Raw genomic sequence first — 56959 nt, forward strand, 5'->3', positions numbered from 1 at the left:
AGGCTGCCGATGGAACTGGTCGCCGTGCTCAACCCGGTCGACGTCGAAGTCGACAGGCTCGACACGCTGCTGTTCGTCGTACTCAGACCCGACGACAGGCTGCCGATGCTGCTCGTGGCCGTGCTCAGGCCCGTCGAGGTGGAGGTCGACAGGCTGCTGATGGAACTGGTGGCGGTGCTCAGCCCTGTCGATGTCGAGGTCGACAGGCTCGACACCCGGCTGTTCGTCGTGCTCAGGCCCGACGACAGGCTGCCGATGCTGCTGGTCGCGGTGCTCAGGCCGGTCGAGGTCGAGGTCGACAGGCTGCCGATGCTGCTGGCGGTCGTGCTCATGCCCGTGCTCAGCTGCGCCACCGTCACGGCGTCCTGCAGCGCCGCACCATCGGCCACGTTGGTGATGCGCCGCAGGGCCGACGACGAGCCCACCGAGACTTCGGAGGCGGGTGCGTTGGTGCCGGTGAGGAAGCCGTTGCCGGTCGGCGCCTTGGCGCCCGTCACGCTGCCCGCGCCCAGCGCGACGCTGTTGGCATAAGCGGCGTTGGCGCCCGTGCCCATCGACACCGCGTTCGAGCCCAGGCTGATCGCGTTGGCGCCGAAGGCGATCGCCGCATCGGTGACCGACAGGTCCGCCGACTTGACGACGGCACCGTTGCCGATCGCGATGCTGCGGGTGGTCCGGTCGTCGGTCGTTGCATTGCCGCCGATCGCGATCGAGGCGTTCTGCGGCGCCACCCCGATCTGGTCGGCGGATGCGCCGGTACCCAGCGCGATGCTGCCGCCCCAGCTGTTCGCGTTCGTGCCGATCGCGATGGTGTTGACGTCGGTGTTCGAGCCGATGGCGGCGTTCTTGCCGATGGCGATGGCGCCGTCCGCGATGGAACGCGCGTTGGTGCCAAGCGCCAGCGAGTCGGCACCCGTGGCGATCGACACGGTGCCGATCGCCACGGCGTTGGCAGCCACGGCATTGGCGGTGTTGCCGATGGCGACGCTGCCCGTGTTGCCGGCAGCCACGTCGCGCCCGAGCGCCACGCTTCTGTTGCCGAATGCATTGGCGGCGGTGCCCAAGGCCGTGGCAGAAGATCCGGTCGCTTGCGAGAACGTGCCGACCGCCACCCCTCCGGACTGATTGGCCGTGGAAAGGGCCCCAAGAGCCAGGCTGCTGCCTCCCAAGGCGTTCGCGCTATACCCCATGGCCAACGCGTTGTCGCCTGCGGTGGCGATCGCGCCGATCGCCACCCCCTGCGTCGCCAGGGCGCGGCTGTTGAGCCCGATCGCCGTCGAATTGAGGCCTTGGGCGCTGGCAGCCTGGCCGATGGCGGTGGAACTCATGCCAGCAGCGTTGGAGCCGGTTCCGATCGCGGTACCGAAGGTGTTGGCCCGTACGCCCGAACCGATCGCGACGCCTTCGGTGCCATAGGCATTCGCCACATTACCGATCGCCACGGTGCCGTTCGCGGTAGCGTTCGAGGTGCTGCCCAGCGCGATGGCGGCCGTGCCGATTGCATTGTTGGCGTTACCGACCGCGAGCGCTCCGGTCCCGTTGGCCGTGTTGTCGGCGCCCACGGCCACCGCTCCTGTGCCAGTGGCAGTGTTCGGATCGCCGATTGCCACCGCGCCGTCGCCGGTCGCCTTCTGATTGCGGCCGATCGCCACGGCGCCGCCGTTCGCACTGCCGCCGTTGGCCGTGGTCCCGCTGGAGCCGATCGCCACGTTGCGGCCCGTCGCGCCGCTGGTCACGCCATCGCCCTGCGCGATGCCGAAGGCGCCGTTGACCACGGCGCCGCGTCCCACCGCGATGCCGGAGGTGGCGGCCGCCACGACCGAGGACTGCCCGCCGATGGCGATGCCGTCGGTCGCCGCCGAGGTGGCCACGCCGTTCGCGTTGCTGCCGATGGCGATCGAACCGTTGTTCGAAGCAAGGGAACCGTTGCCAGCCGCCAGCGAGTTCTGACCGGAGGCGGTCGCGCCGACGCCGAAGGCGGTGGCGCCATCCGCCGATGCCGTCGTGCCGTTGTTGCCGATCGCGAGCGTGTTCTTGCCCGACGCGGTGGTCTGGCCGCCGACGGCGGTCGAGTCCTGCCCCGTGGCCTTGGCGCTGGTGCCGATGGCGGTCGAATCGCCCAGGCTTGCAGCCGTGCCCGTGGCCAGCGCTCCGGAGCCGATCGCCAGGTTCGACGAGCCAAGGGCCGCCGCGTTGGCGTTCGGGCCGATCGCGATGGCCGATGGCCCCAGCGCATTGGCGGAGTAGCCGATCGCGAGGCTGGTACCGCCGCTGGCCACGGAGTTGTGACCCATCGCCACGCTGCTGATGCCGGAGGCGTTGGCCTGCAAGCCGAAGGCCGAGGCGAACTGCGCGGCAGTCGACCCCATGCCGTACATGCTGGCGCCCTTGCCCGTGGCTCTGGTAAACGACCCGAACAGCGTCACGCCCAGGAAGCCGCCACCGTTGGCCGAGCACCCGCCCACCACCGTCGAGTACACGCCGGAGCCGTCGACCGGATCGACCGTCGCCGGGTAGGCCTTGCCATCGGGGCCGGTGTTCGCACCCGTGTTGCAGGCGCCGTTCGGCGGTCCGACGATGTAGGCGTTCGCGCTCTCCATCAAACCGAAGGACGCCAGGGCGACGCTCAGCACGGCACCCGAGATCACGGCAGCCGAACTGCTGCGCTTGCCTCGGGCGGAAGTGATTTCCGAAGCAGCCACCCATGCACCTAGCGACTCATTCCAGATACTTCTATATGACTTGTTCATTGACTGCCAACTGCGTGTGGAATCTCGGGACCGGCGCGGGAGGTCCCGGAAAAAATGTGAAAGGGTCGTGCTTGACGCTCGTCGCCGAGATCTCAATCACCGCGCTGTTCACAAGAGCGGTGGAATGTACATACTTGTTTACATTCGAAATGCATCGAGAAAAATTGCTTGAAAAATTTCGATGATTTAGTTCACAGAACAGCGTGAAATTAACATTCACACTGATTAACAATTGTCTCCGGATAGTCTCTTGGCTGCGAAAACATAGAATCTCGATGCCAGCCAAAACCAGTGACAGTCACGCCGCAAGCCCATGTTTCGTAAGGACTTTTTCTCAATCGTATGGAATTAATTCACATCGCCATCGCAGCGCATGGCTTGATGAATTGAGCGGAATCGCTCTCGATGCCAGTCCAATGTGGAACTTGTTCACATAACAACTTATTCACCTGTGATTTATTTCTCACCACAAAGCACAGGCGGCATCAATTAACAATTGAGCAACAAAAGTGAATTCAACCAACCGCCTCCGCATCGGCATCACCATCGGCCTCCACCACGAAGCCGAAACCCTCTGGAACAACGGCATCAAGCAGAACGCCGTGTTTCTGGCCGAGGCGCTCAAGCACTGCCCGGGCGTGGCCTCGGTGGTGCTGGTCAACACCACGGCCACGCCGATCACGTCGGCCCTGCCCTGGGACCAGGCGCGCTGGCCCACGACGAACTTCGAGGGAGCGAAGGACAGCGTCGACGTGCTGATCGAGCTGGGCGGCCAGATCGACCACCTGCAGACCGACTACCTCAAGCAGCGCAGCGCCCGGCTGGTGTCGTACTGCTGCGGCTTCGAGTACGTGCACGCGATGGAGTCGATGCTGTTCAACAAGCCGCTATGGGGCCGTAACCTGTTCGTCAACCAGCGCTACGACGACATCTGGATGGTTCCGCAGGTGGCGCACATCAGCCAGCCCTACTTCGAGGTGCTGCGCCGGATCGAGGCGCGCGCTGTGCCCTTCGTCTGGAGCCCGGTGTTCCTCGAGGAGCGCACGCGCGGATTGCCCGAGGGCGGCGTCTACCAGCCGCGCGTCGGCCCGCGGCGCCTCAGCGTGATGGAGCCGAACATCAACGTGGTGAAGTTCTGCCTCTACCCGATCCTGGTCGCCGAACTGGCCTACCGCGCGCGGCGCGAGGCGATCGCGCTGCTGCAGGTGGCCAACGCCGAGAAGATGGCGCGCGAGAACATGGAATTCATCACCCTGATGAACCAGCTCGATCTGGTGCGCGAGCACAAGGCCGTGTTCCTGGGCCGGCACGACACGCCGACCTTCCTGGCGCAGAACACCGACATCGTGATCTCGCACCAGTGGGAGAACCCGCTCAACTACTTCTACCTTGAGACCTGCTGGCAGGGCTATCCGCTGGTGCACAACGCCCACCTGTGCGCGGACCTCGGCTACTACTACGAAGCCAACGACGTGGCCGCGGGCAGCGCGCGCGTGCTCGAGGCGATCGACACGCACGATGCGCAGTCGCTCGCCTACCGCGAGCGCCAGCGCGGCCTGATCGACCGCTACCTGCCCGGCAACGCGGCCGCCACCGAGGTGTACAACACGCTGCTGCTCGGCCTGATGCAGCGCCCCGCCCGATAACCGGAGCCGCCATGCTCGAACCCTCCGCCCTCCAGCGCTTCTTTCCCGTGATCGTCACGCCGAGCCACGACGGCAAGTTCTTCCAGAACTACGTGATGTCGATGATGAACTTCGCCATCGAGGCCGAGCGCGCCGGCATGCGCATGCAGGTGCTGTTCCACCAGGGCGAAAGCCTCGTGACCCGGGCGCGCAACAACTGCGTGGCCCAGTTCCTCGCCAACCCGGAATGGACCCATCTGTTCTGGATCGACGCGGACATCGGCTTTTCGGCGCAGGCGGCGTTCCGGCTGCTGCTCTCGGACTACGACATCGCGGCCGGCGTCTATCCGCTCAAGCGCGAGGACTGGCCGCACGAAGGCGTCGCGGCCGGCACCACGCGCGCGCAGTTCGAAGCGACGTTCACGCGCTACACCGTCAACGCCAACGCCTCCGAGATCAGCGGCAAGGTCGAGCTCGAGGTGCAGCCCGACGGCTTCATGAAGATGACCGAGGCGCCCACGGGCTTCATGGCGATCAAACGCGGCGTGTTCGAGCGGCTGATGGCGAGCTATCCCGAGCTCAGCTACGTGCCCGACAGCATCGGCGAGGCCGACCTCGGCCTGCACTACCGCTTCTTCGACGTGATGATCGACCCCGTGACGCGCCGCTACCTCTCGGAAGACTACGGCTTCTGCCGCCTCTGGTCGGGCCTGGGCGAGGCGATCCACATCGACGCCAACTCCAACCTCACGCACCAGGGCGCCAAGCTCTACCGCGGCGACTTCGCGACCTCGCTCACGACCTCGCTGCCGCACGCGGTGGGCGGACCCGCGGGCGCGGCGATGGAACTCAAGGGCACGCAGTACCTGAGCCCGAACCGCCCCCCGGCGCTCTGAATGCCAGCGCGGGCGCCATGAAAAAAGCCCCGCGGATGCGGGGCTTCGTCGACGCGGGCCGGGCCGGCCCGGGGACCGTCCGGCCTGTCTTCAGACTCAGGCCGTGACCGAATCCGCCACGCCCTTGTAGTCCTCGATCTTGTCGAAGTTCAGGTACTGGTAGATCTGCGCGCTGGACGCATCGAGCACGCCGGCGCTGGCCATGTACTCTTCCTTGGTCGGAATGCGGCCGAGGCGCGAGCAAATGGCGGCCAGCTCGGCCGAACCCAGGTACACGTTGGTGTTCTTGCCCAGGCGGTTCGGGAAGTTGCGGGTGCTGGTCGACATGACCGTGGCGCCTTCGCGCACCTGGGCCTGGTTGCCCATGCACAGCGAGCAGCCCGGCATCTCGGTGCGGGCACCGGCATTGCCGAACACGCCGTAGTGGCCTTCCTCGGTCAGCTGCTGCGCGTCCATCTTGGTCGGCGGCGCGATCCACAGCTTGACCGGGATGTCGCGCTTGCCTTCGAGCAGCTTCGACGCGGCGCGGAAGTGGCCGATGTTGGTCATGCACGAGCCGATGAACACTTCGTCGATCGCGGCACCGGCCACGTCGCTCAGCGTCTTCACGTCGTCCGGGTCGTTCGGGCAGGCCACGATCGGTTCGTGGATCTCCGCCAGGTCGATCTCGATGACGGCGGCATAGTCGGCGTCGGCATCGCCCTTGAGCAATTGCGGGTCCTTGAGCCAGGCTTCCTGCGCGGCGATGCGGCGTGCCAGCGTGCGGGCATCCGCGTAGCCTTCGGCAATCATCCACTTCATCAGCGTGATGTTGCTGTTGATGTATTCGATGATCGGTTCCTTGTTCAGGTGCACCGTGCAGCCGGCGGCCGAGCGTTCGGCCGAGGCGTCGCTGAGCTCGAAGGCTTGTTCGACCTTGAGGTCGGGCAGGCCTTCGATCTCGAGGATGCGGCCCGAGAAGATGTTCTTCTTGCCTTGCTTGGCCACCGTCAGCAGACCCGACTTGATGGCGTACAGGGGAATCGCGTTGACCAGGTCGCGCAGCGTGACGCCGGGCTGCATCTTGCCCTTGAAGCGCACCAGCACCGACTCGGGCATGTCCAGCGGCATCACGCCGGTGGCGGCCGCGAAGGCCACGAGGCCCGAGCCCGCCGGGAAGCTGATGCCGATCGGGAAGCGGGTGTGGCTGTCGCCGCCGGTGCCCACGGTGTCGGGGGTCAGCAGGCGGTTGAGCCAGCTGTGGATCACGCCGTCGCCCGGGCGCAGCGAAACGCCGCCGCGGTTGGCCATGAACTCGGGGAGTTCATGGTGCATCTTGACGTCGACCTTCTTCGGGTACGCCGCCGTGTGGCAGAACGACTGCATCACGAGGTCGGCCGAGAAGCCCAGGCAGGCCAGGTCCTTCAGCTCGTCGCGCGTCATCGGGCCGGTGGTGTCCTGCGAGCCGACCGAAGTCATCTTGGGTTCGCAGTACGTGCCCGGGCGCACGCCCTGGCCTTCGGGCAGGCCGCAGGCGCGGCCGACCATCTTCTGTGCCAGCGAGAAGCCCTTCTTGGTGTCGACCGGGCTTTGCGGCAGGCGGAACAGCGTGGAGACCGGCAGGCCCAGCGCTTCGCGCGCCTTGGCCGTGAGGCCGCGGCCGATGATCAGCGGAATGCGGCCGCCGGCGCGCACTTCGTCGAACAGCACGTCGCTCTTCACGGTGAATTCGGCGATGACCTGGCCGTCCTTCAGGGCCTTGCCTTCGTAGGGACGCAGCTCGACCACGTCGCCCATGTTCATCTGCGTCACGTCGAGCTCGATCGGCAGCGCGCCCGAGTCTTCCATCGTGTTGTAGAAGATCGGCGCGATCTTGCCGCCGAGGCAGACGCCGCCGAAGCGCTTGTTGGGCACGAACGGGATGTCCTCGCCGGTGAACCACAGCACCGAGTTGGTCGCGCTCTTGCGCGACGAACCCGTGCCGACCACGTCGCCGGCGTAGGCCACGAGGTGGCCGCGCGCGCGCAGGTCCTCGATGAACTTCACCGGGCCGCGCTTGCCGTCTTCCTCGGGAACGATGCCGGGGCGCGCGTTCTTGTGCATCGCCAGGGCGTGCATCGGGATGTCGGGACGCGTGGTCGCGTCGGGCGCGGGCGACAGGTCGTCGGTGTTGATCTCGCCGGCCACCTTGAAGATGCTGACGGTGATGCTCTGCGGCACTTCGGGACGGCTGGTGAACCACTCGGCATCGGCCCAGCTCTGCAGCACGCCCTTGGCGTTGGCATTGCCCTTGTCGGCCTTTTCCTTGACGTCGTGGAACTGGTCGAACATCAGCAGCGTCTTCTTGAGGCCCTCGGCCGCGACGGCGCCGACTTCGGCGTCGTCCAGCAGGTCGATCATGGGGCTGATGTTGTAGCCGCCGAGCATCGTGCCGAGCAGTTCGGTGGCACGGGCGCGCGTGATGAACGCGCTCTTCTCGGTGCCATGCGCCACGGCCGCGAGATAGCTGGCCTTGACCTTGGCGGCGTCGTCCACGCCCGCGGGCACGCGGTGGGTCAGCAGGTCGAGCAGGAAGGCACCGTCCTTTTCGTTCGCGCTCTTGAGGAGCTCGATCGCTTCAGAGGTCTGCTTCGCGCTCAGGGGCAGCGGCGGGATACCGAGCGCGGCGCGCTCGGCGACATGGTCAACGTAGGCTTGCAACATCTTCTTTTCTCCGGAAACTTGGGGCTGGAGGGCATGCGGCGCGGTGTTCGACCCGCCGTCCGGCCTTCGCCGGTCGGCAAGCAAGAGCCGCGCCGTCCCTCGTGGGGTCGACTTACTTCTTGTCGCCGTCAGCGCCTTCGAAAAGGCTCTTCGGCGGGTTCTTCTTCATTTCTTCGGCAAAGGCGATCTGGGCCGGCGTCTGGCATTCGTCGGCGATGCGCAGGCCTGCCTTCTGGTTCATCAGCATCGACTTGTTGCCCAGCTGCAGCCACATGGCGCCGGCACGGGGGTCTTCGAGGCGGATGGCGCCGGTGCGGCTTTCGACCGGGTGCATGCGGTAGCGCAGGCCCTTGGTGGTCACGGTGAAGAAGCCGGGCTTCTTCTCGTCCTCGGTCACGGTCACGTCGGCGCCGAGTTCGCACTGGGCCTTGCCGGTCGACACGCGCTTGGCGACCTCGAGGTCGGACTCGGTGAGCACGATGTTGGTGTCGTCGCTGATCGGCGTGACTTCCTCGACGGCCTTGGCGGCCTTGCGGGTGACCTGGCGCTTGGGCGGTGCCTTCTTGGCTTCGGCGGACTTGGCGGCGGGCTTGGCAGCGGCCGGCTTGGCGGGCGTGCTGCTGCTCTGGGCCAGCGCACCGAACGGCAGAGCCAGGGCCACTGCGGCGATCAGGGCGATTTTCTTCATGTGAGGGTTTCCTTGAGGCTGGTTCGGAGGTTTCAGGAGACCGCGGGCGTCAGCCAGGCCTGGGCCTCTGGCGGCAACGCGCGCCCTGTTGCGTGGGCACGCGTCAGTACCTGCCAGAAATGACGGTAGCTCGCGCGGTCGTGCAATGTGCCATCAATTTGTGTCGGCGCCCAATCCGCGGCCGCCGCCTTGACCAGGATATTTGTGGCAATTTGAATCTGCGCCTCGTCGGGCGCGAAGGCCTCGAGGATCGGCCGGATCTGGTTCGGATGGATGCTCCACATGCGCGTGTAGCCGAATTCGCGGGCCGCCTTGCGGGCCGCGGTGCGCATGGCGTCCATGTCGTTGAACTCGGTCACCACGCAGTGCGAGGGCACCTTGCCGTGCGCATGCGCGGCCGAGGCGATCGCCAGCTTGGCGCGCACCACCAGCGGATGCGTGAACTGGCCCGCGGCGCCCATGCCCTCGGCGGGGATGGCACCGGCGTGGGCCGAGACGAAGTCCATCAGGCCGAAGCTCAGCGACTGCACGCGCGGATGGGCGGCGATGTCGAAGGCGTTGTGCACGGCCAGGGGCGATTCGATCAGCACGTGCAGCGGCAGCGTTTCCGCATCGGCGGCATCGAGCGCGGCCACGGCCTGCTCGACATCGGCCACCGACTCGACCTTCGGCACCATCAGGTGGCTCAGCCGCTGGCCGGCACGGCCCGCGATGGTGACCACGTCGCCCGCGAAGGCCGGGTGGTCGACCGGGTGCACGCGCACGCCGACGCGCATGCCGGGCCTGGCGGCCAGCGCCAGCTCGGTGACCAGCGCGGCATGCTCGGCCTCGCCGCCCACCGGGGCGCCGTCCTCGCAGTCGAGGGTGACGTCGAACACGCAGGCGCCGAACTCCTCGGCCATCTCGGCCTGGAGCGCGAGGCTCTTCTTCATGCGCGCCTCGACGCCGCTGTAGTGGTCGCACACCGGCAGGCTGACGGCGCCGGCCTGCGCGCCGAGCAGCACCTGGGCGGGATGGGCGGGGGCGCGTTCGCTCACGGTGGTCACGCCTTCTTCTGCGCCACGATGAACATGCGCGGGAAGGCCAGCAGCCGCTTGCCGTCGGTGCGTGCCGGGTAGGCCTCGTTCACGCGGCGCTCGTATTCGGCCAGGTAGCTGGCCTGCAGGTCGGGCGGCAGCCGGTCGACGAAGGGCTTCAGGCCCGTGCCGCGCACCCATTCGACGATGGAGGCGGCATCGGCCATGCGGTGCTGGTAGATCGTGTGCCAGACATCGACGTTGGCCGCGCGCGGCGCGAGCAGGTCGTAGTAGCCGCCCAGCGGCAGCAGCCTGGTGCGCAGCCGGTCGGCATCGCCGATGGGCTCGGCCCAGGGTGCTTCGGCCGCGAGCGCGCGCATCAGGCGGTGCGTGGGTTCCTGGCGGTTGTCGGGCATCTGGATGGCCAGCACGCCGCCGGGGGCGAGCGCGTCGAACAGGCGCGGGATCAGCGTTTCGTGATCGGGCACCCATTGCAGCGACGCGTTCGCATAGATGAGGTCGGGCGCCGCTTCCGCGGAAGGCGCCCAGGTCGCGATGTCGCTCAGCTCGAAGCGCGCGCCGGGCAGGCGCTCGCGCGCGCTGACCAGCATGGCTTCGGAGTTGTCGGTCCCGAGGGCCTGGGCCTTCGGGAACCGGTGGACCAGCAGCTCGGTGGAGTTGCCCGGACCGCAGCCGAGGTCGACCACGCGGGCCGCCTCCGCCAGAGGCACCCGCGCCAGGAGTTCCTGTGCGGGGCGGGTGCGCTCGTCCTCGTAGCGACGATAGAGCGCGGGGTTCCAGTCGAGCATGCCGGTGCCTGGCTTACAGCAGGTGGGCGACGCCGGCCTGCTCGTCCTGCAGTTCCTTGAGCGTCTTGTTGATGCGTTCCTGGCTGAATTCGTCGATGGCCAGGCCTTCGACCAGCTTGTATTCGCCGTTTTCGGTGGTGACCGGGAAGCCGAAGATCACGTCCTTCGGAATGCCGTACTGGCCGTCCGACGGGATGCCCATCGTGACCCACTTGCCGTTCGAGCCCAGGGCCCAGTCGCGCATGTGGTCGATGGCGGCGTTGGCGGCCGAGGCGGCCGACGACAGGCCGCGCGCTTCGATGATCGCGGCGCCGCGCTTGCCGACGGTGGGCAGGAAGGTGTCGGCATTCCAGACCTGGTCGTTGATCAGGTCCTTGACGCTCTTGCCGCCGACGGTGGCGAAGCGGTAGTCGGCGTACATCGTGGGCGAGTGGTTGCCCCAGACGGTGAGCTTCTCGATGTCGCCCACGGCGGTGCCGGTCTTGGCGGCGATCTGGCTGGCGGCACGGTTGTGGTCCAGGCGCAGCATGGCGGTGAAGTTCTTGCGCGGCAGGTCCGGCGCGCTCTTCATGGCGATGTAGGCGTTGGTGTTGGCCGGGTTGCCGACCACCAGCACCTTGACGTCGCGGCTGGCGACGGCGTTGAGCGCCTTGCCCTGGGCCGTGAAGATCTGCGCGTTGGCGGCCAGCAGGTCGGCGCGCTCCATGCCGGGGCCGCGCGGACGGGCACCCACGAGCAGCGCGTAGTCGGCGTCCTTGAAGGCCACCAGCGGGTCGCCGCTGGGGATCACGCCGGCCAGCAGCGGGAAGGCGCAGTCCTCGAGCTCCATGATCACGCCCTTGAGCGCCTTCTGGGCCTTCTCGTCGGGGATTTCGAGCAATTGCAGGATGACCGGCTGGTCCTTGCCGAGCATTTCGCCGGACGCGATACGGAACAACAGGGCATAACCGATTTGACCGGCGGCACCGGTGACGGCAACGCGGACGGGCTTTTTGCTCATGGGAAGACTCCAGAAGTGATGTGACGGTGTCGACGCACGCGCGAGACGCGGCGGCGGAAGTCTCGCGGGGCGGCCGGAAGGTCCGAAACGGGCCGGACGGCCGCGGCGCGGGAACGGCGGGCATTTTAAGCCGATTCGATGAGCCCCGTCTTATGTCTTATATAAGATATCCTCCGGGTTCCGCTACGGCGCTTACCCACGCCCTGCCATGAACAGCCCCACCACCACCCTCGACGAGCCCACCACGCCCTCGTTCAGCCCGCTCTACCAGCAGATCAAGACCCTGATCCTGCAGAGCCTGCAGGCGGGCGAGTGGAAGCCGGGCGAGCCGATCCCGAGCGAGATGGACCTGGCCGTGCGCTTTCGCGTCAGCCAGGGCACGGTGCGCAAGGCGATCGACGAACTCGCGGCCGAGAACCTCGTGGTGCGGCGCCAGGGCAAGGGCACCTTCGTCGCCACGCATGCCGAGCAGCATGTGCAGTACCGCTTCCTGAAGCTGGTGCCCGACACCGGCCATCCGAACGCGGAAGGTCCGGCCGAACGCACCATCGTCGACTGCAAGCGCCTGCGCGCCTCGGCCGACGTGGCGCGCGCACTGGGCCTGCGCACCGGCGACGCCGTGCTGCAGGTGCGGCGCGTGCTCGCCTACGGCGGCGTGCCGACCATCCTCGAGGACCTCTGGCTGCCGGGCACGCCGTTCAAGGGCCTCACGGCCGAGCGGCTGCGCGCCTGGCCCGGTCCGATGTACGCGCTGTTCGAAACCGAATTCGGCGTGCGCATGGTGCGCGCCGAAGAGAAGATCCGCGCGGTGCTGCCCGATGCCGAACAGGCGCAGCTGCTCGACGTCACGCCGCAGATGCCGCTGCTGAGCGTCGAACGCGTGGCCCACACGTACCACGACATGCCGATGGAACTGCGCCGCGGTCTCTATCGCACCGACACGCACCACTATCGCAACCAGCTCGGCTGAATGCGCCTCACGATGGACCATGCAACGAATACGCTTCGAGCCGCCGTGCAGCGCGCGCAACACGCTATGAAGTCAAGAGCATCCGACTGCGGCGGTGCGTCGACGCGAGCGCGACCGATGCGCGATGGTGCATTGCAATAGAATTTTGCGTTGTTTGCATTTCCCGAAGAGAAAACAAAAGCGTTCGCTCTCAGAACAAGTCAATCAACAAGCCACGAAAGCCCCTCCATGACAGAGCTTGCATCCTCCTCCACACCACGGCGTCGCGAATTCCGCAACATCAACGCCTTCACCGATCTCACGACCTACCGTCTGCCTCCGGCCGGCATCGTGTCGATCCTGCACCGCGTCAGCGGCGCGCTGATGTTCCTGCTGCTGCCGTTCATCATCTGGATGTTCGACACCTCGCTCTCGTCCGACTATTCGTTCGCCAAGTTCAAGGCCGCCTTCAACAGCGGCCTTGGTTTCGTTCCGGGCTGGTTTTTCAAGCTCGTGGTGCTCGCGCTGATCTGGGCCTACCTGCACCACTTCATCGCCGGCGTGCGCCACCTCTGGATGGACGTGAGCCACAAGGCCGTGACCAAGGAGTTCGGCAAGAGCTCGGCCATCTTCACGCTGGCCGCGAGCGTCCTGCTGACCGTCGTGCTCGGCGCCAAGCTGTTCGGCCTGTACTGAGAAGGAGCCTGAAATGTCTGTGAACTACGGCTCCAAGCGCATCGTCGTCGGCGCGCACTACGGTCTGCGCGACTGGCTCAGCCAGCGCGTCACGGGCGCCCTGATGGCGCTCTTCACGATCATCCTGCTGGCGCAGCTGATCTTCACGCGCGGCCCGATCGGCTACGACCTGTGGGCCGGCATCTTCGCCGCCCAGTGGATGAAGGTCCTGACCTTCTGCGTCATCGTGTCGCTGCTCTATCACGTGTGGGTCGGCATGCGCGACATCTGGATGGACTACATCCAGCCCGTCGCGATCCGCCTCGTGCTCCAGATCTTCACCATCGTCTGGCTGGTCGGTTGTGCGGGTTGGGCCATTCAAGTGCTTTGGAAAATCTGACGACCCCATCCCCACCATGACCTACACAAAAGAACAAATCACCAAGCGCAAGTTCGACGTCGTGATCGTCGGTGCCGGCGGTTCCGGCATGCGCGCCTCGCTGCAACTTGCGCGCGCGGGCCTCAACGTGGCCGTGCTCTCCAAGGTGTTCCCCACCCGTTCGCACACCGTCGCTGCGCAAGGCGGCGTGGGCGCCTCGCTCGGCAACATGAGCGAGGACAACTGGCACTACCACTTCTACGACACGATCAAGGGTTCCGACTGGCTCGGCGACCAGGACGCGATCGAGTTCATGTGCCGCGAGGCACCGAAGGTCGTGTACGAGCTCGAGCACTTCGGCATGCCCTTCGACCGCAACCCCGACGGCACGATCTACCAGCGTCCGTTCGGCGGCCACACGGCCAACTACGGCGAGAAGCCCGTGCAGCGCGCCTGCGCCGCGGCCGACCGCACCGGCCACGCGATGCTGCACACGCTCTACCAGAAGAACGTGGAAGCGCGCACCCAGTTCTTCGTCGAATGGATGGCACTCGACCTGATCCGCGACGACGAAGGCGACGTGGTCGGCGTGACCGCGCTCGAGATGGAAACCGGCGACCTGCACATCCTGCAGGCCAAGACCGTGCTGCTGGCCACCGGCGGCGCGGGCCGCATCTTCCAGGCCTCGACCAACGCCTTCATCAACACCGGCGACGGCCTCGGCATGGCCGCGCGCTCGGGCATCCCGCTGCAGGACATGGAGTTCTGGCAGTTCCACCCGACCGGCGTGGCCGGCGCGGGCGTGCTGCTGACCGAAGGCTGCCGCGGCGAAGGCGCGATCCTGCTCAACAGCAACGGCGAACGCTTCATGGAGCGCTACGCGCCCACGCTGAAGGACCTGGCACCGCGCGACTTCGTCTCGCGCTCGATGGACCAGGAGATCAAGGAAGGCCGCGGCTGCGGTCCCAACAAGGACTACGTGCTGCTGAAGCTCGACCACCTCGGTGCCGAGACCATCCACAAGCGCCTGCCTTCGGTGTACGAGATCGGCGTCAACTTCGCCAACGTCGACATCACCAAGGAGCCGATCCCCGTGGTGCCCACCATCCACTACCAGATGGGCGGCATCCCGACCAACATCAACGGTCAGGTCGTGATCCAGAAGGGCGAGGACAACAGCGCCGTCGTCAACGGTCTCTACGCCGTGGGCGAATGCTCGTGCGTGAGCGTGCACGGCGCCAACCGCCTGGGCACCAACTCGCTGCTCGACCTCTTGGTGTTCGGCCGCGCGGCCGGCAACCACATCGTCGAGTTCAACGACAAGCTGAAGGAACACAAGCCGTTGCCGGCCAATGCCGCCGACCGCACGCTCGAGCGCCTCAACGAACTGCAGAACTCCACCGGCGGCGAGTACGCGCAGGACGTGGCCAACCAGATCCGCTCGACCATGCAGCAGCACGCGGCGGTGTTCCGCAAGCAGGCCTCGATGGACGAAGGCGTGGTCAAGATCGCCGAAGTGCGCGAGCGCGTGAAGGCCATCGGCCTGAAGGACAAGTCCAAGGTGTTCAACACCGCGCGCATCGAGGCACTGGAAGTCGACAACCTGATCGAAGTGGCGCAGGCCACCATGGTCTCGGCCGCGGCCCGCAAGGAATGCCGCGGTGCCCACACCGTCGAGGACTACGAGCGCCCGGCCGACGATCCGGTCGCGCCGCTGGGCCGCGACGATGCCAACTGGATGAAGCACACGCTCTGGTACAGCGCCGACAACCGCCTCTCCTACAAGCCCGTCAAGCTGCAGCCGCTCACGGTCGCCTCGGTTCCGCCGAAGGTTCGCACCTTCTAAGCGCCAGCTCAGATCAGCCACGTAAAAGCATTCACAAGGTCACAACGATGAAGCGCACATTCCAGATCTACCGCTACGACCCGGACAAGGACGCGAAGCCCTACATGCAGACCATCGAGATCGAACTCGACGGCCACGAACGCATGCTGCTCGACGCCCTGATGAAGCTCAAGGCGCAGGATCCGACGCTGTCGTTCCGCCGCTCGTGCCGCGAAGGCGTCTGCGGTTCCGACGCGATGAACATCAACGGCAAGAACGGTCTGGCCTGCCTGACCAACATGAACACGCTCAAGGGCACCGTGGTGCTCAAGCCGCTGCCCGGCCTGCCGGTGATCCGCGACCTGATCGTCGACATGACCCAGTTCTTCAAGCAGTACAACTCGATCAAGCCGTACCTGCAGAACGACACCGTGCCGCCCGAGAAGGAGCGCCTGCAGTCGCCCGAAGAGCGCGAGGAGCTCAACGGCCTGTACGAGTGCATCCTGTGCGCGAGCTGCTCGACGAGCTGCCCGAGCTTCTGGTGGAACCCCGACAAGTTCGTGGGCCCGGCCGGCCTGCTGCAGGCCTACCGCTTCATCGCCGACAGCCGCGACGAAGCCACCGCCGAGCGCCTCGACAACCTCGAGGACCCGTACCGCCTGTTCCGCTGCCACACGATCATGAACTGCGTCGACGTGTGCCCGAAGAGCCTGAACCCGACCATGGCCATCGGCAAGATCAAGGAACTGATGGTGCGTCGCGCCATCTGACCCGACATGGCTGCTTTGCCCGGCACTCCATCGCCCTCGGCGCTTTCCTCGGGAAGCGCGGCGGCCGAGCCGCTCGACGAACGGGCGCTCAGCAAGCTCAAGTGGCGCTGCCGGCGCGGCCTGCTCGAAAACGATCTGTTCATCGCCCGCTTCTTCGAGCGGCACGAATCTCGCATCACCGTCGGCCAGGCCGGCGCGATGGAGGTTCTGATGGACCTCTCGGACAACGATTTGCTCGATCTTCTCCTTCGCAGAAAGGAGCCCGAGCCCGCATGGGCCGGGGCCGAGGTGGTCGAGCTTCTGCAGCTGATGCGCGCCGACGGTGCGCAGCGGCCCGCAGCCTCCACGACCTCTTCCTCCTCGCCCTCCCGAACAATCCTCTGAAAGAAACCCGAAATGAAAGCCTCCGATACCAAGGCCACGCTATCGTTCAGCAACGGTGCCGACAAGGTCGAACTGCCGATCTACAAGGGCACCGTCGGTCCCGACGTGATCGACATCCGCAAGCTGTATGCGCAGACCGGCATGTTCACCTACGACCCGGGTTTCATGTCCACCGCGGCCTGCCAGTCGGCCATCACCTACATCGACGGCGACAAGGGCGAGCTGCTGTATCGCGGCTATCCCATCGAGCAGCTCGCGACCAACTGCGACTTCCTCGAGACCTGCCACCTGCTGCTGTACGGTGAACTGCCGGACGCGGCCAAGAAGGCCAACTTCACCAAGCTCGTGACCAACCACACGATGGTCAACGAGCAGATGCAGTTCTTCCTGCGCGGCTTCCGCCGCGACGCACACCCGATGGCCATCATGACCGGCCTGGTGGGCGCGCTGTCGGCCTTCTATCACGACAGCACGGACATCAACAATCCCGAGCACCGCGAGATCGCCGCGATCCGCCTGATCGCGAAGATGCCCACGCTCGTGGCCATGGCCTACAAGTACACGATCGGTCAGCCGTACATGTACCCGAAGAACGAACTCAGCTATGCGGGCAACTTCCTGCACATGATGTTCGCCACGCCCTGCGAGGAGTACAAGGTGAACCCGGTGCTCGAGCGCGCGCTCGACCGCATCTTCATCCTGCACGCCGACCACGAGCAGAACGCCTCGACCTCGACCGTGCGCCTGTGCGGCTCGTCGGGCACCAACCCCTTCGCGGCCATCGCGGCCGGCGTGGCCTGCCTCTGGGGCCCGGCCCACGGCGGCGCCAACGAAGCGGCGCTCAACATGCTCTACGACATCCAGAAGGAAGGTGGCGTGGAGAAGATCGGCGAGTTCATCAAGAAGGTCAAGGACAAGAACTCGAACGTCAAGCTGATGGGCTTCGGCCACCGCGTGTACAAGAACTACGACCCGCGCGCCAAGCTGATGCAGGAAACCTGCAACGAAGTGCTGACCGAGCTGGGCCTGGAAAACGACCCGCTGTTCAAGCTCGCCAAGGAACTGGAAAAGATCGCCCTGGAAGACGAGTACTTCGTGTCGCGCAAGCTCTACCCGAACGTCGACTTCTACTCGGGCATCGTGCAGCGCGCCATCGGCATCCCGGTGCCGCTGTTCACCGCGATCTTCGCGCTGGCCCGCACCGTCGGCTGGATCGCCCAGCTCAACGAAATGATCGGCGACCCCGAGTACAAGATCGGCCGTCCGCGCCAGCTGTTCGAAGGCTCGCCCAAGCGCGACGTGAAGCCGATCTCGGCCCGCTGATCGGTTCTTCCGACCGCTCCCTGCAAAAGCTGCCTTCGGGCAGCTTTTTTATTGCCCGTTCGGCATGGCCCTCCTCGCGCTCGGGCAGCAATGCCATCTCATATCACGATGGCAACTGCATGAAAACAGGAAGAAAATAGCCGACTCATCGCCAGATGCGATGCCCAAGCCCCCATGAGCACGTCCGAACGCAACTTTGCCCGCCGCATCGACCTCACGTCGCTGCAGCTGTTCGTGGCCGTGTGCGAGCTGGGCAGCATCGGGCGCGCCGCGGAGCGCGAATTCATCGCCGCCTCGGCCATCAGCAAGCGGCTGTCGGACCTCGAGGCCACGCTCGGCACCACCCTGCTCTACCGCCATGCGCGCGGCGTCGACCTGACGCCGGCCGGCGAAAGCCTGCTGCACCACGCGCGATCGGTGCTCTACAGCCTCGAGAAGATGCAGGGCGAACTCAGCGAGTACGCCGACGGCGTGCGCGGCCACGTGCGGGTGCATGCCAACATCTCGGCCATCGTGCAGTTCCTGCCGGAAGACCTGGGCGTGTTCACGCGCGCCCACGAGGCGATCAAGATCGACCTCGAGGAGCACCTGAGCACCGAGGTGATCCGCGCGGTGCAGGAAGGCGCGGCCGACCTCGGCGTGTGTCACGTGGCCGGCGGCGCGGGCGAGCTGCAGAGCCTGCCCTACCGGCACGACCGCCTGGCGCTGATCGTGCCTGCGGGCCATGCGCTGGCCGAGCAGGGCGCGATCGAGTTCATCGCCGCGCTCGATTACGACCACGTGGGCCTGCACACCAACAGCTCGATCTACGTGGCGATGCACGAGGCCGCGCTGCTCGCGGGCCGCAGCGTCAAGCTGCGCATCCACGTCACCGGCCTCGATGCGATGTGCCGGATGATCCAGAACGGCCTGGGCATCGGCGTGATGCCGCAGCGCGCCTTCGAGTTGATGCAGGACGGCATCGGCCGCGGGCTGGTCAGCGTGGCGCTGTCCGACGCCTGGGCCGCGCGCGAGATCCGGCTGGTGGCGCGCGATTTCTCCACGCTGCCGGTGGCGGCCCGCACGCTGGTGAACCACCTGCACGCGGCCTCCTCCACCGAGGCCGAAGCCGGCGCCGACCGGCTCGCGGCCTGAAACCCAAGACAATCCATTTCCCCACGAAAGAGAAGAGACCGACATGGCACGCACGCTCTACGACAAGATCTGGGACGAACACGTCGTCCACACCGAGGAAGACGGCACCGCGATCCTCTACATCGACCGCCACCTGGTGCACGAGGTCACCAGCCCGCAGGCCTTCGAAGGGCTGCGCGAAGCCGGCCGCAAGCTGTGGCGCATCAGCTCGGTGGTGGCCACGGCCGACCACAACACGCCGACCACCGGCTGGGAGCGCGGCTACGAAGGCATTGCCGACCCGACCAGCAAGGAGCAGGTCACCACGCTCGACCACAACATCGCCGAGTTCGGCGCCGCCGCGTTCTTCCCGTTCCTGAGCAAGCGCCAGGGCATCGTGCACGTGATCGGCCCCGAGACCGGCGCCACGCTGCCGGGCATGACGGTGGTCTGCGGCGACTCGCACACCTCCACGCACGGCGCCTTCGGCGCGCTCGCGCACGGCATCGGCACCAGCGAGGTCGAGCACGTGATGGCCACGCAGACGCTGCTGGGCAAGAAGGCCAAGAACATGCTCGTGAAGGTCGAGGGCAAGCTGCCCCTGGGCTGCACGGCCAAGGACATCGTGCTGGCCATCATCGGCAAGATCGGCACCGCCGGCGGCACCGGCTACACGATCGAGTTCGCCGGCTCGGCGATCCGCGACCTCAGCATGGAAGGCCGCATGACGGTGTGCAACATGGCGATCGAGGCCGGCGCGCGCGCGGGCCTGGTGGCGGTCGACGAGAAGACCATCGGCTACATCAAGGGCCGCCCGATGGCGCCCAGCGGCGTCGAATGGGACCAGGCCGCGGCCTACTGGCGCACGCTGCAGTCCGACCCCGGCGCGAAGTTCGACACCGTGGTCGAGCTCGACGCGACGCAGATCAAGCCGCAGGTCACCTGGGGCACCTCGCCCGAGATGGTGGTGGCGATCGACGGCCGCGTGCCCGATCCCGACAAGGAAAAGGACGGCAGCAAGCGCGGCGCCATCGAGCGCGCGCTGGTCTACATGGGCCTGGAGCCGAACAAGGCGATGAACGACATCTTCATCGACAAGGTGTTCATCGGCTCGTGCACCAACAGCCGCATCGAGGACATGCGCGAGGCCGCGGCCGTGGTGAAGAAGCTCGGCCAGAAGGTCGCCAAGAACGTGAAGCTGGCGCTCGTGGTGCCCGGCTCGGGCGTGGTGAAGGAACAGGCCGAGCGCGAAGGGCTCGACCAGATCTTCAAGGCCGCGGGCTTCGAGTGGCGCGAGCCCGGCTGCTCGATGTGCCTGGCGATGAACGCCGACCGCCTCGAGCCCGGCGAGCGCTGTGCCTCGACCAGCAACCGCAACTTCGAAGGCCGCCAGGGCGCGGGTGGCCGCACCCACCTCGTGAGCCCGGCCATGGCCGCCGCGGCCGCCGTGCACGGCCATTTCGTCGACGTGCGCACCTTCGCCTGACCAGGAGAACAAGACATGCAGAAATTCACCGTGCACAAGGGTCTCGTGGCCCCGATGGACCGCGAGAACGTCGACACCGACGCGATCATTCCGAAGCAGTTCCTCAAGTCGATCAAGCGCACCGGCTTCGGCGTGAACCTGTTCGACGAATGGCGCTACCTCGATCCGGGCGAGCCCGGCCAGGACCCGGCCAGCCGCAAGCCGAACCCCGACTTCGTGCTGAACCAGCCGCGCTACGCGGGCGCCTCGGTGCTGCTGGCGCGCAAGAACTTCGGCTGCGGCTCCTCGCGCGAACACGCGCCGTGGGCGCTCGACCAGTACGGCTTCCGCGCCATCATCGCGCCGAGCTACGCCGACATCTTCTTCAACAACAGCTTCAAGAACGGCCTGCTGCCGATCGTGCTGCCCGAGGCGCAGGTGGCCCAGCTGTTCGACGAGACCTTCGCCTTCCCGGGCTACTCGCTGACGATCGACCTCGAGCGCCAGGTGGTGGTGAAGCCCGACGGCCAGGAGTTCGCCTTCGACGTGCAGGCCTTCCGCAAGTACTGCCTGCTCAACGGCCTGGACGACATCGGCCTCACGCTGCGCCACAAGGACAAGATCAAGGCCTTCGAGGCCGAGCGGCTGGCGCAGAAGCCCTGGCTCGCGCACACGATGCTCGCCAACGCCTGAGGCGTTTTCCGTTTCACTTCCTTCGACAACCACCCAATGAAAATCGCAGTTCTCCCTGGTGACGGCATCGGCACCGAAATCGTGGCGGAAGCCGTCAAGGTGCTCCAGGCGCTCGACCTGAAGTTCGAGATGGAGACCGCCCTGGTCGGCGGCGCCGCCTACGAGGCCCATGGCCACCCGCTGCCCGATTCGACGCTCAAGCTCGCCAAGGAGTCCGACGCGGTGCTGTTCGGCGCGGTGGGCGACTGGAAGTACGACAAGCTCGACCGGCCGCTGCGCCCCGAGCAGGCCATCCTGGGCCTGCGCAAGAACCTCGGCCTGTTCGCCAACTTCCGCCCGGCCATCTGCTACGAGCAGCTGGTGGACGCCTCGAGCCTCAAGCCCGAGCTGATCGCTGGCCTGGACATCCTCATCATCCGCGAGCTGACCGGCGACATCTACTTCGGCCAGCCGCGCGGCCGCCGCACCGCGGCCGACGGCCACTTCCCGGGCGCCGAGGAAGCCTTCGACACGATGCGCTACTCGCGCCCCGAGATCGAGCGCATCGCGCGCGTGGCCTTCGAGGCCGCCCGCAAGCGCAGCAAGCGCGTGACCAGCGTCGACAAGGCCAACGTGCTCGAGACCTTCCAGTTCTGGAAGGACGTGGTGACCGAGGTCGGCAAGGACTATCCGGACGTCGAGCTCGACCACATGTACGTCGACAACGCCGCCATGCAGCTCGTGAAGGCGCCCAAGAAGTTCGACGTGGTGGTCACCGGCAACATGTTCGGCGACATCCTCTCGGACGAGGCCGCGATGCTCACGGGCTCGATCGGCATGCTGCCCTCGGCCTCGCTCAATGCCAGCAACCAGGGCCTGTACGAGCCCAGCCACGGCAGCGCGCCCGACATTGCCGGCAAAGGGGTTGCCAATCCCCTGGCTACAATACTGTCCGCTGCCATGATGCTCCGTTTCTCCCTCAACCAAGCCGAAGCTGCCGACCGGATCGAGTCGGCGGTCAAGCATGTGCTGGCCTCCGGCCTGCGCACGGGGGACATCTGGTCGGAGGGCACCCGCAAGGTCGGCACCATCGAGATGGGCGACGCCGTGGTGGCGGCACTCTCGGCCTCGATCACCAAAAAGACGATTACCGGCTAACCGCAGCCCGCTTCGTCACGCCCACCCGGCTCCTGACGAGTCGGGCGCAAAGAGAAACCAGCGACTTTCTTTTTTCTTAAAGGGCACACTCAAATGGCGAACGCATCTCAACCTCTGGTCGGCCTCGTAGGCTGGCGCGGCATGGTCGGCTCGGTCCTGATGGACCGCATGCAGGCCGAAAACGACTTCGGCCTCATCGAGCCGGTCTTCTTCTCGACCTCCAACGCCGGCGGCAAGGCCCCGGCGATGGCCAAGAACGAGACCGCCCTCAAGGACGCGCACGACATCGAGGCCCTGAAGAAGTGCGACATCGTCATCACCTGCCAGGGTGGCGACTACACGACCGAGGTGTTCCCCAAGCTGCGCGCCGCCGGCTGGAACGGCCACTGGATCGACGCCGCCTCCACGCTGCGCATGAAGGACGACGCGATCATCGTGCTCGACCCGGTCAACCTGCCCGTGATCCAGAACGCGCTGACCAACGGCGGCAAGAACTGGATCGGCGGCAACTGCACCGTGAGCTGCATGCTGATGGGCGTGGGCGCGCTCTACAAGGCCGGCCTGGTCGAGTGGATGACCAGCATGACCTACCAGGCCGCCTCGGGCGGCGGCGCGCAGCACATGCGCGAACTGCTGACGCAGTTCGGCACGCTCAACGCCGAGGTCCGCTCGCTGCTCGACGACCCCAAGTCCGCCATCCTCGAGATCGACCGCAAGGTGCTGCACAAGCAGCAGAACCTCAGCGCTGCCGAGACCGCCAACTTCGGCGCCCCGCTCGGCGGCTCGCTGATCCCCTGGATCGACAAGGACCTGGGCGACGGCATGTCGAAGGAAGAGTGGAAGGGCGGCGCCGAGACCAACAAGATCCTCGGCCAGGGCGCGGGCTTCGGCACTGCGGCCACGCCGGTCGACGGCTTCTGCGTGCGCATCGGCGCCATGCGCTGCCACAGCCAGGCATTGACCTTCAAGCTCAAGAAGGACGTGCCGGTGGCCGACATCGAAGCCATGATCGCCGCCGACAACGCCTGGGTGAAGGTGGTGCCGAACACCCGCGAAGCCACCCTGCAGGACCTGACGCCCGTGGCCGTGACCGGCACCATGGGCATCCCGGTCGGCCGCATCCGCAAGCTGGCGATGGGCCCGGAGTACGTCGGTGCCTTCACCATCGGCGACCAGCTCCTCTGGGGCGCCGCCGAACCGCTGCGCCGCATGCTGCGCATCCTGCTGGAAGCCTGATGGGGGCAGTTCGCGCCCGTTGCCTACCCCCTTGTTGTCGAAAGGCGACAGAAGATGTGTTCGTAAGTATGCGCGCACTGGGTAGAACGGGCGCATTGCCTTGTCAGTAGGGGGTGATGATGCTAACGTCCTCTTACAATTTCTGGGCCTGAGCCGCCCCCTATCAGCATGACAAGACATCTGTTGCCCGCGGCCCGCCCATCGGCCGCTCGCTCCCCCCTTCCCCTGAACGGCGTTCGTCTGTCGGTCCTGAGTGCGGCGGTGGCCGTGGCGATGGGTCTGGCCAGCACCGATGCCAGCGCGCTGGCGCTGGGTCCGCTGAAGGTGCAGTCGGCGCTGGGCGAACCGCTGCGGGCAGAGATCGACGTGACCGAGATCACGGCGGCCGAGGCCGACAGCCTCAAGATCAACGTGGCCACCGCCGACGCCTTCAAGACGGCCGGCGTTCCCTACAACCCGGCCCTGCGCGACGTGCGCGCGACGCTGCAGCGCCGCGCCGGCGGCCAGTACGTGGTGCGCCTCAACGGCAGTCGTCCGCTCAACGACCCCTTCATTGACCTGCTGCTGGAGGCCAACGGCAGCACCGGCCGCATCGTGCGCGACTACACCGTGCTGCTCGATCCGCCCACCGCGCGCACCGCGGCCGATGCCGGCACGCCGATCGCTCCGGTAGCGCCACAGGTCGCGGCGCCCGCCGAGCGTCCCGGCCCGGTGGTCGCGCGCACGCGCCGCGAGCCCGCCGCAGCGCCCGCGCCGGTCGCCGTGGCACCGGCGCCGTCGGCAGCCTCCTCCCCCGCACCCACGGCCCGCTCGCCCCGCCCCGCGGGCAGCGGCGAACAGGTCACGGTGCAGCGTGGCGACACCGCCGGCAAGATCGCCGCGGCCAACAAGCCGGCCGACATCTCGCTCGACCAGATGCTGGTCGCGCTGCTGATGGCCAACCCCGATGCCTTCATCGGCGGCAATGTCAACCGTATCCGGGCCGGTGCCGTGCTCGACCTGCCGAGCGCCACCGAGGCCGGCGCGGTGCCGGCCGCGGAAGCCCGCCGCACGGTCACGGCCCAGAGCCGCGACTTCAGCGCCTATCGCCAGCGGCTGGCCGAGAACGCCCCGACCTCGAACGTCGCCGCCGCCAGCCGCCGCGCCGGCGGCCGGGTGCAGGCCAATGTCGAGGACCGCAATGCCGCGGCCACGGCGCCCGACAAGCTCACCATCTCGCAAGGCAACGCCACCGCGCGCGCCGCCGAGGAAAAGGTCGCGCAGACCCGCCAGGCGCAAGACCGCAGCAACCGCGTCGCCGAGCTGTCGAAGAACATCGAGGAGCTCAACAAGCTCAAGGCCGCGGGTGGCTCGACCGCCGCGGCGCCTTCGGCAGCGCCTGCGCCCGCAGCGGCCGCGCCCGCCGCGACGCCTGGCATTCCGGTGCCCGTCGCCGGCCCGGCCGCCGCCGTGGCGCCCGCCGCTCCGAGCCCCGCACCAGCTCCCGCTGCCGCGCCCACGCCTGCTGCCGCGGCCGCGCCGGCCCCAGCCGCAGCGACGCCCGCCGCCGAGGCCGCGCCAGCAACAGCAGCCGCCGTCGCAGCCGCCACTCCCGCCGAGGGCGCCGCAGCCACCGGTGCGCCCGCCCCGAGTCCCGCGGCCAGCGCCGCGGCACCTGCTCCCAAGCCGGCGCCCAAGAAGGTCGTGGCACCGCCCCCACCGCCGCCCGAACGCAGCTTCCTCGACGAACTGCTCGACAACCCGCTGATGCTGGGCGGTATCGCGCTGATCGCGCTGCTGATCGGCTTCCTGCTCTACCGCGTGCTGGGTCGTCGGCGCGAGGAAATGAGCGAGAGCGTGTTCCTCGAGAGCCGCATCCCGAAGGACTCCTTCTTCGGCGCCAGCGGCGGCGAGTCGGTCGACACCAAGAACCGCGGCGATTCCACCGTCTCGTCGCTCTCGTACTCGCCGAGCCAGCTCGACGCCGGCGATGTCGACCCGGTGGCCGAGGCCGACGTCTACCTGGCGTATGGCCGCGACCTGCAGGCCGAGGAAATCCTGCGCGAAGCGCTGCGCGTGAATCCCGACCGCACCGCGATCCACCTGAAGCTGCTCGAGATCCACGCCAAGCGCCGCGACCTGCGCGCCTACGAGGGCCTCGCCACCGAAGTGCACAAGCTCACCGGCGGCAATGGCGCCGACTGGACCCGCGTGGTCGACATGGGCAAGGAACTCGACCCGGGCAATCCGCTGTACGAATCGGGCACGCCGCGCAGCGCCACGCCCGCCGAGAGCGCCGCGCTCGCGAGCGCGCTGGCGGCCGCATCGGCCCGCCCGCCGGCAGCCGCCAAGCCCGCGCCCGCCCCCGCGCCGGTGGCGGCCGCTCCTGCCTTCGTGCCCTCGGTGGCACCGCTCGATTTCGACCTGGACCTGAGCCAGCCGCCCGCGCCACCGCCGCTGGCACCGGTCGGCGCCAGCCTGCCGAAGTCGGCCTATGCGCCCGCCCCGGCCGCGCAGCCGACGACGCCCCCGTCCGCCAGCCTCGGCGTGCAGCCGACGGTCGATCTCGAGAACGATTTCGACACCGCCCCCGGCGCGCTGCAGCTCGACACCCTGCCCGGCTCGCTCAACGACGCCGACAACACCCGCCCCGCCGTGCTGCGCGGCGGTGCCGGCCTGCCGGCCGACTCGGGCTTCATCGAGTTCGACATGAGCGCCCTGGCCGGCCTGCCCGCCCGCGCGGGCAACGGTGCCGACCATGCCGCGCCGTCGGCCTCGGCCCACGAGGACGACGAGAGCCCGCATGCCGTCAAGCTGTCGCTGGCGCGCGAACTGCAGGCCATCGGCGACGTCGAGGGCGCGCGCTCGCTGGTCGAGGAAGTCGAAGCCGAAAGCGCCGGCGAACTCAAGTCGCAGGCGCGGCAGCTGCTCGCCGAGCTGCGCTGAGCGCGCGGCGCCGGCCTCTTCGTTTCTGGTTTCGTGAGGCTGGCGCTCGGCATCCGCTACAACGGCCAGGCCTATGACGGCTGGCAGAGCCAGTCCTCGGGCCGCACGGTGCAGGACAAGCTCGAGAAGGCGCTGTCCCAGTTCGCCGCCCAGCGCATCTCCACGCTCTGCGCCGGCCGCACCGACGCCGGCGTGCATGCGTTGATGCAGGTGATCCACTTCGACACCGAGGTGCAGCGCGAACCCTTCTCCTGGATGCGCGGCACCAACCGCTACCTGCCCGACGACATCGCCGTGCAGTGGGCACACCCGGTGCCGGCCGAATTCCACTGCCGCGCCAGCGCCCTCGCGCGGCGCTACGTCTACGTGCTCTCGCAATCACCGGTGCGCCCCAGCCTCGACGCGGGCCGGGTCGGCTGGTCGATGAACCTGCTCGACGGCGACGCGATGCGCGCCGCGGCCGCGCTGCTGATCGGCGAACACGATTTCAGCTCGTTCCGCGCCTCGGCCTGCCAGGCCCGCTCGCCGGTCAAGAACCTGCGGCGCATCGAGATCACGCGCCACGGCGAGGGCCAGCGCTGCCGCTGGCAGTTCGAGTTCGAGGCCGATGCCTTCCTGCACCACATGATCCGCAACCTGATGGGCTGCCTGGTGCGCGTGGGCCGGGGCGCCGAGTCGCCCGAGTGGATCGGCGAGGTGCTCGCCGCGCGCAGCCGCGACGCGGCGGCACCGACCTTCTCGCCCGACGGGCTGTACTTCCTCGGCCCGTTGTACGACGCCAAATGGGGTCTGCCGGCCGAGGCCACCTTCCAGGCCGCCCGCGCGGCCTATGATGGCCCGCCATGAGCCCTCTCCCGCCGCGCACCCGCATCAAGATCTGCGGCCTCACGCGCGAAGCCGACCTCGATGCCGCCGTGGAAGCCGGCGCTGATGCCGTCGGCTTCGTGCTCTACCCCAAGAGCCCGCGCGCCGTCGCGCCCGAACGCGCGGCCGTGCTGGCCGCGCGCCTGCCGCCCTTCGTCACGCCGGTGCTGCTGTTCGTCGATGCGCAACCCGCCGAGGCCATCGCCGCCCTGGCCCGGGTGCCGGGCGCCATCGCCCAGTTCCATGGCGATGAAACGCCCGCCGACTGCCTCGCGGCGAGCGGAAACGGGCGCTTCCGCTTCATGCGCGCGGCGCGCATTCCCCTCGGCGAGGCCGGTGCCGGCTTCGACCTCGTAAAATACGCGTCCGATTTCTCAAACGCCCAGGCCATCCTGCTCGACGCCTATGTCGACGGTTATGGCGGTGGCGGCAAGGCATTCGATTGGTCACTTCTTCCACCCGCCGTCGACGCTCACCTCGTCTTGAGTGGTGGACTCACACCTGCAAACGTGGGCGATGGCATTCGCACGCTGCGGACACGCTGCAAGACGCTGTCCGTTGATGTGAGCTCGGGCGTCGAGATCGACGGTCCCGGGAACAAGGGCCTGAAGGACGCCGGCAAGATCCGGCAATTCGTCGCCGCGGTGAGAGCGGCCGACGCCTCGTCCTTCTCCAGTTAGCCGCCGCACCCGGTTGTCGACCGGGCCGCGGCCCAACGATCGAGAACCATGCAAAGCACCTACCAGCAACCCGACGCCACCGGCCATTTCGGCAACTACGGCGGCACCTTCGCGAGCGAGACGCTCACCCACGCGATCAACGAGCTGCGCGACGCGTACGCGAAGTACAAGGAAGACCCGGCCTTCCTGGCCGAATTCCACTACGAGCTCAAGCACTTCGTCGGCCGGCCCTCGCCGATCTACCACGCCGCGCGCACCAGCCGCGAAATGGGCGGCGCGCAGATCTACCTCAAGCGCGAGGACCTCAACCACACCGGCGCCCACAAGATCAACAACGTGATCGGCCAGGCGATGCTCGCGCGCCGCATGGGCAAGCCGCGCGTGATCGCCGAGACCGGCGCCGGCCAGCACGGCGTGGCCACGGCCACCATCTGCGCGCGCTACGGCCTCGAATGCGTGGTCTACATGGGCAGCCAGGACGTGAAGCGCCAGAGCCCCAACGTCTACCGCATGAACCTGCTCGGCGCCACGGTGGTGCCGGTGGAATCGGGCAGCAAGACGCTGAAGGACGCGCTAAACGAGGCGATGCGCGACTGGGTCACGAACGTGGAGAACACCTTCTACATCATCGGCACCGTCGCCGGCCCGCACCCCTACCCGATGATGGTGCGCGACTTCCAGAGCGTGATCGGCACCGAGTGCATCGAGCAGATGCCCGCGATGCTGGCGGCCGACGGCATCACCGGCGAAGCCGAGGGCAAGCAGCCCGATGCGGTGGTCGCCTGCGTGGGCGGCGGCAGCAATGCGATCGGCATCTTCCATCCCTACATCCCGTTCGCGGGCACGCGGCTGATCGGCGTCGAGGCCGCCGGCGAAGGCCTGGACAGCGGCAAGCACGCCGCTTCGATCCTGCGCGGCAGCCCGGGCGTGCTGCACGGCAACCGCACCTACCTGCTGCAGAACGAGGATGGCCAGATCACCGAGACGCACAGCGTCAGCGCCGGCCTCGACTATCCCGGCGTGGGCCCCGAACATGCGTACCTGGCCGACATCGGCCGCGCCGAGTACGTGGGCGTCACCGACATCGAGGCCCTCGAGGCCTTCCACTACCTGTGCCGCACGGAGGGCATCATTCCCGCGCTCGAATCCAGCCACGCCGTGGCCCACGCGCTGAAGCTCGCGAAGACCATGCGCCCCGACCAGTCGATCCTGGTCAACCTCTCGGGCCGCGGCGACAAGGACATCGGCACCGTCGCCGACCTCGCGGGCGTCGACTTCTACGACCGACCGTCGATGCGCGGCCTGAGCGTGAAGGGAGGCAAGTGATGAGCCGCATCGCAGCCACCTTCGAGGCACTGAAGAAGGACGGGCGCCGCGCGCTCATCCCCTACGTCACCGCCGGCTTCCCCTATGCCGACATCACGCCCGAGCTCATGCATGGCATGGTCGCGGCCGGTGCCGACGTGATCGAGCTCGGCGTGCCCTTCTCCGACCCGATGGCCGACGGCCCGGTGATCCAGCAGGCCGGCGAAGCCGCGCTCGCGCTGGGCATCGGCATGAAGCAGGTGCTCGCGATGGTCGCGGCCTTTCGCGCGAAGGACACGCGCACGCCCGTGGTGCTGATGGGCTATGCCAACCCGGTCGAGCGCTACGACCTCGTGCACGGCAAGAAGGCCTTCATCCGCGACGCGGCCGCGGCCGGCGTCGACGGCCTGCTGGTGGTCGACTATCCGCCCGAGGAGTGCGAGCAGTTCGCCGCCGAGCTGCGCGAAGCCGGCATCGACCTGATCTTCCTGCTGGCACCCACCAGCACGGACGAGCGCATGGCGCAGGTCGCGCGCATCGCGAGCGGCTACGTCTACTACGTGTCGCTCAAGGGCGTGACCGGCGCCGGCCACCTCGACACCGAGGCGGTCGGCCGCATGCTCCCGCGCATCCGCCAGCACGTGGGCATCCCGGTCGGCGTGGGCTTCGGCATCCGCGACGCCAACACCGCGCAGGCGGTGGGCTCGGCGGCCGACGCGGTCGTGATCGGCACCAAGATCATCCAGCTGATCGACGGCCAGCCGCGCGAGCAGGTGGTGCCCGCAGTGCATGAATTCCTCGCGGGCATCCGCGAGGCGCTCGATGCCTTGCCGGCGGCTACCGCGAAGAATGCGGCTGGCCGATAATCGCCGCTGCCCTCGTCAGGCCCCTTTCGTCATGCGAAAAAGCACGAAAGGGGCCCTGACGGCCCCGAAGGCTCTCCCGCCTTCGCGCGAACCTAGGAATGCCCATGAGCTGGCTTGAAAAACTGCTACCCGCCAAGATCGCCCAGACCGACCCCGCCGAGCGCCGCCAGGTGCCCGAGGGTCTGTGGATCAAGTGCCCGGCCTGCGAGACGGTGCTCTACAAGACCGACCTCGAGCACAACCAGAACGTCTGCCCTAGCTGCAGCCATCACCACCGCATCGGCGCGCGTCCGCGCCTCGACGCTTTTCTCGATGCCGAGGGCCGCTACGAGATCGGCCAGGAAGTGCTGCCGGTCGACGCGCTCAAGTTCAAGGACAGCCGCAAGTACCCCGAGCGCCTCAAGGAAGCCCTGGAGAACACCGGCGAGACCGACGCGCTGGTCGTGATGGGCGGCTCGGTCCACAGCATCAGCGTGGTGGTCGCCTGCTTCGAGTTCGAATTCATGGGCGGCAGCATGGGCAGCGTGGTCGGCGAGCGCTTCGTGCGCGGCGTCGAGACCGCGATCGAGCAGAAGGTGCCGTTCATCTGCTTCACCGCCACCGGCGGCGCGCGCATGCAGGAAGGCCTGCTGTCGCTGATGCAGATGGCCAAGACCAATGCCGCGCTCACGCGCCTCGCGAAGAAGGGCCTGCCCTACATCAGCGTGCTGACCGACCCGACCATGGGTGGCGTGTCGGCCGGCTTCGCCTTCATGGGCGACGTGGTGATCGCCGAGCCCAAGGCGCTGATCGGCTTCGCCGGCCCGCGCGTGATCGAATCGACCGTGCGCGTGACCCTGCCCGAAGGCTTCCAGCGTGCCGAGTTCCTGCAGACCAAGGGCGCGATCGACTTCATCAGCGACCGCCGCGAACTGCGCAAGACCATCGCCAGCACGCTCGCGATGCTGCTGCGCCAGCCGGCGGATGCGGTGAGCTGAAGCCTCCGCTTCCCGAAAGACGAAGCGCCCGGAACCTCGCGGTTCCGGGCGCTTTTTTCATGGGGACTGCAAACGGTCAGAGCCGGTAGGCCAGCACCAGCAGGTTGTTCAGCACGATCGCGATCACCTGCAGCACGACGATCGCCGCCAGCGGCGACAGGTCGACACCGCCGAGCAGCGGAATGACGCGGCGAAACGGCCGCACCAGCGGCTCGGCCAGGCGCGAGATCAGGTCGAGCAGCATCGGCGAAGCGCCCGGCACCCACGAGAGCACCGCGTACACCACCAGCAGCGCGGTCAGGCCCGACACCGCGAGCTGCAGCAGGCCGATGAACGAGACCAGCGGCAGCGCGCCGATGCGCCCGAGGTTGCCGATCAAGAGCCACAGCACGAGGAACTTGGCGATCACCAGCAGCCAGGCGGCCACGGCGCTCGCGAGGTCCCACTTCTTGACGGCCGGCAGCAGGCGCCGAAGCGGCAGCACGATCCAGTCGGTGATGGCGAAGATGAAGCGGCCCAGCGGATTGCCGAAGGGCACGCGGTGGTACTGCATGTAGAGCCGCAGCAGGCAGGCGCCGCCGAGCAGGCCGACGATCACGTCGAGGAGGAACGATGGGATCTGATAGAGCATGGCGCGCGAGGTGAAGCGGAGTGCGATGATAGCCACGCAAGGCTCTTCGATGACGACACAACCCCTTCTGAACTCCCTGCCTTTGTTCCCGCTCGGCACGGTCCTCTTCCCCGGCGGCCTGCTGCCGCTGCGCATCTTCGAGGTGCGCTACCTCGACATGATCGGCAAGTGCCGCAAGGGCGGCGTGCCCTTCGGCGTGGTGAACCTCACGAGCGGCACCGAGGTGCGCAAGGCCGGCGCGCAGGCCGAGCGCTTCGCCGAGGTCGGCACGCTGGCCGTGATCCGCGAATTCGAATCGCCGCAAAGCGGCCTGCTGCAGATCGAGTGCGTGGGCACGCAGCGCTTTCGCGTGCGCCACAGCGAGCTGCAGAAGCACGGCCTGTGGATCGCCGACGTCGCGATCCTCGCCGACGACGTCGCGCTCGAGATCCCCGAGGACCTGCGGCACACCGCCACCGCGCTGCGCCGCCTGGTCGACACGCTCGAGGAACGCAAGCGCGCGCAGGACGCCACCGGCTCGCCGCCGGCGCGCCTGCCGATCGGCGCGCCCTACCGCTACGACGACTGCGGCTGGGTCGCCAACCGCTGGTGCGAGCTGGTGCCGATGCAGCTCGAGCTGCGGCAGCGATTGATGGAGCTCGAGAGTCCGCTGATGCGGCTGGAGCTGGTCAGCGATCTGCTGGCGCGCACCGGTATCGCCTGAAGGCACGCCCAGCCTCGTTTCGCGCTTCGGATTTGATAGCTGGCAGCGCACGGGCGGCGACGTGCGGGCGGGGATTCGCTCGCCTTTGCCTCAGTTAAAATCCCGCCTTTCGCGCCGATTCTTCCTTCCCGCGCGCGCCTCCCCCACCGCCTCCCCATGTCCGAACAACAGCCGCACACCCCTGCTCCGGCCGCGACCACGCCCGCCGTCGACGACAACCAGCTCATCGCCGAACGCCGCGAGAAGCTCAAGCTGCTGCGCACCGCGCAGACCGAAGGCAAGGGTGTCGCATTCCCCAACGACTTCAAGCCGGGCCACCGCGCCGCCGCGCTGGTCGAGGCGCACGACGCCGTCGAAGCCGAAGCGCTCGAGGCGCAGAACGTCGCCGTGAGCGTGGCCGGCCGCATGATGCTCAAGCGCGTGATGGGCAAGGCCAGCTTCGCGACCCTGCAGGACGCCACCGGCCGCATCCAGCTCTACGTCACGCGCGACGCGGTCGGCGAAGAGGTCTATGCCGAGTTCAAGCGCTGGGACCTCGGCGACATCCTCGGCGCCGAAGGCACGCTGATGAAGACCAAGACCGGCGAGCTGTCGGTCAAGGTCACCGCGCTGCGCCTGCTGACCAAGAGCCTGCGCCCGCTGCCCGACAAGTTCCACGGCATGGCCGACCAGGAACAGAAGTACCGCCAGCGCTACGTCGACCTGATCACCGACGAATCGGCGCGCGTGCGCTTCACCGCGCGCAGCAAGGCCGTGAGCGCGCTGCGCGAATTCATGGTGGCCAACGACTTCCTCGAGGTCGAGACGCCGATGCTGCACCCCATTCCGGGCGGCGCCAACGCCAAGCCCTTCAAGACGCACCACAACGCGCTCGACCAGGAGATGTTCCTGCGCATCGCGCCCGAGCTCTACCTCAAGCGCCTGATCGTGGGCGGCTTCGAGCGCGTGTTCGAGATCAACCGGAGCTACCGCAACGAGGGCATCTCGGTGCGGCACAACCCCGAGTTCACGATGATGGAGTTCTACGCGGCCTACTGGAACTACCGCGACCTGATGGACTTCACCGAGACGCTGATCCGCACCATCGCCGACAAGGCCGTGGGCACGCAGCAGCTCAGCTACCAGGGCAAGCCGGTCGACCTGACGCAGCCCTTCGAGCGCCTGACGATCCGCGAGGCGATCCTCAAGTACACCGATGCGGGCGACGGCGTCGACGACAGCGCCTGGCTCGTCAACGCCCTGCGCAAGCTGGGCCTGAGCGAGGAGAAGGACAGGCTCTCGCAGCGCAGCCTGGCCAGCCTGCAGGTGATGTACTTCGAGGAGACCGTCGAAGAGAAGCTCTGGCAGCCGACCTTCATCATGGAGCACCCGACCGAGATCTCGCCGCTGGCGCGCGCCAACGACGAGCGCCCCGAGGTCACCGAGCGCTTCGAGCTCTACATCACGGGCCGCGAGTTCGGCAACGGCTTCAGCGAGCTCAACGACGCCGAGGACCAGGCCGCGCGCTTCAACGCGCAGGTGGCGGCCAAGGACGGCGGCGACGACGAGGCCATGTACTACGACCACGATTTCGTGCGTGCGCTCGAGTACGGCATGCCGCCCACCGGCGGCTGCGGCATCGGCATCGACCGGCTGATGATGCTGCTGACCGACTCGCCGAGCATCCGCGACGTGATCCTGTTCCCCGCGCTGCGCAGGGAATCTTGAGCACCGCGGCCGCGAACGCCACCGCGATCGGCATCGACTTCGGAACCTCGAATTCGGCCGTCGCCTGCCGCATCGCGGGCGCCACCCGGCTGCTGCCGATCGAAGGCGCGGCCACCACCCTGCCCACCGCGATCTTCTTCAACGCCGAAGACCGCAGCACGCACTTCGGCCGCGACGCGATCGCGCTCTACCTCGCCGGCGTCGAAGGCCGGCTGATGCGCTCGCTCAAGAGCCTGCTGGGCAGCCCGCTGATGCAGGAGAAGACCGCGATCTTCGACGGCCTCGTGAGCTTCGAGGACATCATCGCGCGCTTCCTGCGCGAGATGGCGGAGCGGGCCGCGCGCGAGATGGGCCGCCTGCCCGAACGCGTGGTGATCGGCCGTCCGGTGCACTTCGTCGACGACGACAGCAAGCGCGACGAGCGCGCCGAGCAGAGCCTGCGCGCCGCCGCGCGCGCCGCGGGATTCCGCGACATCGCCTTCCAGCTCGAGCCGATCGCCGCCGCCTTCGACTACGAGCAGCGCGTGCGCAAGGAATCGCTGGTGCTGATCGTCGACATCGGCGGCGGCACCTCCGACTTCACCGTGGTGCGGCTGGGCCCCGAGCGCGCCGCGCGCGAGGAGCGCGGCGACGACGTGCTGGCCACCACCGGCGTGCACATCGGCGGCACCGACTACGACCAGCGGCTCAATCTCGACCGCGTGATGCCGCTGCTGGGCTTCGGCCACCACGGGCCGCAGGGCCGCGAGGTGCCGAGCAAGGTGTTCTTCGACCTGTCGTCCTGGCACCTGATCAACTGGCTGTACCTCGCCAAGGCCACCCGGCAGGCGCGCGAGCTGCGCACCAGCTATGCCGACACGCGGCTGCACGACCGGCTCATGGCGGTGCTCGACGAACGCCACGGCCATCGCGTGCTCGGCGCGGTGGAGCAGGCCAAGATCGATGCCTCGGTCAGCGATGCACCCGCCACCATCGACCTCGACTGCGCCGAGCCCGGCCTCACGAGCACCCTGTCGCCGGCCGACATGGCGCAGCAGCTCGCGGCACAGTTCGAGGCCGTGATCGCCTGCGCCCATGCCTGCGTCAAGCGCGCCGGCCTGCGCAGCAACGAGCTCGATGCCATCTACCTCACCGGCGGCTCCTCGGCGCTGCGGCCCTTCCAGCAGGCCTTGCGCAAGAGCTTCGCGGGCGTGCCGCTGGTCGAAGGCGACCTGTTCGGCGGCGTCGCCTCGGGGCTGGCCTTCGCGGCGCGCTGAGCGGCGGGCCCTGCCTCATCGATCGCGCCATCGCGCATGAAGTACCTCTCGGCCTATCCGGCGACGCTGCAAGCACAGGTGCGGCGGCTGCTCGACGAAGAGCGCCTGGGCACCTGGCTGCGCGAGCGCTATCCCGAGGGCGCGCATGCCGTGCAGACTGACCAGGCGCTCTACCTCTACACGACCGGGCTCAAGAACGAGTTCATGCGCAAGGCCGGCCCGCTGTCGAAGGTGATCTTCGACAGCAAGCTGCACGTGATCCGCCATGCGCTGGGCACCCACACCACCGTCTCGCGCGTGCAGGGCAGCAAGCTCAAGACCAAGCAGGAGATCCGCGTCGCGAACCTGTTCAAGGCCGTGCCGGCACCCTGGCTGCGCATGATCGTCGTGCACGAGCTCGCGCACATGAAGGAACGCGACCACGACAAGGCCTTCTATGCGCTGTGCACGCACATGGAGCCGGACTACCACCAGCTGGAGTTCGATCTGCGGCTGTACCTGACGCACATCGAGGCGGGCGGGATGCGCCTGTGGGAATCGGCGGCCACGCCGCCCGCCGCATCCTGAGCAGGGCGCGGCGGCTTGCGTGAGGCCGCGGCCGTGCACACAATCGCCCCCGCATGGCGCGCGATTCGGGAGGCGCGCCCCCAAGAAAAAGAGGGAGTCCATGAAACATCCACTGCACCTGACATCGGCGGGCGATCCGCAGTTCATCGGAGAGATCGTCGAGGGCTTCAGGCTCGGGCTCCTAGAACTCGGCTACGACGTCAGCTGGCGGCAGGCACAGGTCGACGCGAGCCGCGTCAACATCGTCATGTTCGCCGCCGGGCTGACCTGGAACCAGTTGGCGCATCTCGGGCCCGACTGCATCGTCGTCAACATCGAGCAACTGGTCGAGGGCGGCAATGCGTTCACGCCGGCCTACCTGGAGATCCTGCGCAACAGCTACGTGTGGGAATACAGCGAACTGAATTTCCGGCGCTATGCGGAGCTCGGAATCCCCCGCGCGGACCTGGTGCCCTATGGCTACCAGGCTGGCGCCATCCTGCCGCCGCCGGTGTCCGACCCGCCCGTGGCCGAGGACATCGACGTTCTCTTCTTCGGCAGCCTCAACGATCGGCGCATGCGCCTGCTGGAGGCGCTCCGAGCGCGCGGCATGACCGTCGCGGCACACCACACGATCCCGCTGGCGGAGCGCGCCGCCCTGCTGGCGCGCAGCCGGCTGCTGCTCAATGTGAGCTATCTCGACGCCACGCGCACGGTGGAGATTCCGCGGCTGGCCGTGGGCTTCGTCGCGAAGAAGCCGATCCTCACCGAGATCTACGACGACAGCGAGTTGCGGACCGAACTGCGCCCGGGGGTCTTCGGCGAGCCCTATGAGCGGCTCGCGGACACGGCCGAGCGGCTGCTGTCGGCACCGGAAGAACGCCGGGAACGCGCCGAGCTGGGCCACCGGCTCTTCACGGCCACCTCGCAGGCGATGTTCATCCAGCCCGCGATCGAGCGCTTCTTCGCGTGGCGCTCGCAACAAGCCGGCGGCTGAGCCGACCGCGAGTGCGCAGGCCGGCGCCCCGGTTCAGCGAAAGAAGGCCGACAGCTCGACGGCCAGGGCTTCGACCTCTTCTTGCGACATGTCGGCGATCGCCTCCGGCGCACGCGCATTCTCGGTATCGCGAATCCGCTCGATGTGCTCGCCGCGCGAGACCGAGTCATGGTGCAGGTGGAACATCGGTACGTTCATCGAGTGCCAGCGCACGCCGAGCCGCGAGGCGCGGCGCAGCAGTTCGTCGTCTTCGCCGCCCCAGCCTTCGAGCCGCGCGTTGTAGCCGCCCACGCGGATGTACTCGCTGCGCTTGAACAGCACGATGCCGCCGTTGGCATTGGGGTACAGCACGATCGCGTCCTCGGGCAATCGCTGCGGATCGATGGTGGCCAGGCGGCCATAGTCCGGGTCGGCCATGAAGCCCTGCTTGAGCGCGCCGGCGACGTTGATCACCGACCAGTAGGGGCACAGCGCATCGCTGTCCTGCCCCTCCATCAGGGCGTCGATGCAGGCCCGCAGCGACTGCGGCTGGGCGATCGAGTCGGCATCGTGGAAGCAGATCACCGGGCTGCGCGCGAGCCGCACGCCGGTGTTGTAGAGCATCGACTTGGGGAACGGGCCGTCGTGCGGCACGAAGACATGCCGGATGTTCGGATCGCCGAGCCGGCTCCAGTCGAAGCTCGGCACGGCCGCGGCCTCGAGCAGCCACAGCCGGTAGTCGGTGTAGGTGTGCGCCAGGTGCGCGAGCACGGTGTAGAGGTTTTCGCGCCGCTCCTCGTTGGCCTCGCGGTACGACACGATGATGTCGATGTCGCGCAGGGAGGTCTTGGTCGCTTCGGCCATGGCGTTGCTCCCCTCAGAAGGGTCGGTAGAGGATGAAGTTGTCGTCGCCCGCGGGCTGCTTGAAGCGCGTGTCCCGGATCTCGAGCTGCACCGGCTGGGTCTTCTCGTCCTGGTAGCGGTTGAAGATGCCCGCGCCGTTCACCTTCTCGACCACTTCCGCGAGGCCGGGGCCGGCCCAATTGTCGTGGCCGCGCAGCAGGTAGAAATGCATCACGCCGCACTGCTGGTGCGCCCAGTAGTCGTGCCACGAGAAGGAGTCGGGCCGCCAGAGCGAGTTGTGGCCCTCGAAGAAGACGGGACGGCTCATCGGCATGCACTCGGGCGTGGAGATGAGGATGTAGCGCGAGCGGTAGTTGAGGAACTCCAGCAGGTCGCGGCCCTGCGAATGCAGCATGTGCTCGATGACATCGCCGAGGATGACGACGTCGTACAGGTCGCTGCTGCGCTTGTAGAGCCCATCGGCGGTGATCGGCAGGATGTGGTGGTAGCCCGTTTCGCGCAGGCCCGGGAAGGCGGCTTCGTCGCACTCGAGCGCGGTGAGCTCGCAGTCCGGAACGATGTCCTTCAGCAGCGCACCGTACTTGCCCCCGCCGGCGCCGATGTCGAGGATGCGCTGCGGGCCGATCGCCCGCACGATCTCCTGCGTCAGGGTGTCGAAGGTCGGCCAGGAATAGCCTATGTGCGCCATGGGAATCCCTCCGCTTTTCGCTGCTGTTCTGGGGCGTACGACTGTACAGGAACACCCCGGCGAGGCCGCCGCCGCGGCGTCAGGTTCTGCACGGTTGCGCGGGCTTTGACCGCCGCGACTGGTGGCTAGCGGCTCTTCTGCGAGGCCGCGTCCATGGCCGCCATGTACACCGAGCGGTAGGGCTCGGACAAGCTCACGAAATGGACCAGCAGCGTGTCCTCGTCGGCCAGCAGCGGCGGCGTGTTGAGGCTGAGGTTGTCCAGCACGCTGTGCTCGCCGAGCAGGCCCTCCTCCTTCAGCACCTCGTTGGTGTAGTGCTGGTCGCCCAGGCTGCTGTAGACCTGGGATTTGTCGGCCACCTCGCCGATGCGCGCCCAGATGCGTTCGAGCAGCGCGAGGTTGGCCGGCGTGTTGCGAAAGCCCATGACGCCCGAATTGAAGCGCCAGGCGCCGACGTCCTTGGCCAGCAGCAGGTCGCGGCCCTGCAGCAGGGGTTCGATGGAACGCGCGGGGTTGCGAAAGATCACGTCGGCATCGACCCAGATCACCCAGTCGTGCTGCGCCAGGTGCCGCTGCAGCAGCCAGGTGCGCACCCACGAGCCGTTGATGCCGGGCCCGATCGCCTCGGGCAGCGCCCGGTACACGTGGTACGCATGGCCGTGGCGCTCGCAGTAGCGGCGCACGTTGTGCTCCGACACGCGCGCGTAGGTCGCGACATGGTGCGTATAGAGCGTGAGGAAGGCGATGCGCGCCTGCGGATTGAAGCTCGTGAGCGCGTCGTCGGACAGCGCTGGATAAGCGGGCGGCTGCAGCACCGGCCGGCCCTGCATCAGGGCGCCGTTGACCTCGCGCACCAGCAGCGCCTGCAGGTTCAGGTCGTGCAGGATCTCGTCGCGCCAGCCGCCGCCGGGCAGCGGCACCGGCAGCGCGGCGAGGTTCACCACGAAGACCCGCGCGTCATGCCACTGCGAGACGCGCCACGAGACGTTGACGTAGGCCTCGCCCAGCACGCTGTTGCAGGGCAGCAGCCCCGCCGGCGCCAGGCGCGCGGTCTCGTCGAGCCGCGGCGATTCGAGCGCGACCACGTGGCCCGCATCGATGATCAGCTGATGCAGCAGCGCACGGTTGCCGGGCGTGTTGCGCAGCACCAGCATGTTGGTCATGGCGGGACCGGCGCGGTCGCCGGTCGACGGTCCCTCGAGCGCGACGAGGTCGCGCTCCTGCATCAGCGCCTCGACCGCGACCGGGTGGAACACCACCGAGTCGCCGTCGAGGAACAGCAGCCAGTCACCCTCGGCCAGCGTGCGCAGGTGGCGCAGGATCTGGCTGTACATGGCGCTCGCGCGCAGCGCCGGATGGGCGATGCGCCCGGTGTCGACCCACTGGTGCGGATAGCCGAACAGGCGGCAGTAGTGCGCGTGGTTGCGCAGCACCGCCTCGTCCGCGCGCTGAAGAAGGCTGAGGCACAGGGGCATGGGTCACTCCAGGCAGCGGACCGCCGCGGGCGACGATGGCGTCGCGCTAGATGTCGAGCAAGCGGCGCGCATCGAGGTAGCCGCGCGAACGCGTGAGCGCTTGCCAGTCGACCGGCTCGCCTTGCGGCAGCAGGCCACGGCGCCGTGCCTCGCTGCCGCGCGCCTCGGCACCGGGCTGCCAGCGGCCGGCGCGTTCGGCGGCTTCGAAGCCGTCGAGGAACTCGTCGAGCAGCCGGCCTTCGCCGATGCTCTGGTTGCACAGCAGCGCGAGATCGCAGCCGGCGCCCAGCGCGGCCAGCGCCGCGTCGGCGAAGCTCAGCAGTTCGCCGTCGATGTAGCGGCCGGCCTCCATGCTGAGGTCGTCGCTGAAGATGGCGCCGTCGAAGCCGAAGCGGCCGCGCAGGATCTCGCGCAGCCAGCGCGGCGAGAAGCCCGCGGGCCGGCTGTCGACCTTCGGATAGATCACGTGCGCCGGCATGACCGCCGCCAGCGCACCGCCGAGCCAGTCGTAGGGCCGCGCGTCGTCGGCCAGGATGGCCTTGAGGCTGCGCCGGTCGACCGGGATCTCCACATGCGAATCGGCATTGACCCAGCCGTGTCCGGGAAAGTGCTTGCCGCAGTTGCGCATGCCCGCGAGCAGCATGCCGTGCATCAGGCTCTTGGCCAGCAGCGCGACCACGCGCGGATCGCGGTGGAAGCTGCGCGTGCCGATCACGGTGCTGCGGCCATGGTCGAGGTCGAGCACCGGCGCGAAGCTGAAGTCGACGCCGCAGGCGCGCAGTTCGCCGGCCAGCACCTGGCCCGCCGCGGTCGCGACCTGGGTGGCGCGCATCGCGTCGCGCATCCAGAGTTCGCCCAGCGACTGCATCGTCGGCAGGTGGGTGAAGCCGTCGCTGCGAAAGCGCTGCACCCGCCCGCCCTCGTGGTCGACGCAGATCAGCAGGTCGGGCCGGATCGCCTTGATCTCGGCGTTGAGCGCCGTCATCTGCGCGCGGCTTTCCCAGTTGCGCGCGAAATGGATCACGCCGCCCACGCGCGGATGCGCCAGGCGGCGGCGGTCGTCGTCGGTCAGCGCCGTGCCGGCCACGTCGACGACCAGCGGCGAGAGAAGCACGTCTTCGGTCTTCGCACTCATGGCGCGGGCCCATCCTTGCGTTCGACCACCACGAAGCTCGCGGCGTATTCGGTTTCGTCGGTGACGGTGACGTGGGCCGTGAGGTTCTGCGCCTCGAACCAGGTCTTGAGCTCGCCGTGCAGCACGATCACCGGCTTGCCGCTGCGCAGGTTGGCGATCTCGCACAGCCGCCAGCTCATCGGCATGCGCATGCCCATGCCGATGGCCTTGCTGAAGGCCTCCTTGGCCGAGAAGCGGGTGGCGAGGTAGCTGAGGCCGCGCTTGGGCCAGCGCTCGCTGCGGGCCTTCCAGACCGCGAATTCGGTGTCGCTGAGCACCCGGCGCGCGAAGCGCTCGCCCTGGCGCTCGAAGGTCGCGGCGATGCGCCGGACGTCGCAGATGTCGGTGCCGATGCCGTAGATCATGCGGCGGCGTGGGCCTCGGCGATGCAGCGCAGGTAGTCGCGCGTGGCGGCCTCGTAGCCCAGCTCGAGCGCGTCGGCCACGAAGGCATGGCCGATCGAGACCTCCTGCACGCCGGGCACCGCCTTCAGGAAGGGCGTGAGGTTGTCGCGGCTCAGGTCGTGGCCGGCGTTCAGGCCCAGGCCGGCGGCGAGCGCGGCGCGCGCCGTGGCCGCGTAGCGCTCGAGCACGGCCTGCTCGTCGGGCGTGCCGCGCGAGGCCGCGAAGGATTCGGTGTAGAGCTCGACGCGGTCGGCGCCGACGGCCTGGGCCGCGGCCATCATCTCGGGAATCGGGTCCATGAACAGGCTGACGCGCACGCCCAGCGCCCTGGCTTCCGCGATCAGCGGGCGCAGGCGCTCGGCGTCGTCGGGGAAGGTCCAGCCATGGTCGCTGGTGGACTGGGTCTCGCTGTCGGGCACGAAGGTGGCCTGGTGGGGGCGCAGCTCGCGCACGAAGTCCATCAGGTTCTGGAACGGGTTGCCCTCGATGTTGAACTCGATGCCGGGCCAATCTTTCGCCAGCAGCGCCGAGAGGTCGTGCACGTCGTGGGCGCGGATGTGGCGCGCGTCAGGGCGCGGATGCACGGTGATGCCCTGGGCGCCGGCCCGCAGGCACAGGGTGGCGGCCCTCGTCACGCTCGGGATGCCCAGGTGCCGCGTGTTGCGCACCAGCGCGACCTTGTTGAGATTGACCGACAGCGCGGTGGTGCCGGCCGAGACGGAGGAAGTGCTCATAGTGCTTGGATATCTCTCATCAACTGCCGCGTACGCAGCATGGACACGCCGCAATGGTAGTTGAGCAGCACGCGCAGCTGGTTGCGCAGCGCGCTGTTGCTGCCGTTGCTCAGGGTCGCGACCAGCCGCAGCGTGGCCGTGAACGGCGCGCGGTCGTCGAGCGCGGCCTGCAGCCGCTGCCAGTCGGCACCGGCCAGCGCGGCCTCGTCGTCGGCCGCGGCGCGCAGGCCGGCTTCGGCGACCAGGGCATAGCGGGTGCCGGCTTCGAGCGCCTCGAGCGTCAGGGTCTGCACGTCGAGCTGCGGCAGCAGGCCGACCCCACGCAGCAGCAGCAGCTCGAAGGCGCGCAGCGCGGCCGCCTGGGTGGCTGCCTGGGCACCACCGTGGTCGCCGGCCAGCACCTGCACCACGCCGCCGTAGGCATCGAACAGGGCCTCGTGCGCGTCGTCGCGCGCCAAGAGGCGCAGCAGCAGCTCGTTGAGGTAGTAGCCCGACAGCAGCGCATCGCCGGTGGGCATGACGTGGCCGCCCATCCATTCGGCGCCCTTCAGGGTGCGGATCTCGGCATCGCCGCCATAGTTGATCTCCAGCGGCTGCAGCGGCAGCAGCACCGGGCGGAAGTTGGAGCTCGGCCGCTTCGCCCCCTTGGCCACGAGCGCGATGCGCCCGTGGTGGCGGGTGAAGACCTCGAGGATCAGGCTCGACTCGCTCCAGTCGTAGCGATGGAGCACATAGGCCGGTTCGTGCGAAACGCGGTGGGCGGCGGCCACTTCATTCGTAGCCGAACGAGCGCACGCGGGCCTCGTCGTCGGCCCAGCCCGAACGCACCTTGACCCAGAGTTCGAGGAACACCTTGGCGTCGGCCAGCTTCTCGAGCTCGACGCGGGTCTCCATGCCGATGCGCTTGATGCGCTCGCCCTTGTCGCCGATCACCATCGCCTTGTGGCTGTCGCGCTCCACCACGATGGTGGCGGCGATGCGCAGCAGGCGCTTGTGGCCCTTCTTCTGCGGCGCTTCCTCGTCGAACTTGTCGATCACGACGGTCGAGGTGTAGGGCAGCTCGTCGCCGGTGAGGCGGAACAGCTTCTCGCGCACCAGCTCGCTGGCGAGGAACTTCTCGCTGCGGTCGGTGAGCTCGTCCTCGTCGTAGAACCAGGGCTGCTCGGGCAGGTACTTCTCGCAGATGCCGAACAGGCGTTCGACGTCCTTCGCGTTCTTGGCCGACATCGGCACGAACTCGGCGAACTCGTGCTTGGCCTGCATCTGCTGCAGCCAGGGCGCGACGTCCGCGCGGCGCCCCACGCTGTCGAGCTTGTTGGCCAGCAGGATCGTCGGGATGCCCTTGCCGAGCAGCTTGAGCACGCGCTCGTCGGCCGGCGTGAAGCTGCCGGCCTCGACCACGAACAGGATCAGGTCGACGTCGCCGACCGCGCCCTGCACGGTCTTGTTGAGCGACTTGTTCAGTGCGTTGCCATGCAGGGTCTGGAAGCCCGGCGTGTCGACGAACACGAACTGCGTGGCACCGATCGTGCGCATGCCGGTGATGCGATGGCGCGTGGTCTGTGCCTTGCGCGAGGTGATGCTGATCTTCTGGCCGACCAGCGCGTTGAGCAGCGTGGACTTGCCCACGTTGGGCTTGCCGACGATGGCCACCAGGCCGCAGTGCTGCGGGCCCGTGGCTTCCGCCGGTTTGGATTCGCCCGCCGGGTCCTGGGGCTGTGCTGCTGATTTGATAGCGTCGTTCATTTCGTTTTCACGCGCCGCCGCGTGCCTTGAGGCGGATCAACATGGCGGCGGCTGCCGCCTGCTCGCCGGCGCGGCGCGAACCGCCGATGCCGCGTTCGCGAAGGCCCAGCTCGGGCACTTCGCACTCGACGTCGAAGGTCTGCTTGTGCGCTGCCCCCAGTGTCCCCGCGACGCGGTAGACGGGCAGCTTCATTTTGTGACCCTGCAGCCATTCCTGCAATTCGGTCTTCGGGTCCTTGCCCACCGCCTCCATGCGCGGATTGATCTCGACCGCCTCGTAGAGCCGGTGCACCAGCGCCTGCGCGGCCGCGAAGCCGGCATCGAGGTAGACCGCGCCGATCAGCGCCTCGAGCGCATCGGCCAGGATCGACGGCCGGTTCGGGCCGCCCGAGCGGGCTTCGCCCTCGCCCAGCCGCAGCAGCGGCGAGAGCGCGAGGCCCACGGCCAGCCGGTGCAGGGTGTCCTGCTTCACGAGGTTGGCGCGCACGCGCGACAGGTCGCCTTCGGGCAGGGCCGCGAGACGCGTGTAGAGCAGGTGCGAGACCGCCAGGTTCAGCACCGAGTCGCCGAGGAACTCGAGGCGCTCGTTGTGGTCGGCGGAGAAGCTGCGGTGCGTGAGCGCGAGCTGCAGCAGCCGCGGGTCGGCGAACGTGTACTTCAGGCGCGACTGGAGCGCCGTGAGGCCGCCGTCCACCTTGCTTCCCTGGGCGTTCAGTTGGTCTCGCCCTTGTACTTGAGCACGAGGTAGGCGGGGCCGAACAGCGGGATCTCGCGCTCGTAGGAGAAGGCCACCACGACCTTGTCGTTGACCTTCTTGATGTCGAGGTCCTTGCCCGTGACCGACGTGAAGTCGTCGATGGCCTGGGCGCGGTCGAAGATGGCGCGGATCTCGGGCACGGTGCTGCCTTCCTTGGCCTTGTTGGCGGCCTTGTAGATCGCCTGGTACTCGATCAGCGTCGGGATGACCTGGGCGACGACGACGCCCACGCAGGCCAGCACGACGGCCACGAACACGAGACCGATGAACGAGATGCCGCGCTGGCGCGCCGCACTGTTCCGGATCGACCGAACAGCTCTCATACCCTCATACCCCTCGAACGATTTGCTGACTTATTGGAATGGACCGATGCGTCCCAGGTCGCCGAAGTTCATCCAGACGAAGAAGGCCCGGCCCACGATGTTCTTGTCCGGCACGAAGCCCCAGAAACGGGAGTCGGCCGAATTATCGCGGTTGTCGCCCATCATGAAATAGTTGCCGGCCGGCACCTTGCAGGTGACGCCCTCGACCGAGTAACGGCAGTTCTCGCGGAAGGGGAAGTCGCTGGCGCCGGGCACGAAGGCGGGGCCGGCGTCGTCGTTGAGGATCTTGTGCTGCTTGCCCGCGAGGTTCTCGTCGAACTGCTTGAGCAGGCGCATCGACTCGCCATCGAGGTAGTCGGGCGCGGCCTCCTTCGAGACCGGCTGGCCGTTGATCGTGAGCTTCTTGTTCAGGTAGGCCACCTCGTCGCCGGGAATGCCGACCACGCGCTTGATGTAGTCCTGGCTCGGCTTGGGCGGGTAGCGGAACACCACCACGTCGCCGCGCGCCAGCGGCGTGCCGTCGGTGATCTTGGTGTTGATCACCGGCAGCCGCAGACCGTAGGTGAACTTGTTGACCAGGATCAGGTCGCCGGTGAGCAGCGTGGGCATCATCGAGCCCGAGGGAATCTTGAACGGCTCGTAGAGGAAGGAGCGCAGCAGGAACACGACCAGGATCACGGGAAACAGCCCGGCGGTCCAGTCGAGCCACCAGGGCTGCATCAGCAGCCGCTCGCTGGCCTTGGCATCGGCGGTGTCGACCTGCTTGATGCCCTGGCCGGCCAGCCGTGCATTGCGCTCGGCCAGCGAGCTCTCGAGCTCGGCGGCCGCGCGCTCGCGCCGCGGCAGGAAGTAGAAGCGCTCCGCCAGCCAATAGAGGCCGGTGACCACCGTGGCCAGGAACAACAGCAAGGCGAAGTTGCCCTCGATCGCTCCGAAGTACCAGGCGCCGATGTAGCCGGCGAATGCCGCGAGGATGAGGGAGGTGATGAATGCCATGTTGATCAGTCTTCGACTTGCAGGATCGCGAGGAAGGCCTCTTGCGGGACCTCGACCGAGCCGATCTGCTTCATTCTTTTCTTGCCCGCCTTCTGCTTCTCGAGCAGCTTCTTCTTGCGGGTGATGTCGCCGCCGTAGCACTTGGCCAGCACGTTCTTGCGCAGCGCCTTGATTGTCTCACGCGCAATGATGTTGACCCCGATGGCGGCCTGGATGGCCACGTCGAACATCTGGCGCGAGATGATCTCGCGCATCTTCGACACCACCGCGCGGCCGCGGTACTGCGACTGGGTGCGGTGCACGATGATCGAGAGCGCGTCGACCTTCTCGCCGTTGAGAAGGATGTCGACCTTGACCACGTCGGAGGCACGGTACTCCTTGAACTCGTAGTCCATGGAGGCATAGCCGCGGCTGACCGACTTCAGCTTGTCGAAGAAGTCGAGCACGATCTCGCCGAGCGGCATCTCGTAGGTCAGCATGACCTGGCGGCCGTGGTAGGCCATGTTCATCTGCACGCCGCGCTTCTGGTTGGCCAGCGTCATGACGGCGCCGACGTATTCCTGCGGCATGTACAGGTGCACGGTCACGATCGGCTCGCGGATCTCGCTCATCCGGCCGACCTCGGGCATCTTGGACGGGTTCTCGACCATGATGACCTCGCCGTCGCTGCGCACCACCTGGTAGACCACGCTCGGCGCGGTCGTGATCAGGTCCTGGTCGAACTCGCGCTCCAGGCGCTCCTGCACGATCTCCATGTGCAGCAGGCCGAGGAAGCCGCAGCGGAAGCCGAAGCCCAGCGCCTGGCTCACCTCGGGCTCGTAGCGCAGCGAGGAGTCGTTGAGCTTGAGCTTCTCGAGCGCATCGCGCAGCGAGTCGTACTCGCTGGCCTCGGTCGGATAGAGACCGGCGAACACCTGCGGCTGGATCTCCTTGAAGCCCGGCAGCGCCTCGGTCGCGGTGGCGGCCGCGCCGCCCGTGCCCGGCTTGATCAGCGTGACGGTGTCGCCGACCTTCGCGGCCTGCAGTTCCTTGATGCCCGCGATGATGTAGCCCACCTCGCCCGCCTCGAGCGAGGCGCGCGGCTCGTTGGCCGGCGTGAAGACGCCGACGTTGTCGGCGTTGTAGCTGGCGCCCGAGGCCATCATCTTGATGCGGTCGCCCTTCGCGAGCCGGCCGTCGACCACGCGCACCAGCATCACGACGCCGACGTACGGATCGAACCAGCTGTCGACGATCATCGCGCGCAGCGCGGCGTCGGGATTGCCGCGCGGCGCCGGCATCTTGTGCACGATCGCCTCGAGGATGTCGTCGATGCCCATGCCGGTCTTCGCCGAGCATGGAATCGCATCGGTCGCGTCGATGCCGATCACGTCCTCGATCTCGGTGCGCGCGTTGTCGGGATCGGCGTTCGGCAGATCCATCTTGTTGAGCACGGGCACCACTTCGACGCCGAGGTCGAGCGCGGTGTAGCAGTTGGCCACCGTCTGCGCTTCGACGCCTTGCGATGCATCGACGACGAGCAGCGCGCCTTCGCATGCCGACAGCGAGCGGCTCACTTCATACGAGAAGTCGACGTGGCCCGGCGTGTCGATCAGATTGAGGTTGTAGACCTGTCCATCGCGTGCCTTGTAGTGCAGTGCGGCGGTCTGCGCCTTGATGGTTATCCCACGCTCTTTCTCGATGTCCATCGAGTCGAGCACCTGCGCTTCCATCTCGCGTTCCGCGAGGCCGCCGCAGCGTTGGATCAAACGGTCAGCGAGCGTCGACTTGCCATGGTCGATGTGCGCAATGATCGAAAAATTTCTGATGTGATTCATCAACGGGAACGCTTAAGTACTTGAATTGGCTCGTGCACAGAGGGCAGCAGGCAAGAAAAAAGGGCGCGTCTCCCGGAGACGCGCCCTGAACCAACAAGCAATGGCAACTGCAGTAGTTGGAACTTCATTGTAGGCAAAAAGGGAAGCGCGTACATCCGGGAACAGGGTCCAAACGGGTCGTTGCGGGTCAACAACAAGCAACTTATAAACAACTTATCAACAGGCTTGGTGGAGCACTCTCTGAACAACTTGTGGGCGATCTGTGGAGCGTCGGTGGACTGTCACCTGACATCTCGCATGGTGGAGGAGACTGTCCCGCTTATGCGCCGACTGGCCGCCGAGAGGCCGCTATTCTACCGAAAACGGTCCTTAGCCCTTCTTTAAGTTAGTAAATACTGACAAATCGACGGCTTTGGATCGATGCAGATTTTTTTAAAGCGGCGCGCCGAAGCGTCGCAAACAGCTCAAAAAAATGGCCCCAAACCCGACTGACGGGTGGGGCCACTTGACGGCACCGCCGGGATCAGCGTGCGGGCCGGATGAGCGCGTACTGCGCCCATTCGCCGCGACGGAACAGCACGCTGACCGGCTTGCTCTTGTCGGCCTTGGCCACCGCGGCCTCGAATTCCTTGACGCTGCCCACCTCGGAGTTGGCAATCGACAGGATCACGTCGCCCTCGCGCAGGCCGGCCTTCGCGGCGGCCTCGGTGGCGGCGTCGATGCGCACGCCGCGGACCTTGAGCTCCTTCTTCTGCGCCTCGGTCAGGTCGCTGACCGCGAGGCCGAGCGACTTGCCCGCCGCGGAGGGCTTCGCCTGCGGCTCTTCGCGATCGGCCGGCTTCTTGGCGGGCTTGGCCTCGGCATCGCCCTCGGCCACGGTGATGGAAAGCTCGCGCGAGGCGCCGTTGCGGAACACGGTCAGCGTGCTCCTGACGCCCGGCTTGGTGCTGGCCACCGAGCGCGACAGGTCGCTCGGCGTCTCGATGACCTTGTCGCCGTACTTGGTGATGATGTCGCCCTCGCGCACGCCGGCCTTCTCGGCCGCCGAACCCGGCACCACGGCGCTCACGAGCGCGCCGCGCGCCTTGCCCAGGCCGATGGACTCGGCCACGTCCTTCGAGACCGAGCCGATGGACACGCCGATCAGGCCGCGCGACACGCGCCCGGTGGTGCGCAGCTGGTCGCTGACGCGGATCGCCTCGTCGATCGGGATCGAGAACGAGATGCCCATGTAGCCGCCCGAGCGCGAGTAGATCTGGCTGTTGATGCCGATCACTTCGCCGCGCAGGTTGATCAGCGGGCCGCCCGAGTTGCCCGGGTTGATCGCGACGTCGGTCTGGATCAGCGGCACCAGCTCGCCGGTGTCGCGCTGCTTGGCGCTCACGATGCCCGCGGTCACGGTGTTCTCGAGGCCGAACGGCGAGCCGATCGCCATCACCCATTCACCCACGCGCAGCTTCGAGATGTCGCCGATCTTCACCACCGGCAGGCCCGTGGCCTCGATCTTCACGACCGCGACGTCGCTGCGCTTGTCCGCGCCGACGAGCTTGGCCTTGAACTCGCGCTTGTCGGTCAGCGTGACGATGATCTCGGACGCGTCCTCGATCACGTGCGCGTTGGTCATGACATAGCCGTCGGCCGTGAGGATGAAGCCCGAGCCCACGCCGCGCGGACGCTCTTCTTCCTGCGGCTGCTGCTGCGGACGGTTCTGGCGCGGCCCCGGGCGCGGATTGCCCGGCAGGGGCTGGCCGAAGAAGCGACGGAAGAAGTCCTGCATCTCCTCGTCCATCTCGCCGCTGCCGCGCGTCGACACCTTCTCGACGGTGCGGATGCCGACGACCGCGGGACCGACCTGCTCCACGAGGTCGGCGAAATCGGGCAGTCCGCGCGTCTGCGCGCTGGCCGGCGCCGCCGGCAGGAACCCCACGGCGACGGAACACGCCAGGCCGAATGCGAAGAGGCAGGAACGGAGCTTGTGTCCCTCGACTTTGAACATCATGGGTTTTCTTTCAAAAGATCAAAGAGCGGTTGCAACAACAAAGACTATGAGTCGAACCATGGACTTGGTTCCATGCAATTCGCGCCCGTCAGCGCGTGCGTGCAAGGCTCTGGGCAAATGCGTCGAGGGTCGATTGCGGTACCTCGCCGACGGCGGTCAGCCACCAGTCGTTGGCCGGCTCGGGCAGGCGCCTGCGGATCGCATTCGTCGCGCCAATGGTCAGCACGCCGTCGCGCGGCGCGCGCTTGGCGTCGTAGCGCTCGATGAACAGCGACACCGAAGCAAGGCCGTCGGAGAAGATCCATTGCACGGTGCGGTCCTGCGTCGCGGCATTCTTGTCGCCGTCGGCCGCGGGCCGCCGGAAGAAGCTGCGCGGCTTGAAGCCTGCCACCGGCGCGCTCAGGGTCCAGCCCTCGTCCTGCGCGCTGGTGCGCTCGAGCTCGAGCTTCTCGATGCGGTAGCCCGCGGTGTTGGCCATCATCTGGGCCAGCGCCTGGGCCTTCACGGGCACGTCGAGCTGCAGCTCGGAGAACGCCGACTGCTCGACCACGCGCGACTGGTCGTCGAGCGTCTGCAGCTTGACGACGAGGCCGGTGCGGCGCTCGCTCCAGATGCGATAGCCGAAGCGCAGGCCGTCGTGCGGATTCAGCTGCACCACGTCGGCATCGAAGCCCGCCACGCGGTCCTTGCCGATGGGCCGCACGTCGTAGAACTCGCCGATCGACGAGTCCTGCTTGTCGGGCAGGTTGGGAAAGAGATCCAGGTTCTCGCGCTTCTCGACCTTCACCACCTTCGCCTCGGGCAGGAAGGTCATCACGCTCTGGTTGCGGCGGAAGGTCGAGCGCTGCGGGCCGCTCAGCGCCTCGATGCGCTCGATCTGCTGCTCGCCGTCGCGCACATGCCAGATGCGCGCACTCGACAGGTCGCCGCCGGGCGCGGACACCACGAAGGTGCCGACGTAGTTGCGCTGGCGCGCGCCGGCGTGCATGCGCTGCAGCCACTCGGTCACGCTCATGCCGGGCGGCTCGCCCGCCGCCTGGGCCGATGCCGCGCCCCGGGTGTTCGCCGCGCTGGAACGGGTCTGCGCGGAGGCGATCTGCGCGAGGCAAAAGGCGGCAAGCACGAGCACGAACGCGCGTGCGGAGATCGGCATCTGAACGGTCATTGGCAGGGAAGGAGGCGGTGTCGCGCGCTCAGCGCGTGGGTCCTTCGAAGGTGGCGTTGCGCAGGAAACCGGAAGGCATCTGCGAGGCCCCACCGGCCTGCTGGTGCGCCTCGAGCAACTGGTCCAGGCGCGGATCGCGCAGCATCACCTGCGGCTTGCCGTTGCCCACGATCACGCGCGTGGGCGTGAGCGTCGAGGCCTGCTGCACGCCGCTGGGTGCAGCCGATGCGAGCACCGGGCCCGACACGGGTTGTTGCTGCGCGAGCTGGGCGCCGGCCGGGCCGTTGACGACACCGCTGCCGACCCAGCTCCAGCTGATGGCGGCCACGGCCACCAGCGAGGCGGCGCCGGCCACGAGTTTCCAGCGAAAGACCGGCTCGTTGGCCGCGTCGGCGCGGCGCTGGAGCGGCACCACCTGGGCTTCGGGAACGGCCGCCACGGGCCGGATCACCACCGGCTCGGCCGCCAGCCGCTGCTGGAAGCGCGCGAGGAAGGCATTGCCGTCGCTGCACGCCGTGGTGGAACCCGATCGCAGCACGTCGCCCACCACATGGTAGGCCTGCCACGCCGCGCGGTATTCCTCGTCGCCGCAGACCCTGTCGATGGCCTGCGCGAACTCGTCGCCCTGCAAATGACCATCCGCGAGCGCCGACACCTGTTCTCGAACCGTCATCGTCTGATTCATTTCGTTCACCTGATTTTGCTTACCAACGCTTGCCCGACTGGTTGTCGAGCAGCGGTTTGACCCTGGCCGAAATGGCCTCGCGCGCACGGAAGATCCGGGAACGCACGGTGCCGATGGGGCAATCCATGACCTCGGCAATCTCTTCGTAACTCATGCCCTCGATCTCGCGCAGCGTGACTGCCTGGCGCAACTCCGCGGGGAGCGCTTCCATGGCGGACTCGACCGCGGCCGCGATTTCGTTGGCCGCCATGACGGATTCGGGGGTTTCGTCGGTGGTTGGTTCGTTTCCCGGACGGTAAGTTTCATCGTCGTCCTCGGAAGACGGCCGCAGGGCGCTTTCCGAGATGGTCGGGTCGCGCTTCATGTCGACCAGCGCCTTCTTCGCCGTGTTCACCGCGATCCGGTAGAGCCAGGTGTAGAACTGCGCCTCGCCGCGGAATTGGTGCAGTGCACGATAGGCGCGGATGAAGGTTTCCTGCGCGATGTCCTCGACCAGGTCGACGTCGCGCACCATGCGCCCGATCAGGCGCTCGATGCGGCGCTGGTACTTCATGACCAGCAGTTCGAAGGCCTTCTGGTCGCCCGCCACCGTGCGCTGCACGAGCTGGAAGTCGACCTCGCCCGGACGCGGCGCCGCCGCGGCGTCGGTCAGGCCGGAATCCGGCGGCACGGGCGGCGGGGACGTGGTCATCGAGAGGGGGATTTCAAGGTGCGTCGGCGGGTGCGGTCGCGCGCCAGACATCGCCGCCGGTGTCGGCAGCGGGGGGGCGCGAATATACCGCACGGCGCAGATCGCGCCAGCGCTCGGGCATCGCCTCCCGCTCGACCCAGAGCCAGCGCTGCGGCCGGCCCGGCTCGCTCAGGCGCAACAGCAGCAGCGATTGCAGGTCGAGCGCGACGAAAGCGCGCGCCGCCAGGACCGAGCGCGCCGGGTCCGCGGCGTCGGAGGCCGCGGGCGCCAGCGACCAGACGCGGCCGTCGAAATGAAGAAAACCGGCTCCGTCGCGGCGCAGGCCGATGCCTGCGGCCGCGCCCGCGAACAGCACGCTGAGCAACAACAGCGCGTGGCGCCAGCCGACGCTATCGAAAAAGTAGCAGGATGCCCCGGCGCAAAGCGCGCCCAGGGCCCAGACCACGGTCAGGAGGCGGGCAGCGCCACGCGAGCGCCCCACCGGATAGGTCACCGACGGTGCGCCGTGCATGGGAGGTGAAGACTCAAGCGCGCTTGAACACCAGCGTGCCGTTGGTGCCGCCGAAGCCGAAGTTGTTCTTGACCGCGACATCGATCTTCAGATCGCGCGCCTCGTTGGCGCAGTAGTCGAGATCGCACTCCGGATCCTGGTTGAAGATGTTGATCGTCGGCGGGCTCTTCTGGTGATGCAGGGCCAGCACCGTGAACACCGATTCGATGCCGCCCGCGCCGCCCAGCAGGTGGCCGGTCATGGACTTGGTCGAATTCACGACCAGCTTCTTCGCATGGTCGCCGAAGGCGTTCTTGATCGCGTTCGTCTCGTTGAGGTCGCCGAGCTGCGTCGAGGTGCCGTGCGCATTGAGGTACTGCACCTGATCGGGGTTGACGCCCGCATTGGCGAGCGCCATGACCATCGAGCGGCGCGGGCCGTCGACGTCGGGCGCCGTCATGTGGTACGCATCGCCCGTCAGGCCGAAGCCCGCGACTTCGGCGTAGATCTTGGCGCCGCGCGCCTTGGCATGCTCGTATTCCTCGAGCACGACCACGCCGGCACCCTCGCCGAGCACGAAGCCGTCGCGGTCCTTGTCCCACGGGCGCGAGGCCGTGGCGGGATCGTCGTTGCGCGTGCTGAGCGCGCGCGGCGCGGTGAAGCCACCGATGCCGAGCGGAGAGATGGTCGACTCGGCGCCGCCCGCGATCATCACGTCGGCGTCGCCGTACTCGATCATGCGCGCCGAGGTGCCGATGGCATGCAGGCCGGTGGTGCAGGCGGTGACCACGGCGATGTTCGGGCCCTTGAAGCCGTACTTGATCGACACGTGGCCCGAGATCATGTTGATGATCGACGCCGGCACGAAGAATGGCGACACGCGGCGCGGGCCCCGGTTCACCAGCTCGCCGTGCGTGGCCTCGATCATCGGCAGACCGCCGATGCCCGAACCGATGTTGCAGCCGATGCGGACCGCTTCCTCGTACGGCAGTTCCTCGCCGGTCTTGAGCCCGCTGTCCTGCACCGCCTGGATCGCGGCGGCCATCCCGAGGTGGATGAAGCGGTCCATGTGGCGCGCTTCCTTCTCGGAGATGTATTGGGCAATGTCGAAACCCTTCACCTCGCCCGCGAACTTGCAGGCGAAGGCGCTCGCATCGAACGCGGTGATGTTCGCGATGCCCGAATTTCCCGCCAACAGGTTGGCCCAGGAATCGGCCACCGTGTTTCCGACGGGAGCGATGCAACCGAGTCCGGTCACGACGACGCGGCGTTTGGTCATGCCGGCAAACCTTTCTGGAAGCGCTGGACGACGTGCGTTCGGCGCATGCGGATCTGGGAAAAGACCGCCGGCCGCCGCAGTGTCGTCAGTTGGGGCCGATCAGGCCTTTTGATTCTTGGTGGCGTAGTCGACGGCGTTTTGCACCGTGGTGATCTTCTCGGCGTCTTCGTCGGGGATCTCGATGCCGAATTCGTCTTCGAGTGCCATCACGAGTTCGACCGTGTCGAGCGAGTCAGCGCCGAGGTCGGCCACGAAAGCCTTTTCGTTCGTCACTTGGGACTCTTCCACGCCGAGCTGCTCGGCGATGATTTTCTTGACACGTGCTTCGATATCGCTCATTTGATTCCCTCTGAGGGTTGTAGGTAACCGGTGGATTTTAGCCGGGCGGATTGCGAGCTTCCCCGCAGGCCCGGCACGACGAAAAGCTTGGCGCCTTGCGGCTACATGTGCATGCCGCCGTTGACGTGCAGTTCCTGCCCCGTCACGTAGGCGGCCTGGGGAGATGCGAGGTACGCCACCGCATGCGCGATGTCGGCGGGCTTGCCCAGATGGCCCAGCGGGATTTGCTGCAGCAGCGCCTGCTGCTGTGCTTCGGGCAGGCTGGCCGTCATGTCGGTCTCGATGAAACCGGGGGCGACGCAGTTGACCGTGATGTTGCGGCTGCCGAGCTCGCGCGCCAGCGCGCGCGTCATGCCGGCCACGCCGGCCTTGGCGGCCGCGTAGTTGGCCTGGCCGGCATTGCCGGAGGCGCCGACCACGCTGGTGATGCTGATGATGCGGCCGTAGCGCTGCTTCATCATCGGGCGGATCACGGCGCGCGACAGGCCGAAGACGGCCTTCAGGTTGGTGTCGAGCACCGCATCCCAGTCGTCGTCCTTCATGCGCATCGCGAGCGTGTCGCGCGTGATGCCGGCGTTGTTGACCAGCACGTGGATCGCGCCGTAGGCCTTCACGATCTCGTCGATCAGCGCCTCGACGGCCGCGCCGTCGTTCACGTTCAGCGCGCGGCCGCGGCCGTCGTAGGCGCTGAGCATGGCGGTGATCTTGGACGCGCCCTCTTCCGTGGTGCCGGTGCCGACCACCTTGAGGCCGCGCTGCGCGAGCTCCAGGGCGATGGCCGCGCCGATGCCGCGCGATGCGCCGGTGACCAGGGCGACTTGCCCTTCGAATTTGGGAATGCTCATAAAAAGAAGAAGGTCTTGGGGCCTGGCACCGGTCAGCCGGCGAGCGATTGTCGAACGTCGGCGAGCGTGGCCGGGTCGTACACCGACGCGGCTTCGAGCTCGGGGGCGATGCGCTTGGCCATGCCGGCCAGCACCTTGCCCGGACCGCACTCGATGATGGCGGCTACACCGCGCAGTTTCAAGGCCTGCACGCTTTCGACCCAGCGAACCGGGCCGGCGGCCTGGCGCACCAGCGCGTCGCGGATACGGTCGGCGTCGGTCTCGACCGCCACGTCGATGTTGTTGAGCACCGGAATCTGCGGCGCGGCCAGCGTCACCGAGGCCAGCTTCTCGCGCAGCGCCTCGGCCGCGGGCTTCATCAGGCTCGAATGGAACGGGGCCGACACCGGCAGCGGCAGCGCACGCTTGGCGCCGTTGGCCTTGAGCGTCTCGCAGGCCTTCTCGACCGCCGCCTTGCTGCCAGCGATCACGGTCTGCATCGGGTCGTTGAAATTCACGGCCTCCACCACTTCGGCGCTGCCGGCGCCGAACGAGGCGGTGACTTCCTGGCAGTTGGCGATGACCTTGGCGGCTTCCATCCCGAGGATGGCAGCCATGGCGCCGGTGCCGACCGGCACGGCCTGCTGCATCGCCTGGGCGCGGAAGCGCACCAGCGGCGCTGCCTGCGCAAGCGTCAGCACGCCCGATGCCACCAGCGCCGAATATTCGCCGAGCGAATGGCCGGCCACCACCGACGGCGTGGCGCCGCCTTCGGCCAGCCAGGCGCGCCAGGCGGCGACACCGGCCACCAGCATCACGGGCTGGGTGTTGGTCGTGAGCGCCAGCGCCTCCTTCGGGCCGGTCTTGATCAGCGCGGCGATGTCTTCGCCGAGCGCTTCGGAGGCTTCGCGCAGCGTTTCGGCCACGGCCGGGTGATCGCCCCAGGCATCGAGCATGCCGACCGCCTGCGAACCCTGACCCGGAAAGACAAAAGCAAAGGATTTCATTGTTGTATGCGTCACGTCGCGCGGCCCGCCAAGGCAGGACCGGCTGTCTCGCCCACTAATAACTACAGATTCAGCAGCACCGCGCCCCAGGTGAAACCGCCACCCACGCCTTCGAGCATGAGGGTTTCGCCCTTCTTCACCTTGCCGGAACGCACCGCTTCGTCGAGCGCCAGCGGAATCGAGGCCGCGGACGTGTTGCCGTGCTCGTTGACCGTGACGACCAGCCGCTCGCGCGGCAGCTTCAGCTTCTTGGCCGTGCCTTCCATGATGCGGATGTTGGCCTGGTGCGGGATCAGCCAGTCGATGTCGGCCTCGGTCTTGCCGGCCTTGGCCAGGGTAGCGCGCGCGGCTTCCTCGAGCACGCGCACCGCGAGCTTGAAGACCGCCTGGCCGTCCATGTGCAGCAGCGGCGTGCCGAGCACGTTGCCGCCCGACACGTGGCCGGGCACGCAAAGAATGCCGACGTGCTTGCCGTCGGCATGCAGGTCGGTCGCCAGGATGCCGGGCTCGTCGCTGGCTTCCAGCACCACCGCGCCGGCGCCGTCGCCGAACAGCACGCAGGTGGTGCGGTCGTTGAAATCGAGGATGCGCGAGAACACCTCGGCGCCGATCACCAGCGCGCAGCGCGCGCTGCCGGTGCGGATCATCGCG

Annotated in this window: 54 protein-coding genes (1 of these 54 cut by a window edge); 25 read left to right on the forward strand and 29 right to left on the reverse strand. The window is 67.6% G+C overall.

What is annotated here, in order from left to right; translation table 11 throughout:
• On the reverse strand, positions 1-2750 hold a 2750-nt coding region (locus ACODT0_RS27060), incomplete at its 3' end, for an ESPR-type extended signal peptide-containing protein (protein WP_489042767.1).
• Positions 2751-3259: 509 nt separating this feature from the next.
• Here ACODT0_RS27060 and ACODT0_RS27065 point away from each other — a divergent pair.
• Both ACODT0_RS27065 and ACODT0_RS27070 read left to right on the forward strand, forming a co-directional pair.
• The gene (locus tag ACODT0_RS27065) at positions 3260-4396 is read left to right on the forward strand and encodes a DUF2827 domain-containing protein (protein ID WP_489042768.1); all 1137 of its coding nucleotides are present in this window, start codon (positions 3260-3262) and stop codon (positions 4394-4396) included.
• Positions 4397-4407: 11 nt separating this feature from the next.
• Complete coding sequence (locus ACODT0_RS27070; RefSeq protein ID WP_489042769.1) at positions 4408-5271, forward strand: hypothetical protein; 864 nt, start codon at positions 4408-4410, stop codon at positions 5269-5271.
• 96 nt (positions 5272-5367) lie between these two features.
• On the opposite strand, the gene ACODT0_RS27075 is transcribed toward ACODT0_RS27070, so the two are convergent.
• The 5 genes from ACODT0_RS27075 to ACODT0_RS27095 all read right to left on the reverse strand — a co-directional run bounded on the left by ACODT0_RS27075 (position 5368) and on the right by ACODT0_RS27095 (position 11466).
• Positions 5368-7953 carry a bifunctional aconitate hydratase 2/2-methylisocitrate dehydratase gene (locus ACODT0_RS27075; protein ID WP_057595828.1) on the reverse strand — a complete coding sequence of 862 codons (2586 nt, stop codon included), beginning with the start codon at positions 7951-7953 and terminating at the stop codon, positions 5368-5370.
• Between the two features lie 112 nt (positions 7954-8065).
• Positions 8066-8641, reverse strand: a complete 576-nt coding sequence (locus tag ACODT0_RS27080) for a hypothetical protein (RefSeq protein WP_057595827.1) — start codon at positions 8639-8641, stop codon at positions 8066-8068.
• Positions 8642-8673: 32 nt separating this feature from the next.
• On the reverse strand, positions 8674-9687 hold the full coding sequence (locus ACODT0_RS27085) for an HpcH/HpaI aldolase/citrate lyase family protein (protein WP_057595826.1): 1014 nt from the start codon (positions 9685-9687) through the stop codon (positions 8674-8676).
• On the reverse strand, positions 9684-10466 hold the full coding sequence (gene tam / locus ACODT0_RS27090) for a trans-aconitate 2-methyltransferase (RefSeq protein WP_093348765.1): 783 nt from the start codon (positions 10464-10466) through the stop codon (positions 9684-9686). Before tam ends, ACODT0_RS27085 begins: the two co-directional genes overlap by 4 nt.
• Positions 10467-10479: 13 nt before the next feature.
• Positions 10480-11466 (reverse strand): malate dehydrogenase, encoded by a 987-nt coding sequence (locus ACODT0_RS27095; protein ID WP_057595824.1) that lies wholly within the window; start codon positions 11464-11466, stop codon positions 10480-10482.
• A gap of 208 nt (positions 11467-11674) precedes the next feature.
• Between ACODT0_RS27095 and ACODT0_RS27100 the strand changes: the two genes are divergently transcribed.
• The 18 genes from ACODT0_RS27100 to accD all read left to right on the forward strand — a co-directional run bounded on the left by ACODT0_RS27100 (position 11675) and on the right by accD (position 31032).
• On the forward strand, positions 11675-12436 hold the full coding sequence (locus ACODT0_RS27100; protein ID WP_057595823.1) for a GntR family transcriptional regulator: 762 nt from the start codon (positions 11675-11677) through the stop codon (positions 12434-12436).
• 228 nt (positions 12437-12664) lie between these two features.
• A complete protein-coding gene (gene sdhC / locus ACODT0_RS27105) occupies positions 12665-13111 on the forward strand; it encodes a succinate dehydrogenase, cytochrome b556 subunit (protein ID WP_261208645.1) in 447 nt (148 codons plus the stop codon).
• Positions 13112-13124: 13 nt separating this feature from the next.
• Positions 13125-13490 carry a succinate dehydrogenase, hydrophobic membrane anchor protein gene (gene sdhD, locus ACODT0_RS27110; protein WP_057595821.1) on the forward strand — a complete coding sequence of 122 codons (366 nt, stop codon included), beginning with the start codon at positions 13125-13127 and terminating at the stop codon, positions 13488-13490.
• A gap of 16 nt (positions 13491-13506) precedes the next feature.
• Positions 13507-15315 (forward strand): succinate dehydrogenase flavoprotein subunit, encoded by a 1809-nt coding sequence (sdhA, locus tag ACODT0_RS27115; RefSeq protein WP_261208647.1) that lies wholly within the window; start codon positions 13507-13509, stop codon positions 15313-15315.
• A gap of 47 nt (positions 15316-15362) precedes the next feature.
• Positions 15363-16064, forward strand: coding sequence for a succinate dehydrogenase iron-sulfur subunit (locus tag ACODT0_RS27120; protein ID WP_057595819.1), 702 nt, complete (start codon positions 15363-15365; stop codon positions 16062-16064).
• A gap of 6 nt (positions 16065-16070) precedes the next feature.
• Positions 16071-16448 carry an FAD assembly factor SdhE gene (locus ACODT0_RS27125; RefSeq protein WP_064262389.1) on the forward strand — a complete coding sequence of 126 codons (378 nt, stop codon included), beginning with the start codon at positions 16071-16073 and terminating at the stop codon, positions 16446-16448.
• A 12-nt stretch (positions 16449-16460) separates the two neighbouring features.
• Positions 16461-17771: a citrate synthase gene (gltA, locus tag ACODT0_RS27130; RefSeq protein ID WP_057595818.1), complete on the forward strand. Its 1311-nt coding sequence runs from the start codon at positions 16461-16463 to the stop codon at positions 17769-17771.
• Between the two features lie 174 nt (positions 17772-17945).
• Complete coding sequence (locus tag ACODT0_RS27135; protein ID WP_261208650.1) at positions 17946-18905, forward strand: LysR family transcriptional regulator; 960 nt, start codon at positions 17946-17948, stop codon at positions 18903-18905.
• Between the two features lie 43 nt (positions 18906-18948).
• A complete protein-coding gene (gene leuC, locus ACODT0_RS27140; protein WP_057595816.1) occupies positions 18949-20370 on the forward strand; it encodes a 3-isopropylmalate dehydratase large subunit in 1422 nt (473 codons plus the stop codon).
• 15 nt (positions 20371-20385) lie between these two features.
• On the forward strand, positions 20386-21042 hold the full coding sequence (gene leuD, locus ACODT0_RS27145; protein ID WP_057595815.1) for a 3-isopropylmalate dehydratase small subunit: 657 nt from the start codon (positions 20386-20388) through the stop codon (positions 21040-21042).
• A 36-nt stretch (positions 21043-21078) separates the two neighbouring features.
• Positions 21079-22179 (forward strand): 3-isopropylmalate dehydrogenase, encoded by a 1101-nt coding sequence (gene leuB / locus ACODT0_RS27150; protein ID WP_261208654.1) that lies wholly within the window; start codon positions 21079-21081, stop codon positions 22177-22179.
• Between the two features lie 93 nt (positions 22180-22272).
• Entirely contained in the window at positions 22273-23415 is a 1143-nt protein-coding gene (asd, locus tag ACODT0_RS27155; RefSeq protein WP_057595813.1) for an aspartate-semialdehyde dehydrogenase, read from the forward strand.
• 273 nt (positions 23416-23688) lie between these two features.
• Positions 23689-26340, forward strand: coding sequence for a FimV/HubP family polar landmark protein (locus ACODT0_RS27160; RefSeq protein ID WP_409976493.1), 2652 nt, complete (start codon positions 23689-23691; stop codon positions 26338-26340).
• A 33-nt stretch (positions 26341-26373) separates the two neighbouring features.
• Positions 26374-27186, forward strand: coding sequence for a tRNA pseudouridine(38-40) synthase TruA (truA, locus tag ACODT0_RS27165; protein ID WP_261208659.1), 813 nt, complete (start codon positions 26374-26376; stop codon positions 27184-27186).
• Positions 27183-27884 (forward strand): phosphoribosylanthranilate isomerase, encoded by a 702-nt coding sequence (locus ACODT0_RS27170; protein WP_261208660.1) that lies wholly within the window; start codon positions 27183-27185, stop codon positions 27882-27884. Before truA ends, ACODT0_RS27170 begins: the two co-directional genes overlap by 4 nt.
• Before the next feature lie 48 nt (positions 27885-27932).
• Complete coding sequence (gene trpB / locus ACODT0_RS27175) at positions 27933-29210, forward strand: tryptophan synthase subunit beta (protein ID WP_057592270.1); 1278 nt, start codon at positions 27933-27935, stop codon at positions 29208-29210.
• Positions 29210-30055 (forward strand): tryptophan synthase subunit alpha, encoded by an 846-nt coding sequence (trpA, locus tag ACODT0_RS27180; RefSeq protein WP_261208664.1) that lies wholly within the window; start codon positions 29210-29212, stop codon positions 30053-30055. Before trpB ends, trpA begins: the two co-directional genes overlap by 1 nt.
• A 104-nt stretch (positions 30056-30159) precedes the next feature.
• Complete coding sequence (gene accD / locus ACODT0_RS27185; protein WP_057592272.1) at positions 30160-31032, forward strand: acetyl-CoA carboxylase, carboxyltransferase subunit beta; 873 nt, start codon at positions 30160-30162, stop codon at positions 31030-31032.
• 76 nt (positions 31033-31108) lie between these two features.
• On the opposite strand, the gene ACODT0_RS27190 is transcribed toward accD, so the two are convergent.
• On the reverse strand, positions 31109-31663 hold the full coding sequence (locus ACODT0_RS27190) for a YggT family protein (protein ID WP_057592332.1): 555 nt from the start codon (positions 31661-31663) through the stop codon (positions 31109-31111).
• Positions 31664-31712: 49 nt separating this feature from the next.
• On the opposite strand from ACODT0_RS27190, the gene ACODT0_RS27195 reads away from it, so the two are divergent.
• The 5 genes from ACODT0_RS27195 to ACODT0_RS27215 all read left to right on the forward strand — a co-directional run bounded on the left by ACODT0_RS27195 (position 31713) and on the right by ACODT0_RS27215 (position 36872).
• On the forward strand, positions 31713-32366 hold the full coding sequence (locus ACODT0_RS27195; protein WP_261208667.1) for an LON peptidase substrate-binding domain-containing protein: 654 nt from the start codon (positions 31713-31715) through the stop codon (positions 32364-32366).
• Between the two features lie 156 nt (positions 32367-32522).
• On the forward strand, positions 32523-34073 hold the full coding sequence (lysS, locus tag ACODT0_RS27200; protein WP_261208669.1) for a lysine--tRNA ligase: 1551 nt from the start codon (positions 32523-32525) through the stop codon (positions 34071-34073).
• Positions 34070-35329: an Hsp70 family protein gene (locus ACODT0_RS27205; protein WP_261208671.1), complete on the forward strand. Its 1260-nt coding sequence runs from the start codon at positions 34070-34072 to the stop codon at positions 35327-35329. The genes lysS and ACODT0_RS27205 overlap by 4 nt, the downstream gene beginning before the upstream one ends.
• A gap of 36 nt (positions 35330-35365) precedes the next feature.
• Positions 35366-35896, forward strand: coding sequence for a M48 metallopeptidase family protein (locus ACODT0_RS27210; protein ID WP_261208673.1), 531 nt, complete (start codon positions 35366-35368; stop codon positions 35894-35896).
• Between the two features lie 100 nt (positions 35897-35996).
• Complete coding sequence (locus ACODT0_RS27215) at positions 35997-36872, forward strand: CgeB family protein (protein WP_261208676.1); 876 nt, start codon at positions 35997-35999, stop codon at positions 36870-36872.
• Between the two features lie 33 nt (positions 36873-36905).
• Here the strand turns inward: ACODT0_RS27215 and ACODT0_RS27220 are convergent, their stop codons facing one another.
• From ACODT0_RS27220 to ACODT0_RS27325, 22 genes are all read right to left on the reverse strand, one after another.
• Positions 36906-37715, reverse strand: a complete 810-nt coding sequence (locus ACODT0_RS27220; protein WP_261208680.1) for a glycosyltransferase family 2 protein — start codon at positions 37713-37715, stop codon at positions 36906-36908.
• 13 nt (positions 37716-37728) lie between these two features.
• Entirely contained in the window at positions 37729-38403 is a 675-nt protein-coding gene (locus ACODT0_RS27225; RefSeq protein ID WP_261208681.1) for a class I SAM-dependent methyltransferase, read from the reverse strand.
• A 125-nt stretch (positions 38404-38528) separates the two neighbouring features.
• Positions 38529-39878, reverse strand: a complete 1350-nt coding sequence (locus tag ACODT0_RS27230; RefSeq protein ID WP_261208683.1) for a glycosyltransferase family protein — start codon at positions 39876-39878, stop codon at positions 38529-38531.
• Positions 39879-39924: 46 nt separating this feature from the next.
• On the reverse strand, positions 39925-41013 hold the full coding sequence (gene nagZ / locus ACODT0_RS27235; protein WP_261208685.1) for a beta-N-acetylhexosaminidase: 1089 nt from the start codon (positions 41011-41013) through the stop codon (positions 39925-39927).
• Positions 41010-41417, reverse strand: a complete 408-nt coding sequence (gene acpS / locus ACODT0_RS27240; RefSeq protein ID WP_261208686.1) for a holo-ACP synthase — start codon at positions 41415-41417, stop codon at positions 41010-41012. Before acpS ends, nagZ begins: the two co-directional genes overlap by 4 nt.
• Complete coding sequence (locus tag ACODT0_RS27245) at positions 41414-42190, reverse strand: pyridoxine 5'-phosphate synthase (RefSeq protein ID WP_261208687.1); 777 nt, start codon at positions 42188-42190, stop codon at positions 41414-41416. The genes acpS and ACODT0_RS27245 overlap by 4 nt, the downstream gene beginning before the upstream one ends.
• Entirely contained in the window at positions 42187-42960 is a 774-nt protein-coding gene (gene recO, locus ACODT0_RS27250; RefSeq protein WP_057592283.1) for a DNA repair protein RecO, read from the reverse strand. Before recO ends, ACODT0_RS27245 begins: the two co-directional genes overlap by 4 nt.
• Position 42961: 1 nt before the next feature.
• On the reverse strand, positions 42962-43936 hold the full coding sequence (gene era / locus ACODT0_RS27255) for a GTPase Era (RefSeq protein WP_261208693.1): 975 nt from the start codon (positions 43934-43936) through the stop codon (positions 42962-42964).
• A 7-nt stretch (positions 43937-43943) separates the two neighbouring features.
• The gene (rnc, locus tag ACODT0_RS27260) at positions 43944-44630 is read right to left on the reverse strand and encodes a ribonuclease III (protein WP_057592285.1); all 687 of its coding nucleotides are present in this window, start codon (positions 44628-44630) and stop codon (positions 43944-43946) included.
• A 17-nt stretch (positions 44631-44647) separates the two neighbouring features.
• The gene (locus ACODT0_RS27265) at positions 44648-45016 is read right to left on the reverse strand and encodes a DUF4845 domain-containing protein (RefSeq protein ID WP_057592286.1); all 369 of its coding nucleotides are present in this window, start codon (positions 45014-45016) and stop codon (positions 44648-44650) included.
• 30 nt (positions 45017-45046) lie between these two features.
• Positions 45047-46012 carry a signal peptidase I gene (gene lepB / locus ACODT0_RS27270; protein WP_057592287.1) on the reverse strand — a complete coding sequence of 322 codons (966 nt, stop codon included), beginning with the start codon at positions 46010-46012 and terminating at the stop codon, positions 45047-45049.
• 5 nt (positions 46013-46017) lie between these two features.
• Positions 46018-47829, reverse strand: coding sequence for a translation elongation factor 4 (gene lepA / locus ACODT0_RS27275; RefSeq protein ID WP_057592288.1), 1812 nt, complete (start codon positions 47827-47829; stop codon positions 46018-46020).
• A gap of 523 nt (positions 47830-48352) precedes the next feature.
• Positions 48353-49828 (reverse strand): DegQ family serine endoprotease, encoded by a 1476-nt coding sequence (locus ACODT0_RS27280; protein WP_489042770.1) that lies wholly within the window; start codon positions 49826-49828, stop codon positions 48353-48355.
• An 88-nt stretch (positions 49829-49916) separates the two neighbouring features.
• Complete coding sequence (locus ACODT0_RS27285) at positions 49917-50993, reverse strand: MucB/RseB C-terminal domain-containing protein (RefSeq protein ID WP_057592290.1); 1077 nt, start codon at positions 50991-50993, stop codon at positions 49917-49919.
• Between the two features lie 28 nt (positions 50994-51021).
• Complete coding sequence (locus tag ACODT0_RS27290; RefSeq protein WP_422097810.1) at positions 51022-51678, reverse strand: sigma-E factor negative regulatory protein; 657 nt, start codon at positions 51676-51678, stop codon at positions 51022-51024.
• Between the two features lie 19 nt (positions 51679-51697).
• Positions 51698-52369 (reverse strand): RNA polymerase sigma factor RpoE, encoded by a 672-nt coding sequence (rpoE, locus tag ACODT0_RS27295; protein WP_057592292.1) that lies wholly within the window; start codon positions 52367-52369, stop codon positions 51698-51700.
• 13 nt (positions 52370-52382) lie between these two features.
• Positions 52383-52880 carry a hypothetical protein gene (locus tag ACODT0_RS27300; protein ID WP_057592293.1) on the reverse strand — a complete coding sequence of 166 codons (498 nt, stop codon included), beginning with the start codon at positions 52878-52880 and terminating at the stop codon, positions 52383-52385.
• Positions 52881-52893: 13 nt separating this feature from the next.
• A complete protein-coding gene (gene fabF / locus ACODT0_RS27305; protein ID WP_057592294.1) occupies positions 52894-54138 on the reverse strand; it encodes a beta-ketoacyl-ACP synthase II in 1245 nt (414 codons plus the stop codon).
• A 99-nt stretch (positions 54139-54237) separates the two neighbouring features.
• A complete protein-coding gene (gene acpP / locus ACODT0_RS27310; protein WP_007830471.1) occupies positions 54238-54477 on the reverse strand; it encodes an acyl carrier protein in 240 nt (79 codons plus the stop codon).
• Positions 54478-54578: 101 nt separating this feature from the next.
• On the reverse strand, positions 54579-55322 hold the full coding sequence (gene fabG, locus ACODT0_RS27315; RefSeq protein WP_057592295.1) for a 3-oxoacyl-ACP reductase FabG: 744 nt from the start codon (positions 55320-55322) through the stop codon (positions 54579-54581).
• Between the two features lie 32 nt (positions 55323-55354).
• Positions 55355-56308, reverse strand: coding sequence for an ACP S-malonyltransferase (gene fabD, locus ACODT0_RS27320; RefSeq protein ID WP_057592296.1), 954 nt, complete (start codon positions 56306-56308; stop codon positions 55355-55357).
• Positions 56309-56370: 62 nt separating this feature from the next.
• Positions 56371-56959 carry the 3' portion of a beta-ketoacyl-ACP synthase III gene (locus tag ACODT0_RS27325; protein WP_057592297.1) on the reverse strand. The gene runs 389 nt beyond the window's last position, so the window shows 589 of its 978 coding nt (coding positions 390-978); the start codon falls outside the window, past its right edge; its stop codon occupies positions 56371-56373.

The sequence above is a fragment of the Variovorax sp. FG153 genome (genome assembly GCF_057809595.1).

Bases quoted from the DNA above. Each gene is read 5' to 3' on its own strand.
- ACODT0_RS27070 (WP_489042769.1), top strand. From the start codon at position 4,408: ATGCTCGAACCCTCCGCCCTCCAGCGCTTCTTTCCCGTGATCGTCACG.
- ACODT0_RS27075 (WP_057595828.1), bottom strand. From the start codon at position 7,953: ATGTTGCAAGCCTACGTTGACCATGTCGCCGAGCGCGCCGCGCTCGGT.
- ACODT0_RS27080 (WP_057595827.1), bottom strand. From the start codon at position 8,641: ATGAAGAAAATCGCCCTGATCGCCGCAGTGGCCCTGGCTCTGCCGTTC.
- tam (WP_093348765.1), bottom strand. From the start codon at position 10,466: ATGCTCGACTGGAACCCCGCGCTCTATCGTCGCTACGAGGACGAGCGC.
- ACODT0_RS27095 (WP_057595824.1), bottom strand. From the start codon at position 11,466: ATGAGCAAAAAGCCCGTCCGCGTTGCCGTCACCGGTGCCGCCGGTCAA.
- ACODT0_RS27100 (WP_057595823.1), top strand. From the start codon at position 11,675: ATGAACAGCCCCACCACCACCCTCGACGAGCCCACCACGCCCTCGTTC.
- sdhC (WP_261208645.1), top strand. From the start codon at position 12,665: ATGACAGAGCTTGCATCCTCCTCCACACCACGGCGTCGCGAATTCCGC.
- sdhD (WP_057595821.1), top strand. From the start codon at position 13,125: ATGTCTGTGAACTACGGCTCCAAGCGCATCGTCGTCGGCGCGCACTAC.
- sdhA (WP_261208647.1), top strand. From the start codon at position 13,507: ATGACCTACACAAAAGAACAAATCACCAAGCGCAAGTTCGACGTCGTG.
- ACODT0_RS27120 (WP_057595819.1), top strand. From the start codon at position 15,363: ATGAAGCGCACATTCCAGATCTACCGCTACGACCCGGACAAGGACGCG.
- ACODT0_RS27125 (WP_064262389.1), top strand. From the start codon at position 16,071: ATGGCTGCTTTGCCCGGCACTCCATCGCCCTCGGCGCTTTCCTCGGGA.
- gltA (WP_057595818.1), top strand. From the start codon at position 16,461: ATGAAAGCCTCCGATACCAAGGCCACGCTATCGTTCAGCAACGGTGCC.
- ACODT0_RS27135 (WP_261208650.1), top strand. From the start codon at position 17,946: ATGAGCACGTCCGAACGCAACTTTGCCCGCCGCATCGACCTCACGTCG.
- leuC (WP_057595816.1), top strand. From the start codon at position 18,949: ATGGCACGCACGCTCTACGACAAGATCTGGGACGAACACGTCGTCCAC.
- leuD (WP_057595815.1), top strand. From the start codon at position 20,386: ATGCAGAAATTCACCGTGCACAAGGGTCTCGTGGCCCCGATGGACCGC.
- leuB (WP_261208654.1), top strand. From the start codon at position 21,079: ATGAAAATCGCAGTTCTCCCTGGTGACGGCATCGGCACCGAAATCGTG.
- asd (WP_057595813.1), top strand. From the start codon at position 22,273: ATGGCGAACGCATCTCAACCTCTGGTCGGCCTCGTAGGCTGGCGCGGC.
- ACODT0_RS27160 (WP_409976493.1), top strand. From the start codon at position 23,689: ATGGGTCTGGCCAGCACCGATGCCAGCGCGCTGGCGCTGGGTCCGCTG.
- ACODT0_RS27170 (WP_261208660.1), top strand. From the start codon at position 27,183: ATGAGCCCTCTCCCGCCGCGCACCCGCATCAAGATCTGCGGCCTCACG.
- trpB (WP_057592270.1), top strand. From the start codon at position 27,933: ATGCAAAGCACCTACCAGCAACCCGACGCCACCGGCCATTTCGGCAAC.
- trpA (WP_261208664.1), top strand. From the start codon at position 29,210: ATGAGCCGCATCGCAGCCACCTTCGAGGCACTGAAGAAGGACGGGCGC.
- accD (WP_057592272.1), top strand. From the start codon at position 30,160: ATGAGCTGGCTTGAAAAACTGCTACCCGCCAAGATCGCCCAGACCGAC.
- ACODT0_RS27190 (WP_057592332.1), bottom strand. From the start codon at position 31,663: ATGCTCTATCAGATCCCATCGTTCCTCCTCGACGTGATCGTCGGCCTG.
- ACODT0_RS27195 (WP_261208667.1), top strand. From the start codon at position 31,713: ATGACGACACAACCCCTTCTGAACTCCCTGCCTTTGTTCCCGCTCGGC.
- lysS (WP_261208669.1), top strand. From the start codon at position 32,523: ATGTCCGAACAACAGCCGCACACCCCTGCTCCGGCCGCGACCACGCCC.
- ACODT0_RS27210 (WP_261208673.1), top strand. From the start codon at position 35,366: ATGAAGTACCTCTCGGCCTATCCGGCGACGCTGCAAGCACAGGTGCGG.
- ACODT0_RS27215 (WP_261208676.1), top strand. From the start codon at position 35,997: ATGAAACATCCACTGCACCTGACATCGGCGGGCGATCCGCAGTTCATC.
- ACODT0_RS27220 (WP_261208680.1), bottom strand. From the start codon at position 37,715: ATGGCCGAAGCGACCAAGACCTCCCTGCGCGACATCGACATCATCGTG.
- ACODT0_RS27225 (WP_261208681.1), bottom strand. From the start codon at position 38,403: ATGGCGCACATAGGCTATTCCTGGCCGACCTTCGACACCCTGACGCAG.
- ACODT0_RS27230 (WP_261208683.1), bottom strand. From the start codon at position 39,878: ATGCCCCTGTGCCTCAGCCTTCTTCAGCGCGCGGACGAGGCGGTGCTG.
- nagZ (WP_261208685.1), bottom strand. From the start codon at position 41,013: ATGAGTGCGAAGACCGAAGACGTGCTTCTCTCGCCGCTGGTCGTCGAC.
- acpS (WP_261208686.1), bottom strand. From the start codon at position 41,417: ATGATCTACGGCATCGGCACCGACATCTGCGACGTCCGGCGCATCGCC.
- ACODT0_RS27245 (WP_261208687.1), bottom strand. From the start codon at position 42,190: ATGAGCACTTCCTCCGTCTCGGCCGGCACCACCGCGCTGTCGGTCAAT.
- era (WP_261208693.1), bottom strand. From the start codon at position 43,936: ATGAACGACGCTATCAAATCAGCAGCACAGCCCCAGGACCCGGCGGGC.
- ACODT0_RS27265 (WP_057592286.1), bottom strand. From the start codon at position 45,016: ATGAGAGCTGTTCGGTCGATCCGGAACAGTGCGGCGCGCCAGCGCGGC.
- lepB (WP_057592287.1), bottom strand. From the start codon at position 46,012: ATGGCATTCATCACCTCCCTCATCCTCGCGGCATTCGCCGGCTACATC.
- lepA (WP_057592288.1), bottom strand. From the start codon at position 47,829: ATGAATCACATCAGAAATTTTTCGATCATTGCGCACATCGACCATGGC.
- ACODT0_RS27280 (WP_489042770.1), bottom strand. From the start codon at position 49,828: ATGATGTTCAAAGTCGAGGGACACAAGCTCCGTTCCTGCCTCTTCGCA.
- ACODT0_RS27285 (WP_057592290.1), bottom strand. From the start codon at position 50,993: ATGACCGTTCAGATGCCGATCTCCGCACGCGCGTTCGTGCTCGTGCTT.
- ACODT0_RS27290 (WP_422097810.1), bottom strand. From the start codon at position 51,678: ATGAATCAGACGATGACGGTTCGAGAACAGGTGTCGGCGCTCGCGGAT.
- rpoE (WP_057592292.1), bottom strand. From the start codon at position 52,369: ATGACCACGTCCCCGCCGCCCGTGCCGCCGGATTCCGGCCTGACCGAC.
- ACODT0_RS27300 (WP_057592293.1), bottom strand. From the start codon at position 52,880: ATGCACGGCGCACCGTCGGTGACCTATCCGGTGGGGCGCTCGCGTGGC.
- fabF (WP_057592294.1), bottom strand. From the start codon at position 54,138: ATGACCAAACGCCGCGTCGTCGTGACCGGACTCGGTTGCATCGCTCCC.
- acpP (WP_007830471.1), bottom strand. From the start codon at position 54,477: ATGAGCGATATCGAAGCACGTGTCAAGAAAATCATCGCCGAGCAGCTC.
- fabG (WP_057592295.1), bottom strand. From the start codon at position 55,322: ATGAGCATTCCCAAATTCGAAGGGCAAGTCGCCCTGGTCACCGGCGCA.
- fabD (WP_057592296.1), bottom strand. From the start codon at position 56,308: ATGAAATCCTTTGCTTTTGTCTTTCCGGGTCAGGGTTCGCAGGCGGTC.